Origin of the sequence: Wolbachia endosymbiont (group A) of Andrena fulva (assembly GCF_964026815.1) — a bacterium.
Taxonomy (GTDB): Bacteria; Pseudomonadota; Alphaproteobacteria; order Rickettsiales; family Anaplasmataceae; genus Wolbachia; species Wolbachia pipientis.
In genome coordinates, this window is sequence record NZ_OZ034701.1 from 1,380,814 (window position 1) to 1,438,011 (window position 57,198).

A 57,198-nucleotide genomic window follows, 5' to 3' on the forward strand; every position below is an offset into this window, starting at 1 on the left:
AAATAAGAATCATAGTATAACTTAATTTTGTACATTAAAGTGGTAGATGCATCAGGAGAAATGTTATTCTCATATTGTACAAGAGAAGATAATAAATTCTCATAATCTACTTTGCTTAAACATGGTTGTAGAGTCGATTTAATTTTTTCACTAAAGGTTAGATAACTAGAAGAAATGCCATGACTATATTCACTAAAGAATTCAGGAAATATATCTGCTTGTTCTAGTTTAAGAGGTAGATCTTTTCTAATTTCTCTTGGTAAATTATGTATTGAAAACTGATAAATAACCCATACAAAATTCTCATCAAACTCATCTGAGTAATCAGCCTTATTATCAGGAAAAATTACATTACCTTTCTTATCATTCCAAGGTTCTATCTTATAGAAAAATCTGTTCAGCCTTTGTTTTAATTTCAAAATACCTTCATTTCTATCACCTGCTTTATACAATGTTTTGCCCATTTTGTGTTTAGCATCTTTAGGGTTTATTCTGTCACTTATGTGCAATCCAATTTCATTTTTCTCTAATAACTCCCAATCAAACAATTTGTGTGGATCTGGTTTACGCATTGTATAGCCAAGCTCTGGATCATACACTATAGTTCCTATTTCAGAATGACTAAATATCATATCCCTTTTAATTTTAAAACGCTCCATAAGGTATAAAATCAGCTCTTTAACGGACCTCATTTGCTCTTCCGGAAAAGGCTCAAGTCCTGTGTTTACAATTTCAATACCTACAGAATAGTTGTTAAGCTTCCGTAACTCTTCAAGCTTACTATCTACCTTAACTCTTGCATAACTAATACCAGCATGCCATGCTTCTTTCTCTAATGGAACCATTAAGGTGATGCTGCCATCCCTATCGACAATAAAATGAACTGACAATCCTCTAGCATTCAGCGTATCTTTTGTACCTTTTAGTGTTGATGTTTCAGTATGGTGAACTATAACCATCAACACTTTTTTACCTGCCCTATCACCATAATTTAAAGCTGAAGCTGGATCTAAAAATAACAAATCCTGATCTTTCAATAATGGTAATTTTTCTTGTAAATCTTGAAAATCATTCTCGATATTGCTTGAACTGGATACTTGCCCAGATATGAGAAATGCTGAGACAGTAATCAGTAAAACTAATAAATATTTGTTGACTTTAGATAGTTGGATTTTCATACCATCTTCATAAACACTTTGTAGATAATTTTTCATTATATAGTTAGAATAGGGTTGTTGAATAAATTTACAAGACAAAATCATACTAGTCTGGTAGTAGTAACATGTTCAGAGATGGAGCATTTAAAGTGCTAGGAATAGATTCTGGAGCGAACCAAAATGAAATCAATAAAGCATATCAAAATTTAATGAAATTAGTTCACCCAGATAAAGGAGGCTCGGAATATTTTGCACAAAAATTAAACGCAGCACGTGACAGGTTGCTGAAGAGGTAATTAATATTGCTTTAAAGTTTTTATTTGTGCGTAAAGGATAAGTTGCTACAATAAAAAAATAAGATAAAAGTAGCAATGGACATCTGTTCAGAAAGGTTTAAGTTATGCAGGAAGATAACAAAAAAGAAACAATAAAAGAAGAAAAAGGCATATTAGGATGGATAGAATATAGATTGCCTATATTTTCTTTTCTAAGACACACTGCTTCTTACCAAGTGCCAAAAAACTTAAATTATGCTTGGAACTTTGGCTCTTTGGCTGGTATAGCGCTGATTTTACAAATAATAACAGGTATATTTCTTGCTATGCACTACACTCCGCATGTTGATTATGCGTTTAATAGTGTAGAGCGCATAATGCGAGATGTGAATTACGGGTGGTTAATACGCTACACTCACGCTGTTGGAGCATCGCTCTTCTTTATGGTAGTCTATGTTCATATAATGCGTGGATTATATTACGGATCTTATAAAAGACCGAGAGAGATGGTGTGGTTTATTGGAATATTTATATTTTTTGCAATGATGGCAACTGCCTTTATGGGATATGTATTGCCTTGGGGACAAATGAGTTTCTGGGGTGCAACAGTTATAACCAACTTATTTTCTGCTATACCTTTAATTGGCAATAAAATAGTTATATGGTTATGGGGTGGTTTTTCAGTGGATAACCCAACACTTAACCGTTTTTTCGCTCTGCATTATCTTCTGCCTTTTGTTATTATTGCTTTAGCTATGCTTCATGTGATAGCTCTGCATAGGTTTGGCTCTGGTAACCCAAGTGGAGTGGAGGTAAAATCAGATAAGGATACCATCCCTCTCTATCCTTATTATATAGTCAAGGATTGCATAACTTTTGGTCTGTTTTTTGTAGTTTTGTTCGCATTTGTTTTCTATGCTCCCAATTATCTTGGGCATCCAGACAATTATATAGAAGCTGATTCTATGGTCACTCCGGTACATATAGTGCCAGAGTGGTATTTTTTACCTTTTTATGCAATGCTACGTTCAATTCCAGATAAACTTACTGGTGTGCTTACCATGTTTGCGTCTATTTTAGTGTGGTTTTTGTTACCTTGGCTTGATAAATCAAAAGTTAAAAGTGGTGCTTATCGCCCGGTGTTTAAGAAATTTTTTTGGGTTTTTGCAATAAATTTTGTACTTCTTGCCTGGCTTGGAGGACAAGAGGTAAAAGAGCCTTACATCACTATGAGTAGGCTATCTACTCTTTATTACTTTGCATACTTTGTGATAGTTTTACCACTGCTTAGTAAGTATGAAAAGCCAAAAGAACCACCAAAAACCTTAAGTGATTCTGTGCCGGAGATGAGGTGATGTCAATTCAAAGCAGATCTCTTACAAAATTCTCTGTCATCCCAGAGCTCTCTTTTGTCATCCCAGTACTTGACACTGGGATCCAGAAAAAAAATAAATGGATTCCAGCATCATGTACACAATTGTATGAACGTTGTATACAACACACAGTGTCATTCCACTATCTTCCGTTGTCATCCCAGTGCTTGACACTGGGATCCAGGTATAAAAATACTTACAAATCATGCAATGGACAACAGATTCTAGGAGTGCATGATAACCATAATGTCAGTGATGAAATAAGCTGGATTCCAGTGTCAGCTACTTGCATGACATCAATTCGAAATTTACTAAAACAGTGGTTATGCATGGGATCTAATGTATTTGCAATCTTCTGCATGTTATTTCTATCTAGTCTTATATCTGCAGAAGAATTTAAATCATCACCAAATAAGAAAATAGACTGGAAATTTGATGGAATTGTCGGATCTTTCGATAGAGAGTCAATTCAGCGTGGCTATAAAGTGTATAAAGAAGTCTGTGCTGCTTGTCATTCAATGAATAGGGTAGCATTTCGTAATTTGCAAGATGTCGGTTTTTCTGAAGAAGATGTAAAACAAATAGCAGCTTCTTATCAAGTTAAAGATGGTCCGAATGATTTGGGTGAAATGTTTGACAGACCTGGAGTACCTTCGGATTATTTTATTGCGCCTTTTGATACAAAAGAAGCAGCTGCAGCAAGCAACAATGGTGCAGTCCCACCAGACTTATCATTAATTATTAAAGCAAGGCATGATGGTGCAAATTATGTCTATTCATTGTTAACAGGCTATCAAAACGGCGAACACGATGAAAATGATTTATATTTTAATTCGTATTTTCCAACAGGCAGATTAGCTATGGCGCCACCACTTTCTGAAGGAATGGTGGAATATGATGGTGCAAGGCAAGCCACAGTTGAAAATATGGCGTATGATGTGATAAATTTTTTACAATGGGCAGCAGAGCCAGAATTAGAGCGCCGGCATAAACTTGGATTAAAAGTAGTGGCGTATTTTATAATTTTAACAGTGTTTTTTGTATTAACTAACAACAAAGTTTGGAGCAAGCTCTATAAAAAGAAGTGATAGTCAATTTTGCCTCAAGCACAATGGTTGTCATCCAAGTAGCTAACACTGGTTCCTTTATGACGGTGTCATCCGAGTAGCTGACACTGGGATGGCTTTGTCGCATCGTACCTTATACGGTAATAATTTACGATAAATTCATGTAGCCATTTCGAATTTAGCCATACCAATGTCAGTAAATTTATTAAGCAAATAGCACTTAATGAGCAGTTCTTTTTCACGATTTATAGCTCTTTTCATAGAAGTCCGGATGTGATAAGGATAGATAATGATAAGGAGGTTGAATGCCAGCAGCATATAGTTATGATTTAAGAAAAAAAGCAATGGAGGCGCTAGACGAAGGAGAAAGCAGAGAAGCAGTGGCAGCAAGATTTAAGATTGGACGAACTACTTTATGGGAGTGGCAGCACTGTAGGCTTGACCATAAATTATGTTAAGATAGAAAATGACTATTTTAGATAGAGCTTGATGTAATGCAGTGCGATACAAAATAACGGTAGAATATAATGGTAGTAATTTCTCTGGTTGGCAAAAACAGCAACACTCTGCTAACTCAATCCAGGAGAAGATAGAAAATGCTATATTTAATTTTAGTGGTGAGAAAATTGCCTTGTACTGTGGTGGCAGGACTGATGCAGGGGTTCATGCTTTAGGACAAGTTGCTCATTTTGATATGGAAAAGGAATTTGAGCTTTATAGAATAAGAAATGCAATAAATTATCATTTAAAATCAATTCCTATAGTCGTGCTCAATGTAGAAGTTGTAGATGATGCGTTTCACGCACGGTTTTCAGCAAAAAAAAGATATTACGAATACAGAATAGTTAATCGCTATGCTCCTGCCGCTCTGGAGACAGGTTATGTATGGCAAGTGTTTAGTCCACTTGATGTAAATATTATGCGTGAAGCTGCTAAACATCTACTTGGAAAACATGACCTTTCAAGTTTCCGTTCAAAAGATTGTCACGCCGCAAATCCGATAAGAACAATTGATGATATCGATATAGTACAAAACGGGAATCATATACACATCAAAATATCTGCTATTTCCTTTTTACATAACCAAGTGAGGATTATTGCGGGTACTTTAGTTGAATTTGGAAAAAATAGAACCAATCCGCAAGAAATGCTACATATATTAAGCCAATGCAAAAGAAGTGCTGCTGGGGTTACCGCGCCGCCTTTTGGCTTGTATTTGGTAAAGATAGATTACTAATTTAATAAAAAGTAACGTTCTTAGTGAAATAAGTTCCATACCGCCGCAGTATCTCCAGATCTCGCTAACAAGCAGCGAGATGACGAGTTTAAGTTCTCATTGGCATCACTACATATAATACACTTGAATCATCTTCATCAGTGATAATTGTAGCACTATTACCATCGGCTAAGCTAAACTTACATTTATTTTTTATGCAAGATAGAACATCAAGCAAATAACGCGAGTTGAACCCTATTTCTATAGGGGCTTCATTGTAGTCCACTTCTATGGATTCAGTTGCATCACTGCACTCTTGGGAGTTTGAATGCAGAGTTAGCAGCTTTTCTTGTAGTGAGAATTTAATAGATTTTACTTTATCAGATACAACAACGGAAACTCGATCTATAACATCTGAAAGTTTTTTACTTTCAATAATCATATGCTTATCTTGAGATGCTGGAATAACTGCTTTATAATTTGGAAAAGTTCCATCTATTAATTTTGATATTAGAATATATTCACCGCATGTAAACTTGATTTTTCTGTCTGAGAGTTTTACATTAATTTCATTACAATCGTCCAATATTTTTAACAGCTCCATAACAGTTTTACGTGGAATGATCACACCAAATTCGCCATTGATGTTCCCAGGCTTTGGCCTCTTTATACATGATAAACGATGGCCATCAGTTGCAACGCAGTACAGAAACTGCTCATCTGTATGTAGATATATTCCATTTAAATTATACCTTGTATCATCTAGTGATACAGCAAATTTTGTTTTAGTTAATAAGTCTATCAGGTCCGTATTTAGTAGAATAAAATCATGTTTATAATTGTCTTCTTCAAGAGCAGGAAAGCTGCTTGAAACTACATTCGGTAAAGAAAAGTTTGCATTTCCGCAAGACATCAATAATTTTCCTTGGTTGTTTACTTCAAAATTGACATCCAAATCAGCGGGTAACTTCTTCACTATGTCATGTAAAGTATGCGCTGAAATTTTTACTTCTCCTTCTGTTAATACGGTTGCAGCAAGTGAGGCAAACATTGAAATGTCAAGATCAGTTGCCATTAATTTTATGCTGCCGTGTTGTGCTTTGATATTTATACACGCCAAAACATCTATTGCATTACGCCTTTCAACCACTCCACTTACTCTGGATAATGTATTTAAAAGACTTGTGCGGCTCACGCTAAAACGCATCTGCTCGCACACAGAATTTTGCTTTTTGATTTCTGTATCTACACCTGCAACCTCTGACATTGCTAACTCTCAAAAATATATTTTAAATGATATCCACATCCCATATAAAGTAAAGTGCTATTTATATTTCCATTGAAAGAGTAGTCTAGTTTATACTATAGCTGGGTATTCTGTTACAATAATTTACTTTGTATGGCATAAATCATGCATTTTTTGATACGCTTTTTGAAAACCAAGTAGGGAATAAGTATCATCAATGGTCACTGTTTTTGTTTTTCCATTAACTACCATTGATAATCCCTGCTTCATTTTTAGAATGAGATCTTGATCTATTTTTGTATGCTCTGCCCACGCAAAACTTCCCTGTATTATGGGCAGTGTATATTTAATTTTTTTGTCGATATTGAGAGCTACAGGCTCCTTATCATACTGAAAACCAGAGGTAACGCTTACCTCATCTGCTTTTTTATCAACATAACTAACCATTACATACGGCTTGCGATTGGTTGTATAATATTCGCTTTTTTTTTTAGGATAGGATACAATATAACATACTTTCTCTCCATCTTCCAATGCAGTATACACGAGCCAATCTTTATATTTTTCCTTCAATTGTACATCACTAACCGATGCAAAAGCGCCTATCGAAAAAAATATTAGAAATATAAAAAAACTACGCATGCAAACAAAATTTCAAACTTTCAGATTGTATATATTGTTTTACCTTAGCCATCGCCTGCTCAGCCAACTGCCTTATTCTTTCTCTTGAAACACAATATTTTTTACTAAGTTCATCCAGAGTTTGAATGTTTTCAGACAAATATCTACTGATAAAAATGTCTCTTGCCCTTTCGTTGAGGCTCGCTAGTGCATTGTTTAAAATTGCTTCTTTTAATTCTTTTTCTTCATGATTCTGATAGGTTACTTCTTGACTAACCAAGTTACATGGGATCATATCTTGTAGCTCCCTTTTAGAGCCATCACCTATTTTTATGCAATCGTTTAGCGACTGATCCTTACAAGCCATACGGTAATTCATCTGCAGAACGTCTCCTTCGGATACAGAAAGCTCATTAGATATTGCTTTTATTTCTTCATTATTTAAGGTTTCCCTGTTTGTATACTGTAAAATTCTTTTTTTTATTTTACGTAAACTAAAAAACAATCTTCTTTGTGCTTGCGTTGTGCCTATTTTCACAAACGACCAAGATTTCAATATAAAGTCTTTTATTGAAGCTTCAATCCACCACACCGCATAAGTTGAAAAACGAAACCCTAAATCAGGATTAAACTTTTTCACTGCATGCATTAAACCCATATTTCCTTCCATGACCAGGTCCATCAACAATAGTCCATAATTTTTGAATTTCATTGCAATTTTCACTACCAAATTCAAATGGCTGGTAATCAATTTATGAGCAGAAGAAACATCCTTATATTGGTTCCAATTTTTTGCTAATCGTACCTCTTCCTCTTGAGACAGCATAGGAAATTTTTGCACCCTAGCAATATATTGCATGAGATTGGTTCTGCTATCGACACATAAGTTTGCCATTGAGGTCAACATAACAACTTAAATTAAAACTTCATGCATATAATATATTGATTTTCCAGCAAAAATTCAAGCTTTGATTTGAAAAAAGTACAAATTTTCCATCTAATTTCTTGGAGACAGTAGGCCGCAGTGTTAGCTAATTGGATAACATTATGTAACTTTAGATGATATTCTACCAGTACAATGGTAAACGTTATAGCTTAAACACATAGCAAATAGTGTTATTCCAGTGCCTTGACACTGGAATCCACATTTCTTTTTTCTAGATCCCAGTGTCATGCTACTTGAATGACAAGAAAAAACCCACTGGGATAACAAGACTGAGATAGACTAAAAATTAAACGCTACTCCAGCTTCTGCACCAACAGTGCTGTAAAGGACTGTATGTCCTCCTTTGTCTTTCTCACCACCGCTTTTATCGAAATTAGCACCATAAGAACCGAAATAACGAGCTCCAGCATAAAGTTTGACTTCCGGAGTTACATCATAACTAACACCAGCTTTTACTTGACCAGCAAAACCAAATTTACTTTTTTGATCATTCACAGCGTCTTTCAAAGGAGTGCTAATATACGCTGCACCAACACCAACACCAACATATGGAGTGATAGGCATATCTTCAATTGCTATATCGTAATAAACGTTAACTAGCCCTGAAATTGCTGTTAAGCTGCCCGCAACAGTATCTGGAGTAAGCACTTCATCATTGTTCACATTCTTGTTTAGCTGTGAATATAGCCCTTCAATATCAACTCTAATGTCGTCCATTTTATAACCAAATGCGGCACCACCTCCTATAAAAGAAGCTTTAAAAGGATCAACATCATCAGTCCCCTTTTTAATTTTCATGTTATCAACTTTTGTGAAAAGAGGTAAAACTTCACCGTTGTATTGCAAACGAACGTAGTAGCTAGTTTCTTCATCACTTATTGGACCAACAGGATCTGAAAAAGCATAGTTTGATAAACTTAGCAACGTTGCTAAAGCGGCTGCTGAAAAAAACTTTTTATAATGCATAATTGTCCTCGTAAAAAAAATTAAAATTCCACTTTAGCAGTCTAAGTAACAACTAAAGTTAAGTCAAGTGCTAACTTAATAACACAAAATATTCTACATTTTAACTAATTTTTAGGAGAAGACAAAGATTTTATTAATGAATAAATACGACTTTTGATTTTTTGGTATAGCTAACACAGGTAAGATTTACTATCGAAAGACCTCGTCATCTCGCTGCTTGTTAGCGGATGAGAAATCCACAACTGTACGAACATTGCAATTTGGGCCTACCAGGAGGGCAATGCCTCTTATCCAAGTACCATCTTCTTGTCATCCCAGTCTGGGATGGCTTTGTTGCATCGCTCAAGTGAAAAGAACTGGCAGTTACTGACAAAATTCATTATAAATAGCCATTTAACTGTTGAAGAAAAAATATGCCACAAAAAATGAGAGTCAGTAACTGCCATGAATATAACAAATTTCTCCAAGAAAGAGGAAGCATTTTTTGTTATATCAATGACGCCATAGAAAATTGGTACGAGAATTGTCCAAAAATGCAGGGCGGCAACTATATTTATAGTGATAAAGTTGTGATTTTGGTGCATATAATCGTCAGTTTCTTTAGAATTGGTTTAAGACAAACAGTCGGGTTTATAAAAGGGTATTTGCAACAAATAGGAAGAGATTTGGCAGTTATCAGCTATTCACAAGCATCAAGAAGGTTTAAGAAACTTAATATTAAGATAAATGATTGCAGAATTGATAAAAATAATATGGAAGATATCGAAATTGCTATAGACAGTACAGGAATTAGTATATACAACAACACTCCTGGTCACAGCAAGGAAAATAGCACTGACAGAAAATATCGTGGCTATGAGCAAACGAGAAAATTGCACGTAATGTTGAATATAAACAACAAAAAAGCCATAGCTGTAAAATACAGTAACGGTGTCTACTCTGATCACTATGGAGCTTGTGATTTGCTAAAAGAAGTTGATTTTCAGCATGCCATAAAAGCACTATATGCAGATAGAGCATGTGATAGGCACAAGTTTTATAAGTTGTGTAACGAATATGATATAAAGACAAAAATTCCACCAATAAACAATGCGGCAGAACATCCAGAAATAGATTATATGTCTGACAGGAATGCTGCTATTAGGTTAATAAAATTATACTGTGAAGATGGCATGAAAGAATGGAAAAAAGAAGTAAATTATGGGAAAAGATCTTATATTGAAGGGTTTTTCTCAAGATTAAAGCAAATATTCGGATTTAGTTTTAGGAATAAATCTGAGATAAATCGAGAAAAAGAACTGCTAATCAAATGCTATTTGCTTAATAAATTCACTGATATTGGTATGGCTAAATTTGAGATAGTTACATGAATTTACCATAAATCACCATCTCATAAAGTGTGATGCAACAAAGCCGTCTGGGATCCAGGAATTTTATTAAGTTGGTAAGCATAAAAGTAGCCGTTTTATGTTAAAACACAATGTTCTTGATGAGATTACGGCAAGGCTGGATTCCAGACTGGAATGACATCGTTTACTATGTGCCATATTGCAATGTTTGTACAGTTGTGGAATGAATCACGGTATGACGTAGGGCTATGCTAGTATAGGTACATTATATGAAGAAGTACTAGCGTTGGGAATATTAGAAAAAAAATACTTACACTAAAAGAAACTTCAGTAGTAAATTCAAAAAGGAAGTTTAAACCCAGATGGTAAACCCATCATACCTGCAAGATCAGAAGTTGCATTCGCCATATCTTCTTCTGCTTTTTTAACGGCATCATTAAACGCTGCTGTTACTAAATCCTCTACTATATCTTTTTCCTCATTTCTCATAAGTTCTAAGTCTATGTTCACCTTTTTAGCTTTATAGCTACCTATTTTTATGACTTCCACTAATACAGAAACTTTGCCACCACCAGAAATACCTTGAAACTCTTTTCCAACATATTTTTCTTGAGCTTCTGCAAGCTTTTTTTGCATCTCTTGCGCTTGTTTCATTATTTGACTAAAATCCACAACTTACTCCTTATTTTCTATATTAACTACTTTTGCACCTTTAAACGTGTCAAGGATATCCTTAACTGCAGGTGCATAATTTAAATTACTCACTTCCCTGTTTATATAACCTGTATCAACTGCAATAACCCACTCTTGCTGAGTCACCTGGTTTAAGTAATTTTTTAAATCATTGCAAAAATTACTATCCAACTTAGATACAGCTTTTAATTTTAAATATCCAGGTTTACAATCTATTAATTGTAGATTATTACACAGTTGTTTGTAAAGATAAATTTGGTTACTTCGCCTTAATAGTTGCAAAATCTTATCAAAATCGTAATTTTGTTGTTTATTTTCCACATGGATCCCAGTGTCACGCACTGGGATGACAGAGTGGGGTTGTTGTTTACTTTCCACATATTTTTTTGGATCCGAGTAGTCAGCTACTTGGATGACAGAGGGGGAAGGTGCAACAGGTCTGCCCTGTCTATTTCCTTGCTCTACATTCTGCGAAAGAACTTTTTTGATCACCTGTTCCGGAGAAGGCAGATCAGAAAGATAACAGAGGCTAATTAACATCATTTCAGCAGCAACATCGTTGCATGTTGAAGTTTTTATATCTTGAATACCTTTAAGCAACATCTTCCACAATCTCGAAAAAAATATTAAAGATCTCTTTATACTTAAATCTTTTATCCTATTCTTTTCATGCTCTGTAACTGCATTATCAATCTCTTTTGTAATCAAAAAACGGCATACTAACTGAATTGTTTGCAATAGACCTTCAAAAATACTAAGTGGGTTTGCTGTTTTTACCGCCTTGTCAAACACTGATAGAGCTTTCTGTAAATCACCTTCTAATATTGCCCCTAATAGATCGAATATAATATCTTTATCCACTAGGCCAAGTATGTCTGTCACATTTTTAGTGGATATTGCACCATCTTTGCTATATAGCACTGCTTGATTCATCAAAAACAAGGCGTTACGCATTGAATTTCCAGAGTGTCGTGCAATTAATTCTAATGCTCCCTTTTCAATGGAATAACTCTCTTTTTGTGCAACATCATTTAAACGTTCCACTATTTTAGCTACAGGAATGTTGTGTAAATCAAATCTTTGACAACGTGCAATAATAGTTATTGGTATCTTTTTTATTTCCGTAGTTGCTAAAATGAACTTTACACTAGATGGTGGCTCTTCTAGGGTTTTAAGTAATGCGTTAAATGCACTGCTAGATAGCATGTGTACTTCATCTATAATGTAGACTTTGAATTTAGAGCTTATAGGTGAATAGCAAATATCTCCCAGGATTACTTTAATATCGTCAATGCTAGTGTGACTTGCTGCATCGATTTCAATTACATCTGGATGGCTTGAATTTTTTATTGCTAGACAATTTTCACATGATCCGCAAGGTTCAAAAATTGGCCCCAGGGAACAATTCAAACATAAAGCTATTATCCTTGCAGTGGTGGTTTTACCAACTCCACTACTACCAGAGAGCAGTATAGATTGTGGGATTTTGTTTAAAATAAAAGCATTTTCTAATACACGCACTAATATATCTTGACCTACTAGATCTTTGAAGCTACTAGGACGATGTTTTAATGCTATATTCATAGCCTCGGATAAAACAAATAATGAAATAGGTATGCAACCCAAAAAGGTTCTGATATGGCTGCTTCATTTCTGATCTGACCAAATTACAGAGTTTTTGCCTGCATACCTTATAAAATATTATACTTTTTTTTTTATTTAGCAAGGTATATCCTATATTAGCTCTATAATTTGATATGTTAAATTTTTTACAGTGCTATTTTGAAGTAAACAAAAAGTTAGTTGTCATGCAAGTCACTACAAGATTGTCACTCCAATGTTTATTTATGTCATTTCAGCGCTTATTTATGTCATCCCAGTGCCTAGGCATACAGCTGTATGAATGTTGTGATATAAGAGCAATTTTTACCGAAAAGGATGTCATCCCAGTGCTTGACTACTTGGATCCAGAAAACTTAACTGTAAATGAGCGCACTAGGCAATTGTATAACAAGAACTGGATTCCAGTGTCAGCTACTTGCATGACACTACCTGCTACGCAAACTTCTGTGGACTACAAAGAAAGTTCGTACAGTTGTAGGTCAAGCCATAGAGTAACAAAAAAAGGATATTGGTATAACAAAAGAGGAACATTATGATTTTATATCATTTTCCTCTTTGTCCATTTTCACGAAAAGTTAGAGCTTTTCTAAAAGAAAAAAAATTAGGCTGTGATCTAGTGTATGAAAATCCGTGGGAAAAGCGGAATGAATTTATGGAGATCAATCCAACTGGGCAAGTACCAGTGTTAATAGATAATAACTTTGTAATAGCGGATAGTAATGCCATTTGTGAATATATAGAAGAGACTTACAATAGCGACGTCAAATTACTTGGTTCATCCACTATTATTAAGTCTAAAATACGCGCTCTAATCAATTGGTTCGATAACAAATTTTACAATGAAGTTACTAAGTATATTATGAATGAAAAAGTAATTACTAACCGCAGCCCTGACTCTAGATTTCTTCATGCAGCTCAGCATAACCTACCTTGCCATATGGAATACATCGAACACTTAATTAACAAGAACGTTTGGCTTGCAACTGATAAGTTCACTTTAGCTGATATTACTTTAGCATCGCATATTTCCGTAATGGATTATGTAAGTAGTTTTCCATGGGAAAAAAGTAAAATTTTAAAAGAATGGTACTCCATTGTTAAATCAAAGCCTTGTTTTCGTGAGATATTATTAGAGAGGATTTCTGGTTTAATCCCTCCTAAACATTATGCTGACCTTGATTTTTAACTTATGTTAGCTTTAAAGCTACAGTCATTCCTTCATCAGTTGGAATCAATATAGAGAAATATTTTTTTTCATCTGATAATCTATTATTAAACTCCCTCATGGCATGCCATGATTTTTCTGATACTTCTTTTGGAGGCGATTCTAAAAATACTGTGTTAAACAATAGAGTGTTATCTGCAACGATTAGCCCATCTTGTTTAATGTATGACTCTGCCCAATCTAAATACTTAGGATAACTACTTTTGTCAGCATCAATAAATATCATGTCAAATGGTGCTTTTGCTGATAATTCATTAATTTTTTCCAGTGCATCGCCTTCTATTAGAGTAATTTTATCACTTAGATTAAAAGCACTAAAATTTTTTTTTGCTATTCTTGAGTGTTGAGGATTATTTTCTATTGTATATATATGACCGTCTTTTAGTAGAGCTTTTGCCATGCAAATCGACGAGTAACCGTATAACGTGCCAATCTCAACAATACTTTTGATTTTTTGGATTTTTATAAATAAACTTAATAGCTTTCCTTCTTCAGGGCCAATTTGAATATGTTGCTTTTTTTCAAGAATACAATATTCTTCTATTTTTTTATATTCTTTTGCAAATAGATTTCTTATGTATGACAATTTTATACTAAAATTATTACGCATATATTATAAATTAGGGAGACTTAATTCATACACAATTTATAAATATAATAATATAGTTTAAAATAATAAAAACATTTATTTTAAGTTATTATTTCATAGTATAAAATTTTAAGTGACAAAAATTATTATATATCGTACTATAGTTAACTAGTATAATAAACAGTCGATTATTATGCTAGAATTAAAGGGATTGTTTATGCGCATTTCTCTTTTTAAAATATAATTTTTATAATCAATTAGAGGGGGTTATATGTCTTATACTATTGCTGGTGAAGTTGAAACGTTAAACAAAAAATCTAACAAGAATGAAGGGGTTATGTTACTACATAATCCAGCTTATCGTGAAAAGTATAAAGAACGTTTTGATGAAGCTCAGAGAAAAGTTATGGATATGGTTCAGTTTTATGATGGGACAATAGTATTAATAGAGAATAAAATCGCTATGTATTACTACACTTGGCACAGTAAAAAAAGAGAGTTTGAGCGTAAAAAACAACAAACAGTAGTGAAAAACAATGACTCAGCATAGAGTCTTTTATATGGTAAGCTACAGTGGTATTACTTCACTATAGCTTTTCCATATAATTTATCTATCACATTAGTGAAATATTTCAGCTCTTTATACCCTCCATGTTTAACTTTATTATGCTCTATATATGATTTATCATCGTTAAGCTTGATGAAAAATATTGGAGTGGCTGTGATACCAAGTTTATTAATTGCCAGTGATTTATCATTTACGATTTTATCCATTATTTTCTTATCATTAATGCATTGGTTAAATGCATCTTGCTTTAAGTTGCTTAGTGCAGCAATTCTTTGTAGTAAAGTCAAATCACTTAAATTGTAGTAATTCCACGAATCTATTGAGTTAAAAACAGCTTTGTTAAAATTAAAGTAGTCTTCTTGTTTTTCGTAGCAATGACTTAGCATTGCAGCCTTTAGCCCTCTGTAATCCAAAGGAAAATGACGAAATATATATAACATCTTACCTGTGTCTATATATTTCTCTTTAATTTTAGGAAAAACATTCCTATGAAAAAGAGAGCAGTGATAACAAGTTAATGAAGCATATTCTATCATTAGAATTGGTGCTTTTGGATCTCCTAATAATTTATCATTAGGTAATGGCGATAATAGCTCATTTGATGTTATTTCATTGGGTTTTTTTTGAATGTATTGGTTATCGGATAAATCTTGCTTAACAACTGCATAAGAATTAACACTTATGAAAATTAATAAAAACAATAGTCTAAAAATCATTACAATATAAACACTTAACTTACTAAAAAAAATTATACATTTATATTAATAATGTCAAGATAACTTTTGTTTAGCAAGGCTTTCAGCCCTATCTTTAAATGCAGCAATTATTTTACTTTGTGTATACTTATATACTGAGTTTAATAAAGTGGAAAATGAGTTGGACTTAAACTTAAACTCTATATAAAACTTTACCATAGTTTTATTTTCATCTATGGGAATGAATTGCCATTCATTGTATAGATGTTTAAATATTCCATTTGATGATACAGCTTTTATCCAACCTTCATTTGTTCCACTTGGAGAAAGAGAAGTAACTTCTGATGTATATCTACCTTTAATTCCATGAAAAGCTGCGAGGAGATCCACAACCATTTGGTTGTTAATTTTTTCTTTTATATAAACGGCTTTGCACCAAGGAACAAAATCAGGATACCTTTCAACATCAATTACAATTTGGAATACTTCATTAGGCAAACATAGGAAAACACCCTGTTCTTTGTATTGATGAAGCATAAATGTTAAACCAATCAAAATAGGATCCGTATCTACCGTCAGCCTTAGTAGATTCCTGAGACTAAAGTTAAGGTGGGCATCGCGTATCAATTTCAACGAAATTAACAGAGGCAATTCCCTTGACTAGAAATTATCGCTCGGGAAATTTAACTTAACTCATAACGCATAGAACAGACCCTTAATTAATTGTAGATGATTTATACAAGGTGTGTCTATAGATATATTAAAGCTAGCGATTATTATTTAATCTTTATTAAACTTTGCATTCTAAGTATCATAGCTAATAAATATATCTTATGAACATTACTAAAGTTTTAACTATCATTGTTTTTATTGTAATTTCTTCAAGTGCTTACACTAATTGTACAGATCACAAAATTTTTGTGCATACTATGAAGCAACAAGTGGATGGTATATCTACAAAGGAGAATAAAAAAAACCGGGAATGTGTGCAAAAAAAGCTTCAGGAGGTCATTCAAAACAATGTTAACCTCAAAGGAATATCGCAATTCGTCATAGGAAAACATTGGGCTTTAGTTAAACAAAAAGAAAAAGAAGATTTTTTAAGAGAGTATGAAGTGTATCTTACGCGTTTGTGCGTTAAAATTTTATATAAATACATGCATGATAGTGAAATGATCATAATGAGTACAAAAGCAGTTGACGATGAAACTTGCTTAATTGGTACAAGATTTTCTTACGGTGATGAAGAATTTACAAATATTGATTTTAAAGTTACTAAAAATAACAGTTCTTTCTTGATAAGTGATGTTGTAATGAGTGGAATAAGTATTGCTATTAATCAACGTTATCAATTTAGTGAAAAAATCGACACGCATGGCATAGCAAGCGTTATAGCTGAATTAAAATGCAATAACAATCCATGATATATATGCCTCATTGGCCTAAGCCACTTGGTAGCAGGCCGAATGATTTTTCTCTTGATCGCATAAAAGGCTTTCTTAGCAAACTAGATAACCCCGAGAAAAAAGTGCCTCCCGTAATTCATATAGCTGGAACTAATGGGAAAGGCTCAACACTAGCATTTATAAGATATATAATGCAAGCAGCAGGGTATAAGGTACACGCATACACTTCTCCACATTTAGTGAGTTTTAATGAGAGGATAGTGATAGCCGGCAGCTATATCGACGATAATGAATTATATAGCTTATTAGAAGAATGTCGTGCAGTAATTGCAGAACAACCTATCACTCTGTTTGAAGCTGCAACTATTGCAGCTTTTTTAGCTTTTTCTCGTCATAAAGCCGATATAACTTTAGTTGAAGTGGGTATGGGTGGAAGGCTTGATGCAACAAATGTTATAGATAATCCGATTTTAACAATAATTACTTCCATTGCACTTGATCATACGGAATATCTTGGCCCTACTGTAGAAATTATAGCAGGTGAAAAGGCTGGAATAATGAAACCTAATGTTCCTTGCGTAATAGCACCGCAAGAAAAATCTATAGTGAACACGCTAGAACACCACGCAATAAATAAGAAATCTCCCTTGTATAGAGGAGGTCTTGAATGGAATTGCAAAAAAAAGAACAACAAAATGGTTTTTCAATCAGCTATTCAATCAATAGAATTTCCTTTGCCATCTTTAAAGGGTGATCATCAGGTGATTAATGCAGGCAATGCTATTGCAGCATGTAGTATTTTAAGTGGAAAGTATGAATTTGATATTGGAGAAGAGGATATCACTTCAGGTTTACAGTGCACTTATTGGCCTGCACGGCTAGAGTCTATAAAAGAAGGTAATTTAATTTTCCTACTACCGAAAGATTGGCAATTATTTTTAGATGGTGCACACAATAATGATGGTGCTAGAGTACTATCTCAGTGGGTAAAAGATAATTTTGCTGAAGGTATTTATATGGTTTTTGGTGTTACTAGTAACAGAAATGTGGAAGAGTTCTTAGAGCACTTAAAGCCATATATCAAGCTACTATGTGCGGTTTGTGTTAAGTATGAACCTAAAGCAACAAATACAAATTTGATTAGGGAAAAAGCCAATAACATAGGAATAAAAGCAGTTGAATGTGAATCAATTGGCGATGCAATATCAAATCACATATTAAAAGCCTCTACCCAAAACGTCAAAACCATACTAATCTGTGGCTCATTGTTCCTAGCTAGAGACTTCGCTATGGAGAATAGCTAACTTTGATGATATTAACTGACCGATGGGGAAATAACTTTGATTGCTCATAGTACTGCTTGGCTTTTCGTTATCGACTTCTATAAACTGATCATCACCTTTAAATTGCTCCTCAATTGAATTTATAGCTGTCTTTTTGAGAATATAATTACTTGCAGCATTTAAAATAGGTGAAGTAACAATTAAAAGCGTGAATGGTAATGAAAGTAATAAGCCGGATAACATCATAGAGTTAGTTATACCAAAGCCGTTGGCAACTAAATCTAATCCCACACCGAAAAACATTAAAGATGTACAGATTGTGTTGCTCAAAATAACTGAATTTTTTAGCCACTTTAATTTAGTCCTATCACTCTTTGAAAAATTTTCGCATTCTTGGTCAAAGTTAAACAATAATAAAATATTAGTCTGATGATTAAACTCTTTCCCATTTCTAGTATAAATGCTCTTAACAGCTAGACTCAAAATAGATCCTGCTAACAAGGGAGCAAGAAAACCTACTGCTATTGGTACATTAGAAGAAATTGTAAGTTAAAAACGTGATATAAAAGAGATAAGAGAGAAAGATAACCCTGCTCACTAGGAATAGCGGGCGTGCGCGACCGAAAGGAAATTGGTATTACAACCGTTGGTATCAAGGTACGCTAGCCCTATCTCTCGATACGTTTGAATAGTTGCTTGGGACATATATATGCACCCGTTTACAATCTTAAATTAACTAAAACTATCGAGGTTTATTATGGTTACATCTTATCAAAATTTTATTGGCATTGACATCGGAAAATTTAAAAATGTCGTTGCAATTCACAAACAGAAGAATGCTGTCGAATTTGATAATAATGCTTCTGGTTGGCAACAATTATTTCAAGAGTTTTCAGATATTCTACCTAATGCTTTAGTGACTTTAGAAAATACAGGGAAATATGAGCTTGGCTTATCACATTTTCTTACCGACAAAAATATTGCCGTGCATCGAGCTAATACTCGTAAAGTAAAAAGCTTTATTTTATCTCACGGAACTTTAGCAAAGTCTGATAGATCAGATGCAAGAGCTCTTGCTCAATATGGATTTGAACGCCATAGAACTATCTCTCTATTTGTACCTACCTCTACAGAACAATCAACTTTGGCTGCACTTTGTCAACGTCGTGATGATATTACGCAAATGAGAACTCAAGAAAAATGCAGACTTGAAGCACCGGAAAATGATCATATAAAAGAAAGCTGTCAAAAGACCATTGAGTTTTTCGATAGTCAAATAAACGAACTCAATGATACTATACAAAAGATTATTGATGAAAGCCGCGAATTACAACAACGCCAAAAAATTCTTAAAACAGTTCCTGGAATAGGTAAAAAGTTATCACAAGATTTTTTGTGTTTAATGCCAGAGCTTGGTTACTTAAATAGAAAAGAAGTAGCAAGTCTTGCCGGAGTTGCACCGCATCCAAAAGAAAGTGGTAAAGCTGTTGGTTACCGAAGGATTACAGGTGGTAGAAGTAACGTTCGTTCAAAGCTCTTTACAGCCGCTATGGCTGCTACAAGGTCAAAATCTATACTTGGCGCCTTTTATTCTAAGCTTGTTGAAAGTGGTAAGAAGAAGATGGTGGCTATAACAGCCCTAATGCGTAAAATTATAGTAATTGCTAATACAAGACTTAAAGAAGCAATTAATTTGCATACTTAAAAATCTTCACAACGGTAACTGAAATTGGCTAATGAATATGTGCGTCCACACAGACTTAAAGCACATATTCATTAGCTTAAGCAGAAATTGCTGTGGTAGCTGTTTGATATAAAATTCTATTTCTATGACAAACGGGTTTTTATTGCCCATATAATTTGCAAAATTACACAAATAAAAAAATTTTTAAAAAACATAGTTGATACCAACTAATTTTTTCAACAGCTTCATCGAAAGTATTAACTGAAAGATTCGTTAATAGCATCCATTCTAGCGGTTTTTTTAAGGGAAGGGAAGTTTTCTCAACAACATAAACTGCATAAAGTGGTAATTTAGGTAGTTCTTCCGTCTTATGCCTAATATTATTCTTAGATGGATTCATCATAAACTTTCCAAATCTAACTTCCAAACGTGCTGTTCTTTTTGGCTTATTATCTTTACAGGAACTTCAACTTCTACCGTACCTGCACAATGAGAGGATTTAATAAATGCCCATAACTTCTGCTCACCTTTTTCAGGATATCGAGATTTTCTATTTACTGCTCTATCTCTGCATGCTCTAACTAGCACTGCCGAATTAAGATTATGTGTAAGCTCAAAAAAGTCATATATATCTGCTTCTCTATCGCATACAGTTATAGTCTCAGTTTGAGTTGGATCAATAATATTATTTGTTTTTCTTAAAGTTTCCAACCACTTTACGCTTTCTTTATCTTCAATGCGATCGCTCTTTTTTTTAAGGTTCTCAGTTTCTTCAGGTCTTGAATAAACTTTTTGATCTAGTATCCCTAGTACCAAACCTTCTATACTAACGGCAAGAGCTGTATGCATTATAATACCTTTTGCAGTATCATAACTGGACAAATTTGCTAATCCGCTTGTTTTTTTATGGTTATTATATACAATGTAACTGGTATCTTGAATGACAAGAACCCTCTTGTGAGCTTTTGTTCTCTCAACCGTCTTATTAATATGTGTAGCTAAAATATCACTTTCTTTTACATTCTCATTTTGAAAAAAACGGTATGCTGCTTTTGCTTCTGACCAACTTCCGCATGCCTCATTAATTGAGCTTTCAGGTAAACTTATCAAACTATCAGCAATCTTTACTAATCGGTCAGTTAATCTTTTATCTCCAAGTACAGCATCTCCAAATTCATTTTTAGCCCATTCATTACTCTCGTTTGCCATTTTTATACCCTCAATATTTGCAAACTTTAATATTGTAATACTTTATTTATAAGTACATTTATATTTGTGGGTAATAGTAAGGAATGACACCGTCTTGGATGGAAACCAGTGTCAGCTACTTTCATGACACCATCATAAGGTGAAACTGGATCCCAGTGTTTGGGCACTGGGATGACAAGAAGAGAGCACTGGAATGACAGGAGAAGGGGGGCTACTACCGTCATAAAGGAACCAGTGTCAGCTACTCGGATGATACCTCTTTCTACTTAATTTGGGTTATGCAAGAAGTCTATTCGCGGTATCTCAGCATAGATTCCGCTAACGAGTAGCGAAATGATGGTTTTTCAAATCGTCGGTAAGCCTAAGTCAGTTTAGCTATATGCTTTTAATTCCCCCAAAAGGAGAATTAAATATGTGAAATTCTAGTTGATATAATTTAATGAATGGTTAATTTTAACTATTAATTTATTTGAGAGATTTTAATAATATTTAACCCACTCGTTTTTCTATTTTCCATATCGTGATGGGCTTGAATTATTTCATCAAGTTTATATTTTTTATTGATCCGTACAGTTAAAAGTTTTTTTCTTATCATCTCGAAGATTTCCATTGTGGTAAGCACTAATGTGAATCTATCATGCTTATAATGGTATATTGAGGTTCCAGTTGCAAATAACGAACGTGAACTAAGTAAAGAAAAACTAATAGGAGCGTTACCTGATATCTGCCCATAGGAAACGTATATGCCGAACCTGCCTAAAGATTCAAAAGAGAGCTTACTTGTAGCGTAACCTATGGGGTCATACACTGCACCTACTCCTCTGTTTTGCGTAATCTCCATAATTTTAGAAATGAAGTCTTTATCATTGTAGTTTATTGCGTATGTGCAGCCACTTTGTAAAGCTATCTTCATTTTTTCATCAGAGCTTACAGAACCTATCACTACACCTTTTTTATCCTTTGCCCATTGACATATTATTTGCCCTAAGCCACCATTAGCTCCATGAACTAGCACGAAAGCACCAGGCCTGATTTTATAAGATTGATTAACTAAATAGTGAGCTGTCATACCTTTAAACAGCACTGCAGCAGCAACTTCATCAGATATGTCATCTGGAATTTTTATCAGATATTTCTGGTGTATAATGCGCTTTTCACAATATGCCCCTGGAGGAGCTGTGCAATATCCAACTCTGTCTCCAACTTTGAATCCATCACTGATTTTTTTACCAAGTTTTTCAATAACCCCAACTGCTTCCACTCCAAGCACTGATGGTAAATTTTTAATTTTGCGTGTACCTTTTCTGTGCTCTAAATCATAACGATTTAAGCCGATAGTTGTGTGACGCACTAAGACTTCCTCGCCTTTTGGCTCACCTATGCTCTTATCTACAAATTCTAATACTTCTGGTCCCCCAGTTTTTTTAATTTGTATAGCTCTAACCATGATGAATATTAAGACAAAAACTTTGATTATGTTATCTAACAATTAATATTTTGCAAAGTTATTGTTTTCACAATCAATAGACTTCTTGCGTTACCTCCTGTCATTCCAGTGTCAGCTACTCGGATGACACCCTATTGATTACTGAAATGACACGGTTTGCAAACATTCTGTTACTTAAGCTTAAAAAACGTGTATGATAGCGTTATTTCACTTAAATCTTTTGTATTACTATCAAGCATTATCTCAGGATCTATATAAAAAGATACGGGCATAGCTGCTTTTTGTTTTGGTAGCAACATTTGTTCTTCAAAACAAAAGCATGCAATTTTATTGAAATACTTACCTGCTTTGAAAGGCGTAACGTTATACACCGCCATTCCAAATGAAGGCTGATCAGATAGATTTTTTGCGTAATAAAACGCTAAACTTTGTTCTCCTATGTTTACATCAACGTAGTTAGTTTCTGATTTAAATTCCCAAGGTAGATCGGACATTATATCAGCATTGAAGTGGACCCTGATTTTTTGGTCAATTGCACTTATTGTTGCATTAGTTACTTTTCTTGTTGTGCCACCATATCCAGTAGCTTTACAAAAAATGCTATATAACGGTACCGATGCATATGCAAGACATAACATCAACACAACTAAAGATACTAAAAAGAAAACTATAGAATTCTTACTGCCTTTCCTTAAAAAGGAAAACATCTAATCCCTATTGTTGAACAAGTTAAGTAACCTGAGTAGATTGAGAAATATATTAATAAAGTCAAAATAAAGATTAGTTGCACCGAGTATTGCCAATTTAGTAGTAGCAACTTCTGATCCGTCATTATGTTTATAATAAACGTCTTTGATTCTTTGAGCATCATACGCAGTCATTAAGGTAAAGACTATTACTGATATGAACGATATTGCAAAGTGGAGAGGACTACTTCCAAGAAATAAATTTACTATAGACGCAATGATTAACCCCCAAACTCCCATAATCAAGAAAGAGCCCATACTTGTAAGATCTCTTTTTGTAGTATTGCCATATAAAGCCATAGAGCCAAACATGATTGATGTAATGAAAAACGCCCTTGCTATATTTTCTGCAGTATAAACTATAAAAACATAAGATAAGGAAAGCCCCATTAACACTGAGAACGAGAAAAATATAGTAACGGCAGACTGAGCACTTAGGTGTTGAATTCTATAAGACATGTAGAACACCAATGCAACCGGAGATAACATTACCACAAGCGATAGAACGGGATTAGAATAAATTACTTGAAAAAGACCAGAAAATACTGTTAAAAATGCAACAAGCCCTGTGACGCCCAAAGCTAAAGCCATGTAATTGTATACTTTAGTTAGGTAACTTCTAAGCCCAGCGCTATAGTAAACGCCTTGAGAGCGAATATCCTGTTCATTTCTCATATAAGACATAATATAACTCCTTTTGTCCATTATTTAACACATTATAATATAAAACCACATTTTTATCAAGTGTTTTTATTATAAACAGCTATGCGCTGGCATTTGTTTTAATATAAATAGAATATAGGCCTATTGCTGCTGCATTTGAAACATTTAAGCTGTCAATTACGTTTGATATTGGGATCTTTAAAAGATAATCACAATTTTCTTTAACTAACCTCCGCATTCCTTTCTCTTCAGAACCAAAAATAATTACTCTTTTTTTCTCAAAACTCTTTATTTCATCTATATTTTCTTTAGTATTGCAATCAAACCCATAACACCAGTAACCGACCTTTTTTAAATACTGCATAGTTTTTACTATATTTGTAACGTATATTAGTGGGACAATATCCAATGCTCCACTTGCTGCTTTTGCAATAGATGCATTTTCACTTGGTGAATGGTTATGTGGTAAAACCAATGCGTCGACATTAAAACAAGCTGAAGTTCTTAAAATCGACCCAATATTGTGCGTGTCAGTGACTTGATCTAAAATGACTATAGTAGAGCTATCGTTCGAGCTTTCAGCTATTTCTTCAATGCTTAAGTTATAAAGAATAGGGGCAACATTTAAAGCAATTCCCTGATGGTTAGCACCTTTGGGTAAAACGTCATTAAGTATTTTGCTTTCTACTAATCGAACTTTAATGCCCTTACTGTCTACACATTGCCTAATTTCTTTTTTGTGCTCTCTATAGAAATTTTCTGTTGCTAACAGTTCTATACACCGCCTATTTTTATTCTTCAGTGCTGACATGCAGGTGTGCTTTCCATACAGCCAAAAATTCTCATTAGTTTTTGACGATTTCATCGTATTATTGAAAATCGGGTTTTTATAGAATAAGCAACATTTTACTATGTTTGGATATTGTTGTAAAATTATACAATTCGATTAATGCGTTTATGTCGGACGATGAGTTGGATTGGCAAAAAAATGTTAAGCCAATAGAATGTGGAAAAGTTACTTTGAAAGTTGATCATAAAGTAAATATAAAGTCTATGGTTGATAAAGGTACCTCCGACTTACAAGGGAATTTTCTTAATACCAATAATAGTAACTCATCATTTTGTCTTGACCAAAACACAAAATCAAAAGTTGATAGGGGTAAATATTTTATAAGCGATAAGCTCGATTTGCATGGCTATAATATAGAGGATGCTTACTGTAAATTGATAGATTTTATTATCAAAAATTATCGAGCAGGAAATAGATGTTTATTGGTAATTACGGGATACGGCAGTGCAACAAACAAAACAGAAACTATAAAGAGTAACTTAAATAAATGGTTAAATGACACTAAAATCCAGCATATGGTTCTATACTACCAACAAGCTAAGAAAAAACATGGTGGTAAAGGGGCTTTTTATGTTTTATTAAGAAGGAATAAAAACCTTGAGTCCTGATACTTAAAATTCCTTTTAAGCCTTAATTTTTCTTGTATAACCATACAGTGTTCGGCAGCGCGTGACGCACAACTGTGCGAACATTGTGATTTGGGTCTACCAGGAAGGATGTCTCCCAGTACCTCTTTTCCCGTCATCCCGCTACGTGTTAGCGGGATCTCATTTCACTTTATGAGGGTGTCATCCGAATAGCTTGACTACTTGGATCCAGATTGGATACTGAGTTGGTGAGTATAAAAGTATAGCTTCTACGTCATACCGCCGCGGTATCTCAGCCGCTAACAAGTAGCGGGGTGACGAGTTACTATACCGCTGCGAACCGTCATACCGCGATTTATTCCATAGCTGTACGAACATTCATTTTTGAAGGTAAACTGCACAGCAAATGGTGTCATTCCAGTGCTTGACACTGGAATCCAGCCGGCTTTGTTGCATCGCTAGCTATGATGGATTAAAGATAAAAAAGGTGGAGAATATCAGTAGCTTATTATTCTGGTATTTATAACAAGAACGGTCAGTGAATACCTAAATTTGAGTAAAAGAAATTTCACTACCACTCACTAATCCGGCTAAAATTCAAGAATTTCAATGCTTTAGCTATTTTCAATAGAATTAAATTTATTAATATAAATAACAAGTTATAGCTCTTTCCATAAAAGTCTGGATGTGATAGGATAAGGGTAGATGATGATAAGGAGGTTGAATGCCAGCAGCATATAGTTATGATTTAAGAAAAAAAGCAATGGAAGCGCTAGACGAAGGAGAAAGCAGAGAAACAGTGGCAGCAAGATTTAAGATTGGACGAACTACTTTATGGGAGTGGCAGCAAAGAAGAAAAGAAACAGGAGACTTTCAATCAAAAAAACTTGGAAATGGGGGTTACAATCACAAAATTACCGACTGGGATACCTTTGCCAAATTTGCCAGAGAACACGGAGGAAAGACTCTATCGGAAATGGCTAAACTTTGGAACAACATTAGTATCCAAACGATCTATCGAGCCCTTAAAAAAATTGGATTTACGCGCAAAAAAAGACATATGGATACAAGGAAAGAAACGAAGAAAAACGTGCTGAATTTTTGAAAATTATAGCGACAAAAGAACCTAAAAACTTAGTGTATATAGATGAGTCTGGCATTGATAACACCGAAGACTACCCCTACGGATATTGCCAGAAAGGACAGCGGTTTTATGCCTTAAAATCTGGAAAGAAAACTCAACGAATCAGTATGGTTGCAGCCTTAAGTGGAAGAAAGATAGTTGTTCCGTTAACCTTTGAAGGCCACTGTAATATGGATGTTTTTAATGGATGGTTTGAGCAATTTTTGACACCGATCTTGGAACCTGGACAGACTGTCATTCTTGACAATGCTACTTTTCATAAGTCTGATAAGATTATCGAGCTTGCTAAAGGGGTTGGTGCAGAAATTTTGTATCTGCCGCCTTATTCTCCAGATTTCAACAAAATTGAGCATCATTGGTTTGCTATAAAAAACAGAGCCAGGAAAAACATTCCTCTATTCGAATCCTTTCGTCGTGCTGTTGATTCTGCCTTCCTATGACCTGTTCGGACTATTATGAGAAATGCTATACTATTCTTAAATTTGATCAGATTGATTGCAAAAAAAACAAGATTTTCAATAAGTTGCTTATAATCCTAATTATAGTTAGCCTTTCATAAGTAGCGATGCAACAAAGCCATTCCAGCGTCACGCGCTGCCATGTGATATACAATTTCCTTCGAATTACAACGTACGTGCGCTCTATATGCACTTGATTGACAAATGCTCTCTTATCAAAATCTCAAGAATCTGCACTATATTTAATGCTGCGCCTTTGCGCAGGTTGTCAGCCACTATCCACATATTTAATCCGTGCTCAACAGTATTGTCTCTTCTAATACGCGATACATATACAGCATTCTCCTGTACAACATCAATTTGAGTTATGTATTCACTATCTTCACGCCTGTTGTACACTAAAACTCCACTATCTTCGGCTTCACTTAGCACTTCACGAGCTTGTTCTTCAGTGATATGTTGATCAAATTCCACATTTACTGCCATAGCGTGACCGATAAAGACGGGTACCCTTACACAAGTTGCAGTAACTTTTATATCTTCCTCTAAAATTTTTTTTGTCTCCTCTTGCATTTTCCATTCCTCTTCTGTAGAGCCATTTTCCATGAATTCTCCTACATGGGGAATGCAATTGAATGCTATTTGCTTAGAGAATATCTTGGGTTTTTTAGCTTCGTTCATAAAGATTTTTTTTGTCTGGTCATAGAGCTCATCCATTGCTGCTTTGCCTGCACCAGAAGTTGATTGATAAGTTGAAGCAACGATTCTCTTTATTTTTGCTTTTTGGTGTAATAGATGTAGTACTAGCAGCATCTGTATTGTAGTACAGTTTGGATTGGATATTATGTTGTGGTTTTTATATTCCATAATTTTTTCTTTATTAATCTCTGGAATAATGAGTGGCACACCCTCTTTCATTCTAAAATGGGAACTGTTATCTATCACGATGCATCCAGCCTGTGTTGCAATTGGTACATACTCTTCAGAAACATGAGATCCAGCACAGAAAATGGCTACATTAGTTCCAACGAAGTCATAATCCTCAAGGCATAAAACTGTTAACTCTTTGTCACCAAAGCTCACCTTCTTCCCTTCTGATTTTTTCGATGCAAGTGCAATAACGCAATCTATCGCCTCATCTTGAAATTCAGCAAGCGTGCTTAATACCTCACGCCCTACTCTTCCGGTTGCTCCAATAACAGCAATTTTGTATCTCATATAGATGAACCTCTAATTTTAAAGTTCTATTATATTTTTACTGACAAAATTTACAATTGTTTTAATATTTTTACCTTGCAATTAATTGTAATTTAGCTATTATTATGCAATATTAGTAATATTACATAATGAAATGAAAGATGAGTAAGGAATACGATGAAACTAAGGTTAAACCTGCAATGTCTACACCTCAAGGGCCTGAAGGAACCAATGGATCAAAGGCCCAAAGTGTTCTTTCGAATAAAAGAAAGCCTACAATAAATTTTGATGATAAAAAGTATGGTGTAAAAACCTCTAAAATAGACCAACAGTCTCTAAACAAAAGACAAGAATCTTCAAAGCTAAGAGATCTCTTAAGGTCAATACCAATAATAAGGAGATTTTTAGCAAGGATTTTCACACCTGAAAAAATAGAAATCATCAGTAACCCTATATATGACAACATGGAAGCATATAAAAAATCGCAGGAAGATTACCCTAGTAAGATAAAAGATGAAACTAGTATAGATGATGAACACACAAAAGAAGTAGATAGTAAACTTGAGAAGGGTAATGTTGAACAAGTGGACAACAAGAAAAGTCGTAGTTCATAAATATCAATCATTTAAAAATTATCTCTAGTTATAACATTGTATCTGTTCAGATGCATGGCTCATGTACAAATATTGAAACAAAAATTCCAGTGCTCCTTTCTCGTCATCCCAGTGCGTGACACTTGTATCTTTATGATGTGAGGCATTAGAGCTAAAATACCTCACAGGGAGGGTGAAGCTGATGCGACACTAATGCCATTAAGCCAGATTTTGCTTCCCTCCCATAGAGTTAAAGACTGAACAGTATCTTTTGGAATTATATCCCGTATTACAAGGTTAGTCTAAACTCTCAGTTTATTTATAGTCTTGGAGGCAATTTTATGCAAGTAAATGCTATTTTGGGTGTGGATATTTCAAAAAAGAAATTTGATGTTTGTTAGTGGACAGTAAAAAACGACACAAAGTCTTTCAAAATAATCAAGATGGTTTTGCAAAACTTGTAGTTTGGTGCAATGGCCATGGAGCAAATCTTACTCATTTATGTCTTGAAGCAACTAGTTGGTATGGAGAAGATTTGGCTACTTTTATGCACGATTTAGGACATAATGTCAGTATAGTAAACCCAGAAAGCTTTTGGCAAAAGTGAGCTGCTCAGAAATAAGACAGATAAATCAGATGCAGCTATGATAGCTAGATTTTGTATCGCCAACAAATCTGCTCTTTGGAAGCCCATTGCACCTGAAATGAGGCATTTGAGGGAGCTTTACCGTTGCATGCAATCGCTAAAAGATGATAAGGTGCAACAGACAAATCGCTTGGAAAACAAAAATATGCATTCCAGTTGCAAAGAAGCTATATCTAAAGTAATTTTGGCAATAGAGGAGCAAATTATTGTTCTCGAAAAAGAAATTAATGAGCATATAAATAACTATCCACATCTAAAAAATATGGTGGAAAACCTTAAGACTATAAAAGGTATAGGATATCTTACTGCTGTTGCTGTTGTCGCAGAAATGCCATCAGTTGATAACTTTGACAATGCTAAACAATTTACAGCTTTTGCTGGTCTAAATCCAGGACATTATCAATCGGGATCGTCAGTAAGTAAGAGAAGTTGCATATGCAAAATAGGATCTGAGCGTATTCGAAAAGCTCTTTATATGCCAGCTATAGTAGTCAAAAACCATAATAATCATTTTCAAAAGTTTTGTCAGCGTCTAGCAAGTAAAGGCAAATGTCCAAAAGTCATAGTTCTTGCGTTAATGCGAAAATTAATGCATGTCTTTTTTGGTATTCTTAAAAATAATCAACCATTTATAGCTCTTTCCATAAAAGTCTGGATGTGATAGGATAAGGGTAGATGATGATAAGGAGGTTGAATGCCAGCAGCATATAGTTATGATTTAAGAAAAAAAGCAATGGAAGCGCTAGACGAAGGAGAAAGCAGAGAAACAGTGGCAGCAAGATTTAAGATTGGACGAACTACTTTATGGGAGTGGCAGCAAAGAAGAAAAGAAACAGGAGACTTTCAATCAAAAAAACTTGGAAATGGGGGTTACAATCACAAAATTACCGACTGGGATACCTTTGCCAAATTTGCCAGAGAACACGGAGGAAAGACTCTATCGGAAATGGCTAAACTTTGGAACAACATTAGTATCCAAACGATCTATCGAGCCCTTAAAAAAATTGGATTTACGCGCAAAAAAAGACATATGGATACAAGGAAAGAAACGAAGAAAAACGTGCTGAATTTTTGAAAATTATAGCGACAAAAGAACCTAAAAACTTAGTGTATATAGATGAGTCTGGCATTGATAACACCGAAGACTACCCCTACGGATATTGCCAGAAAGGACAGCGGTTTTATGCCTTAAAATCTGGAAAGAAAACTCAACGAATCAGTATGGTTGCAGCCTTAAGTGGAAGAAAGATAGTTGTTCCGTTAACCTTTGAAGGCCACTGTAATATGGATGTTTTTAATGGATGGTTTGAGCAATTTTTGACACCGATCTTGGAACCTGGACAGACTGTCATTCTTGACAATGCTACTTTTCATAAGTCTGATAAGATTATCGAGCTTGCTAAAGGGGTTGGTGCAGAAATTTTGTATCTGCCGCCTTATTCTCCAGATTTCAACAAAATTGAGCATCATTGGTTTGCTATAAAAAACAGAGCCAGGAAAAACATTCCTCTATTCGAATCCTTTCGTCGTGCTGTTGATTCTGCCTTCCTATGACCTGTTCGGACTATTATGAGAAATGCTATAATTGTAATTTTGTTGGATAATTTGTTTGACAGCAGAGACAGTATCTGGGATCCAGATTGGGCACTAAGTTGGTAAACACGAAAGCGATTAATCCTTTACAACGTTTTTGATGGAACTGCGCGAAAGAACTGGATGCCAGTGTCACGCACTGGCATGACACCCATTTCTTCCTATAGTTGTCTTTTCTCGTCTACCTTATTTTGCCACTCTGCTGAACAGATACATAACATTTGCTATACAGAAACTCTGCGATACCAAAATAAATAAAGAGGTACGCCACTTGCAGTGAATAAGCTTGCGATCAGAAAGGTATTCACAGAAGTTTCAAATATTACCCAGCAGCAAAAGGTTGTTGCTATACTGCCAATTAAAAATTTGTAACAACTCTTTTCTTGCACAATAACTTTGAGAAAAGCAAGACTGCATGCAAGGTAAACAAATAAAAATGAAACTACAGAAAAGTCGATAATTGATGTGATCTGCTTAGCAAAATTGTTGCTTGAAGTGAGGATTAGTAAAGTTGCAGTTCCAACTGAGCTAGTTGTTATGCCCCAGAAAGGAGAACCGTGCTTGTTTCTTTGAGCAAAAAACTGTGGCATCAGTTTATCTTTTGCAAGGCCAAGGGCCACTTGTCCACTAGCTAGTACCCAAGCGTTTAAAGTACCAACACAAAAAATGAACGCAGTTATAGAAATAATCAAGTGCCAATTGCCAGAGGCCATAATTTTTATTGCGTCAACATATGGTGCTCTTGAACTTGCTAAATCATTGCCATTTATTAATCCCATAATTGCAAGATTGTTGATAAAATACACAACAGCAACAGAGATTGTTCCAAGTACCACAGCTCTTGGTATTGTTCTAGCTGGATTATCAACTGACCCTGCAGGTGCTGTTGCCAATTCAACTCCAATAAAACCCCATAGAGTAATAAGTGTAGAACGGGCAAGAATCTGCGATGTTGTAAGATTTGATATTTCTTCACTTATGATGAAGTTATTTCTATCAAAAAAAAACAATGCTGCTATAGGTATTACAAGCAATACAGAAATTTTTATCACCGTCAATAAAAACTCAACACGTCCAGCAGTAGCTACTCCTCTAAAATTTATTAGTGTAATAATTGTAAGTAATAACATCTCTAAAAACAGATGTACGTTTTGAATATCTTCATGGAAAAATGGTGTAAGATAACCAACACCCACAACTATTACGGCTGTTGTGCTAACCCATGAGATCACCCAATACGTCCAACCAACAAAAAAAGCTGCAGCAGGGCCAAAAGCATGCTTTACATAGACGTGAGGGCCACCCGTTTCCGGAAATTTTGCGCAGAGTGAGGCAAAAACTAAAGCAAGAGATATAGCACCAAGCCCTGATATTATCCAGCTTATAAGGCTATACATGCCATATGGAGCAAGGCTAATTGGAAGCATAAAAATTCCAGAGCCAATTTGGCTGCTAATCACTAAGGCAAAAATAGCCCAAAAACCTATTTTATTTGACACAATAATTCTTATCTAAATAGATTAACAATATACCCTAAACTCAGAAATTTCAATTGATCTTTTAACATAAAAACTTGCATTTTTTTCAATTTATTCCTAAAATAGATTATATTAACAGATTATTAAGAGGGGGTTATGAATCCGAGATTAAAAGCATTTTTGGTTGTTTGTAGTATTATTGCATTTTTGATTGCACTTTTGTTTCTCGTGTATTATTTAAATCTTCTTGTTAACTATATCCTTGACCCGATTCTAGTTCGTCCCTTTGAAAGATTATACAAAAACTTAATTGTTGATGGTCTTTATGCCTATTTATCTACAAGCACTTCTAGCCCTGCACTAGCATTTTTGGCTACAGGTTTTATTGTTATTGCTGCGTTTATTTGCCTGAATAAAATGCTTCTTCCCTTGCAAGAGAAGATCATAAACAACTATACCTCCTTTAAAAACAACAATATTGATAGCAATAGCATGTTGTTTGAGGTTTATAAAGATCCAACAATAAAATTAAAGGACAAAATCTTATTCTTCAGTATACACTTGATATATTACCTACAGCTTCCATTTTTGTATATTGCATCAAAGGTATCAGCTCTACGTGGGTTTCTTATATTTAATTTTGGTTTATTATTGTTAAATTATGCACTGCTAATTCCAGTAGCACTTCTTGAGTTAATAAAATATCCATCAGTAAAACTCTTTTCACCTTTGGGTTTGAATGTAAAGCAGCTAAGCTTTTTGTTTAATGTAAGTGATGTGGGCACTGGTAGTCAAAGTGTTCATACTAGAAGTTTTGAGGAAAGTGTCATAAACTGCGCTGAAGAACTAAAACAGAAATTTGGAACTCAACCAAATGTACTCAATAAAGAGTTTGAAGACTACATAAATAATTCAGATGAGCTTACAACTGAGCAAAAAGAGCAATTAAAACTTTATCTTAACTTTAATGGTTCCAATGAAGCAGCTTGGCAAGAATCAAAAACTGGACTAACTCTCACACAAGCTGCAAACTTAGTTTCAACTGCTGCTAAGAATCAAAAATCAGATGTGAATTCACTATTACTAATGAATTTAAAGGATGGACTTGGTTTATGTACTCTGGGAATGTTCGATCGTATTATTTATTCGCTTAGTTGTCTTGAAGCGAAAAATAATTTCTTGGTTCAAATAAATGGAGCAGTGAACGTATTAACACCTAAATTTACTGAAAGATTTTTAAAAGAATATTGCAATTATAAAAAATTAAAAATTTTGGTAGACAAGTTTGAAGATTTTTACTCCGAAGATTATGCGGATAAAAATAATATAAGCGATGAGGTGAAGAGCAACATTAACCAATCAATAATAGAAATAAGAGAATTTGTCTTTAAAGAGCTTTACATAAAATTTTACGAAGAGTATGGAAAAAGTATTCAAAGAGGTGCCATAAAGCAAAAATTAAGGGAATTAGTTACAGATGATAGTATAAAGGAAGCAGTGTATTATTCAATGTATAATATAGAAATCCCTGCAGAACCACCTACTTATCTTGAAAGAGTAAAAGCATTTTTTGGAGGTCATGCAAGGTCTCCTGCTGCTTAGTGGTGGGCTCATGTCATGGTAGAAAATTTTGACTTTAGCTAAAAAAATTACTTCCGCATACTTGAAACCTCATTATAATGACAATTAGAGATGTTTCTCGAGCTCAAAATTTGTCTCCGTCTGCAGACTTTTCATTTAAATTTCAGTTAAAAATGTGGCGTATCTTCTTCAGTGTATGTGGGTGCACACGCATACTTAATCTCTGCCCAATGTGCGTTGCATTTTTTCTGAATCTTGTTCATATGGGGGATTCTATGCCTAAAATTCCAGACACTTGACTTTAGCTAAAAACCAACTGGCGCCTATGGTTTTTTATAGTTTTATCTTCCCTTTTCTGAATGGCTTGCAAGCTGCTATCTCTACAAAAACTATGTTTTTCTTCAGAAGAGAGTTATATTGTAACTATGGACAAAATAATCATAAAAAAATTTGGTGGGACTTCGCTAACTGATTTAAACCGAGTTGCAAATTTGATAAAAAACGATATTGAGAAAGGTTGTAATGTAATCGTTGTTGTATCTGCTGTTGCAGGATTTACTGACCAAATGGCTTTTCAGGCTAGGCAAATCTCAAATTTAAGTTGCAGACAAGAGTTATCAGAGTATGACGTTATGCTTTCAGCAGGAGAACAAATCTCTTGCGGTCTATTAGCTATCACTCTCCAATCGATCGGAGTTAATGCTAAATCGTGGCTTGCCTGGCAGTTACCAATTGTAACTGATGATTTTTATTCTGAGTCTAAAATAAAAACAATAAAGATTGACCGTGTGAAAAGATCTTTTGCTGAGGGTTATACTGCTGCGATCATTGCTGGTTTTCAGGGTATAAATGATGATAGAATCACTACTTTTGGAAGAGGAGGCTCTGATATATCAGCAGTTGCCTTCGCGGTAGCCTTTGGTGTTAGAATTTGCGAAATTTTTACTGATATTGATGGAATATATACAGCAGACCCGAGAATTGTTCCAAAGGCACGCAAGCTCAAATTTATCTCTTACGATGAAATGTTGGAAATGTCGTCATCTGGTGCTAAAATACTGCATAATCGTTCAGTACAACTTGCAATGAAACATAACATTAAAGTGCAAGTGCTATCCACTTTTAAGGAAGTAGAAGGCACCACAGTGCTACACAAAAGGGATGTACTAGAGAGATACTTAATTACTGGAATAACTTATAGCACTAATGAAGCTCTTGTAACTTTCACTAACCTTGCAAATAACTTGCATACTTTAAGAGATATAGCAGGAGCAAACGTTAAAATTGATATGATACATGGGTCAAGTTTTGTTATCTCCAAATTTGATATTGATTTAATGGAAAAGTTACTGAATAAGAATGAAAATTATGCTATAAACGATAATGTAGCTAAAATTTCAATAATTGGTATTGGTGTTATGTCTAACACTGAAGTGATGCACCGCACACTCAAGGTTTTAAGCGAAAAAAAGATAGAAATACTTGCTATCACAACATCTGAAATCAAAATCAGTATAATTGTTCAAAAAGAATGCGCTGTAGCTTTAGTCAAAGATTTACATACTGAGTATGAGCTTGATATGCAGCACTAGGATAGGCTTGACGTCCAGTTGTCTAAGAGTATGTCTTGAAAAGGAATGAGGAAAAAAATATGATAGTGTAAGTAAAAAATAGGAGGGAAAATTGTATCCAAGTGATATAAGTGATAAGGAATGGGAAATTTTGGAGCCACATGTTGCACAAGGAAAGATAGGGAGGCCAAGAAAGCACAATATCAGAACAATTATTAATGCAATAAGGTATATAATGAGAGGTGGTTGTCAATGGAGAATGCTGCCGAAAGATTTTCCTCCATGGAAGACGGTGTATGACTATTTTCTCAGGTGACGTAGTAATGGCAAATTGGAAAAAATACATAATATGCTAGTAAAAGAGGTAAGAAAAATGTTTGGTAAAAATGAAACACCTTCAGTAGGAATAATTGACAGTCAATCAGTAAAAACCACTCAAAAAGGGGATCCAGAGGATATGATGCTGAAAAAAAATAAAGGGTAGAAAACGTCATATTGTTGTAGATACAGTGGGCTTAATTATTGCGGCTGATGTTCATAGTGCAAGTGTTCAAGATCGTGATGGTGCTCTAAATCTTTTCACTCAAGCTAAATACAAGGCTCCAACTTTACGTAAGTTTTTTGCTGGTCAAGGATACATAGCAAAACCGCTGTTTATTGGAGACAGGATACGATTACCAAGAAAGCTGTTGATGTTACAGGATTTTTCGACAATCTGGACCACAATTTAGCACTGCAGGCTATCAAGAAGCACACAGACTGCAAATGGGTCATACTGTATGTTGAAAGGTGGATGAAATTCCCTATTCAGCAAGCAGATGGCAGTAAGGTAGTTAGGGAAAAAAGGAGTTCCGCAAGGAGGTTCAATAAGCCCAATCATTTCAAACATATTTATGCACCATGCATTTGATATATGGATGAAACAAAATCACCCAACAGTACCATTTGAAAGATATGTGGATGATGCGATAGTGCACTGCAGAACTAAAAGACAGGCAGAATTTATGCGAGCAGCAATCGAAGAAAGATTGGCACAATGTAAGCTAAAATTGCAACCTGATACCAATGCCATTCCAAAACTCCATCATTATACTGCCTTAGTATAACCTTCCCACTTCTATTGTCTATTTGTTTGTTATGTAATAGAAATTGGTATGAGATTGAAGAATTAAGTGTGAACGGTTACAGAATTTTTGCCAGGAGAAACATATAGTTGAAGTAATTCAGATTTGTAAGATATGTTTATCTGCAATTATAGCTTCAACAGTAGGCAATGTTGCTTTTAATTACCTCAACATTTTCTCTTGGCAATTCTTTAATGAACCGAGAAGTGCGCATCGGTTGCCACTGGTTGTTAATTTCCCTCCTATCTGCACATGAAATGATTAACCTTTCTTTGGCTCTGGTTATGCCAACATATGCGAGTCTCCTTTCTTCTTCTAAAGCTTTACCACTTTTGTCATCAAAAGATCTTTGATGAGGAAATAATCCCTCTTCCCAACCAGGTAGAAACACGCACGGGAATTCAAGTCCTTTGGCTGCATGAAGAGTCATAACATATACGGTGTCATCGTTATTCATATTATCCACTTCCATCACCAGACTTATATGCTCCAAGAAAGTTGTGGCATTATCGAAATTTTTTAAAGATGAGATGAGCTCTTTAACATTTTCTATTCGTGCTAAGCCTGTTACCTCCTCATTTTCAAGCATTTCAATATATCCTGATTGGTTTGCTACGATTTTAACGAATTCATGCAGTGGTTTTACGCTTACTATTTCTTCCCAAGCTTTAATTTTATTTAAAAAATCGTTGAGTGAGAGTTTAATTCTTTCGGTTACCTGATTACTATTAACTAATATTTTTGCTGCCTCAAAAAAAGAAATTTTGTTATCCTGAGCAGTCGTGTATATTTTCTTTAGAGTTGTAGCTCCTATGCTTCTTTTTGGCCGATTTACTATCCTTTCGAAAGCTAAGTCATCGTTATTGTTTGTAACAAGTCTTAAATATGCAATTATATCCCTGACTTCCTGACGTTCGTAGAATTTTACGCCACTTATAATCTTGTAGGGAATTGAATATTTTATAAAATACTCTTCCAGAACTCTAGTTTGAAAAGTGGCCCTTACCAGCACTGCAATGTCACTAAATCTGTATTTATTGAGCTTTAATATCTGTTCGCTTATGAACCTTGCTTCAGCTTTCCCATCCCATAATTTTATTAGATTTACCTTTTCCCCTTCAATGTTTGTTGTCCACAATTTTTTTTCTAAGCGAGTCTTATTGTGATTGATAACATATGACGCAGTTGCAAGTATGTGGGATGTTGACCTGTAGTTACACTCTAGTTTAACGGTTTTTGCATTTTTAAAATCATCAGAAAACTTCAAAATATTTTCAACTTCTGCACCACGCCAACTATATATCGACTGGTCATCATCTCCTACACAGCAAATATTTGAGTGCTCTTTTGCAAGGTATTTTAGCCAAAGATATTGTATCGCATTTGTATCTTGATATTCATCTACCATAACATATTTAAACTTGTTTTGGTAGTAGGACAGAACTTCGGTCTTTTGATTAAAGAGCTGTATGTTATATAGCAATAAGTCACCAAAATCGACAGAATTAAGGAATTTCAACCTTTCCTGATACTGGTGATAGACTTTGAGTGCAGTTACATATACTGGCCTAAATGATTGAATATCTTCCACTTCAGATGGCAATAAGCACTTCTCTTTCCATTGCTGAATAATATTCATAATGGTCTTACATTTTTCTGATAGGTAATCAGGATTTATTTCATTGATAATATTTTTTATTACCTGTAATTGGTCATCCACACCAATGATTGTAAAATTGGGGTTTAAGCCCACAATTTCTGCGTGCAGGCGCAAGATTTTTGCTGCAATTGCATGGAAAGTGCCAAGCCATGGTATGTTTGTGCCCGTTAGCTCAAGTACCCTTGATACCATCTCATTTGCTGCTTTATTTGTAAATGTAACTGCTAATATCTCATCAGAATAAGCGTGACCGTTTCTAATTATGTGTGCTATTCTTGAAGTAATCGTTCTTGTTTTTCCCGTCCCGGCTCCTGCCAGTATCAAAACTGGTCCATCTATGTTAGTTACAGCTGATTGTTGTTCTGGATTTAGCAGTGAGAGATAATAGTTCATCGTAGCCCTATAGATTATAACTTCGTAAAGTTAAACCTATGATTGAAATATTGTAAAGGTTTTATTGAATAGAACAGTTAAAGAATGCTTCACTCAAGTACTATATATTTAAACGTAGGTTTTACATCTATTTTGTTTTAGTAGTTTCAGGTGTATGTCGAGTAACAACAACTTGATTTGAGGTATTGGCACCAGTTGTTGGGTGGATAAGTGGAGTTTGGAATGGCTTATATGTACGGTTTAGTTCCTTCATTTCTATTTCTTCAACTTCAACAAGGGGTTTTTCTTTTGGGGTATAGCGATTATGCGTTGCAGGTCGTTCAGTGAGATTTTCATATGTTTCTTTCAACCAAGTTCCGATATCATACATAAATCCATACGCTTTTTCTTTAAATTCTCTCAATGATCTACTGAAACTTGCTAGTGTGTTATTAAAGTAAATTGTCATATAGTCTCTTGTGGTGTATTGATAACTTTCTCCATCTAGTCTGCTACTTTGTGCGTTAGAACTATTGTTGCTTTTAAAATAACCAAATATGTTGTACATTTTGAGCCGCCATTAATTACTAACATACACATATTATATATTGATAAATTAAGGATTTAGTGTATTGATTAAGCACTTAGAAAGCGCTCTGTATAATAATTTAAAATGGAGCTGGAGCTTTGTAGTACAATGTTTTCAAACGTTTAATATAATATTGACTTTACAACGATAGTCACTTTAAATTAGTAACTATTGTTGCAGTTAAAGTATCAATGCCTTTTTTCTTTTATTTTTTTGCAATTCTTAGCATTTTATCTGCTGTATGCGTAATTAGTGTAAGAAATCCTGTGCATGCAGTATTATTTTTAATTTTCACCTTCGTTAACTCTGCAGTGCTTTTCATTCTCCTTGGAGCTGAATTCATCGCTATGATGGTACTGATAGTATACATCGGTGCAGTTGCAGTGTTGTTCCTCTTTGTAGTTATGATGCTCGATATTGACTACATAAGATTGCGCCATGGTTTTGCGAAGCATTTCACTCTTGGTGCTATATTGTGTGGTGTGTTTTTTTTGATTATCAGTTTTGTAATCCGCAGCTCAACGCTGAATATAAGTAATGTTATAAACTATAATGCCAATAACGTGAAAGCTATCGGTAATTTGCTCTACACTGACTACATGTACGCTTTTCATCTTTCTGGAATTTTGCTACTTGTTGCAATTGTCGGTGCAATTGCTCTTACTTTGCAGGACAAGAAAAAAGGAGTTAAAAAACAGAATGTATTAAAGCAATTGACGCAATCTTCATCTGTAAAATTGGTTAAGGCTAAATTTGGAAAAGGAGTGGAATGGAAATAGGATTAAATCATTTTTTGATAGTTGCTGCTATTTTGTTCACTGTTGGGGTGTGCGGTATTTTCATCAACCGTAAGAGCATAATCAATATATTGTTATCAATAGAAATATTATTGTTGGCGATTAACATCAATCTAGTTGCTTTTTCTGCCTTTATGAATGATATAGTTGGGCAAATTTTTGTGATGTTTGTGTTGACTGTTGCGGCAGCAGAGTCAGGAGTTGGGCTTGCAATATTGGTTGTATATTATAGAAGCCGTGGCAATATAGATGTTGAACAAGCAAATTTAATGAAAGAATGAAAGTATGATGGATATACTGAAATTAATAGTATTTTTGCCACTTTTTGGTTCGCTATTTGCAGCACTTTTTAGAAAAAGTCAGTTAGTTACAACGGCAGGGATTGGAATATCTGCAGTTTTATCTTGGTATGTTTTTCTCACCTTCTCTGAAAATTATCACTTGAGTTTATTTCCTTTGTTTTCATTGAGCATCTTAAAAGTAAATTGGGCAATTAGTGTGGATGCTCTCTCATCCTTAATGCTTATTGTTATTACCACCGTTTCACTGGTAGTACATCTCTACTCTATCGGTTATATGGAGCATGATAAGGGGAAGTCGAGGTTTTTTTCTTACCTATCGCTATTTACGTTTTGCATGATTGTGCTGGTTGTAAGCGATAATTTCGTGCAGCTTTTTTTTGGCTGGGAAGGGGTTGGCCTATGTTCTTATTTACTCATAGGATTTTGGTTCCAAAAATATTCTGCAAATAATGCAGCAATTAAAGCATTTGTTGTGAATAGGGTAGGAGACTTTGCACTATTAATTGGAATTTTTCTTATTTATTACACATTTAATTCTCTAGAATTTGCATATATATTTGATACACCTGATTTTCTTGGCACTCAAAACATTCGTGTGTGCTGCTGTGAATTTAAAATAATTCATATAATATGCATATTACTTTTTATTGGCTGTATGGGTAAATCTGCACAGCTTGGTTTACATGTTTGGTTGCCAGATGCAATGGAAGGGCCAACTCCTGTTTCTGCACTTATTCACGCAGCAACGATGGTAACAGCAGGTATATTTTTAGTAGCAAAGTGTTCTCCATTGTTTGAGTTATCAAATGTGGCACGAGAATTAATAGTTATCGTTGGAGCACTCACTGCTTTTTTTGCAGCCACCGTTGCGATTACTCAGAATGATATAAAAAAAATAATTGCTTATTCAACCTGCAGTCAACTTGGTTATATGTTCATGGCATGTGGGCTTTCTGCTTACAATGTTGCTATTTTTCATTTAATGACACACGCTTCTTTTAAAGCTCTACTATTTCTTGGTGCTGGCAATGTGATTCATGCAATGCATCATGAGCAAAACATTCAGAAAATGGGAAATTGCTGGAAGAAAATCCCTTGCACTTACGCTCTCATGTGGATTGGATCTCTTGCGCTTTCTGGGATATTCCCATTTGCAGGTTTTTATTCAAAGGATTTGATAATTGAACATGCTTATAGCACGGATAGCTTTGCTTTTGTAATAAGCTTAGTTGTTGCATTCTTCACAGCGTTTTACTCTTGGAGGTTATTGCTTCTTGTGTTCCACAGCCAAAAACAAAGTAAAATTAATATACATGAGGCACCAAAGATTATGCTTATACCATTACTGATACTCGCTTTTGGATCAGTATTTTCTGGAATATGGGGAGCAAATATTTTGAACATAACTAGTAATGCGTTTTGGAAATCAAGTTTAGTGATGATTGATGAGCATGGAGTTCATAATTTCTTTATAAAACTACTGCCAACCTTAGCAAGCCTAAGTGGAATAGCACTTGCGTACCTAATTTACCAATATCAAGTAATTAGGCAAATTAAGAGTAAATTTTTACTTAAGTTTTTGCAGAATAAATGGTACTTTGATGAGGTGTATGAGTTTGTTATAATTGCACCGATAAGGTTTATATCTAGGCTTCTATGGAAGTTTGATGTTAAGGCTATTGATTCATTTGGACCAAATGGTGTTGTAAGGTTGGTTAATGAATGTTCAAAAAGTTCTATAAAGTTACAAACTGGTTATATATTTGATTATGCATTTATTATGTTTGTTACTCTAATAATCGGTGCTTTATATATTATTGGAATTAAATAGAAGGTGTTGTTACTTAGTATATTCTTGCTTCCACTGATAGGAGCGTTGATTTTATCCTTAATCAGGATTAATCATCAATCTATACACTTAAGATTCCTTGCTCTATTTTTTGCTGTACTTCCATTTTTGCTTAGCATTGTAGCTTGTATAGAATTTGATTATAACAATGCGGACTTTCAGTTTGTCAGCTACCCAATTAGAAATGTTGGAATAGGGATAGATGGTATATCGTTGCTTTTCCTTCTGCTTACAACTTTCTTGTTTGTAATTTGTATACTCTACAACTGCAAAATGAGTTATACGACCCTAAAAGCCTATATGGCATTGTTTCTACTGCTTGAGAGTTTTGTAGTCGGTTTTTTCGTTTCACTGAATGCTATAACCTTTTATGTGTTTTTTGAAGCTGTTTTAATACCAATGTTCTTTATTATTGGCATCTGGGGAGGAAAACACAGGGTATATGCAACGTTTAAGTTGTTTCTTTATACATTAACTGGCTCATTATTATTTCTACTTGGATTGGTTTACATCTATAACATTTTTGGAACGTTTAATATACAAAAATTAGCTACATTAGTGCCAAGCCTTGATCTTGAAGTGCAGTCATTGCTGTGGATTGCATTTTTTATTTCTTTTGCAATAAAAGTACCGATGTTTCCATTTCACACTTGGCTTCCTGATGCGCATGTACAATCACCAACTTCTGGATCTGTGATTTTAGCTGGCTTGCTTATTAAAATGGGAGGATATGGATTTTTAAGGTTTTCTATTCCAATGCTTCCTCAGGCAAGTTTATATTTTTCAAATTTCGTTGTTGTGCTGAGCATTATTGCGGTGATATATGCTTCGCTAGTTGCGTTTGCTCAAGATGATATAAAGAAGTTAATAGCTTATTCTTCAATAGCACATATGGGGATCGTTACTGCTGGCCTCTTTTCATTTTGTGAGGAAGGAGTACTGGGTAGCATATTTCAAATGATTAGTCATGGCCTTATTTCTGCTGCTTTATTTTTGTGTGTTGGAATGCTATATACTCGAACTGGAACTTTGGAGATTGCAAAATATTTTGGCATAGTAAACACAATGCCAAAATTTGGTTTTATGTTCATTTTATTTTCAATGGCTTCAATAGGGCTACCTGGAACATCTGGATTCATAGGTGAGTTTTTGGCTATGGTTGGAATGTTTAAGAGCATAGGGTTTTTTACAGGATTTATCGCACTTGGCACTATTTTAAGCGCAGTTTATATGCTGAATTTATGTAAGCAAATAATATGGGGGGTTAGCTATTCTAAATTATTAAATAACCGCTTGGATAGCATAGAATTTTCTGTCTTAATTCTGCTTGCAGTGTTTGTTATTTTGCTTGGATTCTACCCAACCCTTGCACTGAATTATTTGAAGCCATGTATGGCAAATTTGTTAGTCAAATATAATGCGCTATGAATTATATACAGATATTGCCGGAAACGTTCTCTATTATCTCCTCGTTAGTGTTGCTACTGCTTGGAATTATATTTAACCGCCGAACTATCAACTTATTAGCACTTGGCTGCACAGTGGTAACTTTGATTATTTTAATTATTTCGGCAGAAAACAATGAAATTTTTCTCTTTAATTCGTTGTTAAAACTCAATTTATACATCAGGTCAGCCCAAGGGTTAATTCTCAGCACAGGAATTTTAATACTTTTGATGCTGAATTTATCAAAATATGACTATAAATATGAATTTTCAATACTGATTCTTTTTGCGCTATTTGGCATGATAACTTTGGTTTCAGCAAATAGTCTGATTTCTTTTTATTTAGCTTTTGAGTTGATGAGTATATCTTTGTATGTTCTTGCGAGCTTTAATAAAGATTCAGCTTATTCATGTGAAGCAGGAGTGAAATATTTTACACTTAGTGCACTATCTTCCTGCATTATGCTATATGGAATGTCGCTGCTTTATGGATATACAGGACAAGTCAATTTCTCTGAGCTCGGTTCATTCTTGCAAAGCCATCAGATAACTTATGGAATAGTTTTTGGATTAGTCTTTATCCTAATTGGTTTGTGTTTCAAGCTTGCTATTGCTCCTTTTCATATGTGGGCTCCAGATGTCTATCAAGGTGCACCTACCATAGTAACTGCGTTTTTTTCTACGGCCCCAAAAGCTGCACTTGTAACATTTTTAATTCGATTGATGAATGAAGAGTTAGTAAATGTAAAAAGTTATGTTCAGCCTATTTTCTTATACGTTTCAGCATTGTCTGTGCTTATCTCAGCTTTTGGGGCCTTGCGTCAGCAAAACTTAAAAAGGCTGCTTGCTTACAGTTCAATTGGTCACATTGGTTTTATATTTGCTTCACTTTCTATTTTTACACAAGCAGGAACAGATAGTGCCTTAATGTATTTGGTGATATATATCATCACAAGCATAGGACTATTCTCATATTTCATACAAATGAACGATGATGATTGCAATATCGCAAACTTGTCTGGTATAGGGAAGAAACACCCAATTGTAGCATTTCATCTTTCTGTACTGTTACTCTCGATGTCGGGAATACCTCCACTTGCAGGTTTTATCGCTAAATTTTTTATATTCAAAAGTTTAATAAATTCTGGCTTTATCAGCCTGTCTTTGACCCTTGTGGTGGCGAGTGTTGTATCGTGTTACTATTATCTAAATATTATAAAAGCTATGTATTTCGATAAAGCTAGTGGTAATAAGGTTGCTTATTCTAAGGGCCTATTCATTATCACTTCGGTGGCTTCGCTGATCAACCTCGTTCTTTTCTTGTACGTTTTACTCACTCATTGAACTAAAGGGCTGACAAGGTGACCCCTGAGGGTTTTCATATTCATCATTACAAAAAAGTTTCAAGCACTAATAAAGAAGCGTTGGATTTAATTGATAAAGGAATATCAAATGAAACCATTATTATTGCCGACAAACAAACAGAGGGTAGAGGGCGCATTGGAAAAAACTGGATTTCTCCCGAGGGTAATTTTTATGCGAGTTTGGTGATAAACCTCTTTAACGATTATCTAAGTGAAAGCCAGCTTTCGGTGTCATTCCAGCGCGTGACGCTGGAATCTAGAAAAAAAGAAGAATGGTCAAGCACACAACTGTACAAACGTTGTGGTATTCCCACCAAGGATGATGTCATCCCAGTGCTCAGACACTGGGATCCAGAAAACTTAATTACAAATGGGCACATCAGGCAACTGTGTAATAAGAACTGGATTCCAGTGTCACGCACTGGAATGACACCACATACCACCTGCAAATTGCAATGTTCGCATAGTTATGTGTCAAGCACTGGGGAAAATACTGGGATGATAGAAAGAGGTTCAATGAATCAAGTTAGCAAATTAACAGAATTGACTTTTGTTACTGCTCTTGCTGTTGGAAATACTATACTGTCATTTATAAATGGTCTAAATCTCCAGTATAAGTGGCCAAATGATGTCCTTATTGATGGCAAGAAAATAAGTGGAATATTGCTTGAAAAAAAATCAAATTTAAGTTGGCTGGTTATAGGAATTGGAATTAATGTCAATCATGCACCACTTCCAGGAACAACGTGCATTAGCAATTACGGTGAGTCTGTGTCTAACATAGATCTACTAAAAAAATTAATAATAAATTTTAATAAGCTAAGAAAGCAATGGCTATTTGATGGGTTTTATGCTATAAGAGAAATGTGGTTAAAAAAAGCATTCAAAATGAATGAGCAAATCAGTGTAAAGTTAGCTGACAAATTGTATGAAGGAATTTTTGCTGATATAGATAAAAGTGGTAAATTGGTGTTGCAGCAAAAGGATGGAAGCTTAATTTATTTTGATGCAGGTGAGTTATTTATTGGCAGTGCATTATGAATACGTATGTAATTTTTGCTTACCTTATTAGTTTTACGTTGATTACCGGAGAACTGATTTTTACCATTTCTTGCTATATTAAAAGTAAAAAAATTCTAGAAAGCCTGAAAGATAATAATGAAGAAGAAACATAAGCGATTACTTATAACTTCAGGAATTTTCTGCTTTTTAAGCTGCATAGTCTTTTTTATTTTAACGACGCTCAAAGAAAATATCTCATTTTTCTATACAGTAAGTGAAGCCATAGTCTTGCCAAATAATCAAAAGCCAATCCGTGTTGGTGGAATGGTTGTTGAAAATAGCGTGATACGGAGCGAAAGTGAAGTAGTTTTTCAAATGACAGATTTTAACAAAAGCGTTGTGGTAAAATACCAGGGAATACTTCCACCGATGTTTTCAGAAAAAAGTGGTGTTGTTGTGCAAGGTAAAATGTCTGATAATAATACCTTTCTTGCAGATACGGTGTTTGCAAAACATGATGAGAACTATATGCCGAAAGTCTTAAAATAGATTCCTTAACCTGGCTGTATTGAAACGGTATGTAGAGAGAGTCACAGCCTGCTAGCAAGCTGTGACTTTCCTAACTACTACAATATATCAGAGTGAGTTGGTGCTTCCCATTCATCTATGTTGTCATCACTAACCGTTCCTGTTTTTAATTTTTCAACTTCTTCTCTTAGATTATTAAAGTTTTTTTCCAAAATTTCATAATTCTGATTAGTACCCATAACTACCTTGTCCAAATCATATAAATCCTTACTCAATTTATTCTGAACATAGTTTGCATTAAGCCTCAATTGGTAATCCAAGTCAGAAACAAATGTGTCGTTTAATTCTGTGATTAGTTTGTCTAGAACTTTGTGAACATAACCAACTGACGCATTCTTTTCTTTATTGCTCTCAAAAGATTTAGGCTTAATTTTGACTTCTATGTCATCTATTATTCTATATTCGTCTTCGACTATTCTGCTTACTGGTTCAAAGTCTTCTCCGCTTTCTTTTACACTGTAATTACTCATATTAACTCCTATAAAAAATTATACTTTTAAAATCAACTCAGCTACATTGAAGTGGTATGTGGAAAGAGTAACAGCTAGCAAGCTATTACCTTTTTTATTAAAGCAACCCGTTCTCTTCGCCAGTAGCATGAGGGAATATGGAAGCTTCTGCAATGCCTGGCTGATCATCACGAAATTCCTGAAGCTCATCTCGAAGAGTTTGAAGTTGACTTTTTATTTCAGTTGTATTGTTCCCTATATTTGATATAGTTGTTGACAGTGGCTCCACTATGCCAGTTGTAATGTTACTGCTTAAACTTGTGTTATACTCATTAATACTGTCTATCAAGCCATCATAAACCTTTTTAAGGTATGTTATACCTACGTTTGTTGGCTTCATTTGCTCTACAGGTATTTTGTCCAGTGGCTGATTTATATCAAAATCTAACTTCTTAATATCAGCATTTTTGTCTTTATTATCAATTTTTATTGAATCTATATTTGGTTTTACAAAATCTGGTTTTGTAAAACTCGGGTCCTTAAGTTCTATTAATTTCTCTTGGTCTGAAATCTTTTCATTAAAATATAATTCTACATTGTTTTTACTCATAATAAGTTACCTCCTATAAAAAAATTGATTTTCATAAATTGCTACCATACAAGTAGCATTGAATCGTTATTGTTTTCTACTATTGTAAAATCTGGAGCTTCTGCAATGCCTGGCATATCGTCCTTGATTTGCTTGAGCATCTCAATCATTTCCTTGTTCTGTTTACTCTGCTCTTCAAGTTCCCCTTTTAACGCATTAATAATAGCTTTAGACTGATCTTGATTGCTGAGATCACCAATCACAGCTGTCACTTTCTCATAAGGCAGTTTGTGAATGATGTCTTTAAGCTCTTCTGCGCCTACGTTATCCAAAAGTTCTTTAAACTGCTCATTAGACATATTGCGAGCAAAAGCTTGAAGTTTTTCTGGATTATTAACTAAAGACTTGATGATAACCTGAATCCTATTAGAATCAGTTAAATCTTGAGCAATTAATTCGAGTTTCTCATGATCAAGCTTATTAACTAAGTCTTTCAGTTGGTCTTCTTGCAGACTATTTACTAAAGCTTTCAACTGATCACCTTCTAATTCTTTGGAGAGTATTGTCAAGTGGTGCTCAGCCAAGTCTTTTGCAAGCACTGTAAATTGCTCGTCATTTAAAGTTTTAATAAGTGCTTTGAACTGATCCACTTTTAAGTGAGGTAAAATTTCTTTTACTTGCTCTGAATTTAATTTTCTCACTAGAGCTTCAAGCTGAGTATCATTTAAAATAGGAACAATTATTTGTAACTTTTCTGGATTTAGTTCCTGAGCGAGGGTTTTTAGCTGGTGATTGGTTAGATGATCCACTAAAGCTTGGAGTTGTTCATCTGTTAAGTTCTCTGCTAAGGCCTGCAACTGGCTTGAGCTCAGTTCAGGAATTATTTTTTGCAGTTGCTCGTTACTAAGAGTATTGGCAAGAGTTTTTAGTTGGTCGTCTGTTAGGCCCTGAATAAAAACTTTGGTAAACGTGCTTGATAGCAACAGTAGCACATCTCTTATATGTCTCTCACCGTAGTATAACATAATGTCTTGTAATACCTTATTGTCAGGTGAATCGATTATATTTCCTGCCTCGTCTGAAAAATAATATTTATTGTTGCCAGTATCTGAATCTTCCCATGTTACATATTTGTATTCCAATTTTTTTGATTTAATAGAACTGCTACACATAGTTTTGAAAGGCTGCACAAGCTCTCTTGTATATGATAACTTAGCCAACTCATTACCGTAATATACAAATGTATGGTTACTTTTTACATAATCTAAGTTAGAATCACTTTTATAATCTTTGGCTACCAGATTTCCTTCATTTTCTTCCTCCAGACATATGTAACTGTCTAGGCAAGAACTGCTGCAAAGTTTTATAGGCAATAAGCCTAGTACTACATCGTTTTTATCATCCAGCGATACAAGCTCAACTTTTTTAATAGGCATTGTAGGATCATTACCTTCAGGCCACTTTATCCTTGTAGTCGGGGTTTTTCTAAACACCTCTTTTCCAGGTATCATCTTAAAAACATGCTTTTTTCCACTCATAGGCGTTACCAATAAATTAATTGTTAGTATTCTAACATTTATTGATTAATTTATTGTTAAATTGGTATATATTACAATTGTAATAACCAACATTACTTGTGTAGAGAAAAGTTACGAAAAGAAATAGAGATTTTCAGGGAAGTAGTATAAAATCCTCATAGATTAAAATAAGCTGCTTTGACAGGTTTTGTGGCGGCTAGAGCTGTATAGACTGGTGGAGGCAAGCGGGATCGAACCGCTGACCTTCTGCGTGCAAAACAGATGCTCTACCAGCTGAGCTATACCCCCAGGTAATTCTTGCTTAAAGCATAAATCACTCAGGCTGAAATGCAAGAAATATTTATCTACTAGGCTATTGCTAAATAGTGTACAAATTCTGCAGGGTGTACACACTTCTCTATTTTTTTGTCTCCTTAGCGTTATACGTCACACCATCCAAATAAATCTGTGAACTGAAAATTAACAAGAAGTTTTCCTTTAAAAATTTTTTAACTAAATTATCACTAACGCAGTATATTATATAATTTATTTAACCACACATGAAAATTTTAGTTTGATTAAAACGGATAAAAACTGTATTGATGTTTAGTATAGCTGAAAAATGAAATGATCCCGTAGCTCAGCCGGTAGAGCAACTGACTTTTAATCAGTGGGTCACGCGTTCGAATCGCGTCGGGATCACTCACAAATTTTGAAAAACATGCTAAAAGAACAAGACAAAATATTCACCAACCTAAATGGTAAAGGAACTCCACTACTTGAGGGTGCAAAAAAACGTGGTAGCTGGCAAAAAACAAAGGAATTACTGGATTTAGGATCAGAAAAGATCATTGATGAAGTAAAGAAATCTGGTTTGAAAGGTCGAGGGGGTGCAGGATTTTCCACCGGCCTTAAGTGGAGCTTTATGCCCAAAAATCTCCCAAAAGCATATTTAGTAGTCAATGCAGATGAGTCAGAACCTGGTACATGTAAAGATAGAGATATATTGCGATATGAGCCACATAAGTTACTTGAGGGAATTCTCCTGGCCAGCAGAGCGATCAGCGCATCAGTTGCATATATTTATATCAGGGGTGAATTTTATAATGAATATTTAGTTCTAAAAAAGGCACTTGAGGAAGCCTATAAAGAAAACTTAATTGGAAAAAATGCCTGCAAATCAGGTTATAATCTTGATGTGTTTATCCATAGGGGTGCAGGAGCTTACATATGTGGAGAAGAAACAGCTCAACTTGAATCAATTGAAGGAAAAAAGGGCTTTCCTCGCATGAAACCTCCATTTCCTGCAGGTGTTGGACTTTTTGGCTGCCCAACTACAATAAACAACGTTGAAACTATAGCCATGGTTCCAGATATTCTGAATCGCGGAGGAGAATGGTTTGCATCTCTTGGTAAACCAAATAATACTGGTACCAAGGTCTTTTGTATTTCAGGGCACGTAAACAACCCGTGTAATGTTGAAGAAGAGCTCGGAATTCCATTACGTGAATTGATTGAAAAATACGCAGGTGGAGTGCGAGGGGGTTGGGATAATTTACTTGCTGTAATACCTGGTGGGTCTTCAGTGCCATTAATTCCAAAATCTATATGTGATACTATTGAAATGGATTTTGATTCATTAAGAACTGCACAATCAGGGCTTGGTACTGCTGCTGTAATAGTGATGAATAAATCAACTGATATAATAGCTGCAATAGAGAGGTTATCACACTTTTATATGCATGAGTCCTGTGGACAATGCACACCATGCCGTGAAGGTACTGGATGGATGTGGAGGATTATGAAGAGGATGGTGGCAGGAGATATTAAGCCTGATGAAATAGATAAGCTGCTTGACCTTACAACTCAAATAGAAGGACATACAATTTGCGCACTTGGCGATGCTGCAGCTTGGCCGATTCAAGGATTAATAAGACATTTTCGCCATGTTATCAAAGAGAGAGCGATAATTTAACTTTACTTATACTTCTTAAGCCGTTTTGCTACTTAGCAACCAGAGCTAAAAAATATTGATTCCCTTCTCTTTTAGGTGCCAATTCTACCTTTGCGATATCTTCAGTGTCTCGAATTAGCCGTTCTAATTTTTCCAGTCCAACTTCAGTGTTTATAAGCTCTCTCCCTCTAAATCTCATTGTGACTTTAATTTTATGTCCGTGGGCAAGTAAGTCTCTTGCTTGACGCAATTTTGTTCCGTAATCGTGATCACCAATATTGGGACCCAGTTTAATTTCTTTTATAGTTAATGTTTTTTGTTTCTTTTTTGCTTCACTTGCTTTCTTTTTTATATCATACTTTTGCTTGCTATAATCCAGAATTTTACATACTGGAGGGGTTGAATCAGGTGCAATTTCCACCAAGTCTAAACCAACACCCTGTGCAAATTCCAAAGCTCGTTCTATTGGCACGATTCCGACCATTTCACCACTATGATCAACTAAGCGTACCTCCTTAGCTGTGATAAATCCATTAATTCTGTTTTTATTGTTCTTTTTAACTTGCAAACTTTAACTCCCTTAATTCAAATTAATACTTTTTAACAGCGATTCATTAGCCTTTTCCAAAGAAAAAGACTCCTGTCTTTCCGATCCTAAATTTCTTACTGACACAGTTTTACTTGTAACTTCATTTTTGCCTACAATCCACAATATAGGAACCTTGTTTGAACTATGCAAACGTATCTTATAACTAATTTTTTCATTGGTCAAATCAGTCTTGACTCTCACACCTTGTTCTTTTAAAATATTGCTAATTTCTGTGGCGTAACCGTCAGCTTCATTTGTAATGGTCAGAATAGCAAGTTGCGTTGGAGCAAGCCAAACTGGAAGTTTTCCTGCATAATTTTCTATTAAAATTCCAATAAAACGCTCAAAAGTTCCAAGAATTGCCCTATGTAACATGACAGGGTGATGCTTGTGTCCATCTGCCCCTATATAAAAAGCTCCCAGACGTTCTGGTAAAATGAAATCAACTTGCAATGTTCCACATTGCCAGCTTCTGCCTATTGCATCTTTCAAAACAAACTCTAGCTTTGGACCATAAAATGCACCTTCACCAGGGCTCAGTTCATAACTCAAGCCCGCTTCTTTAACGGCTTCAAGCAGCGCTTTTTCAGCTCTATCCCACACTTCATCATTACCTGCTCTAATATCTGGACGGTCTGAAAATTTCACAGAAATTTCATTAAATCCAAGCTCTGAATATACTTCTTTTAAAAGGTCACAAAACTTTATAGTTTCAGAATTCACTTGTTCTTCCATACAAAAAATGTGTGCATCGTCTTGCGTAAAACCACGCACTCGCATCAGTCCGTGCAATGAGCCTGAGCTTTCATTTCTATGGCATGTGCCAAACTCTGCCATACGTATTGGTAAATCACGGTAGCTCCTGGTGTGAGAATTAAAAATCTGCACATGACAAGGACAATTCATGGGTTTTATTGCTAACTTTTTATTCTCAGATTCGTCAACAATAAACATATTTTCACGAAACTTATCCCAATGTCCAGATCTTTCCCACAGCTCTTTACTTACTAAAATAGGAGTTTTTACCTCAAAATAGCCATTATTTATTAGCTTCTTTCTGATGTAAGACTCAAGAACATTATATAGAATATATCCTTGTTCATGCCAAAAAACCTGCCCAACAGCTTCCTCTTGGATGTGAAATAAATCCATATCCTTGGCAATTTTGCGGTGATCACGTTTTTCTGCTTCTTTGAGGCACTCAAGATAAGCGTTTAATTCATCCTTATTTCTCCATGCTGTGCCATATATTCGCTGCAACATTGGGCCCTTTGCATCACCTCGCCAGTATGCACCCGCTACTTTCATAAGTTTAAACGCTTTAACTCTACCGGTTGATGGTGAGTGCGGACCACGGCATAGGTCAACAAAATCACCTTGCCTATAAACAGTTAGGTTTTCACCCTCTGGTATGGATGAGATAATATCAACCTTATATTTTTCGCCTATATCACTAAAGAAATCAATTGCCTGCTTGCGAGTCCAAACTTCTCGAACAAATCTGTGGTTACTTTTTACAATCTCTTTCATTTTCTTTTCTATTGCGGTAAGATCGTCCGTAGTGAAGGTACGACCTGTAGCAAAATCATAGTAAAAACCGTCCTGAATTGTTGGGCCGATAGTAATCTGAGTATTAGGAAATAGCTCTTTCACTGCCTGTGCCATTATGTGAGCAGCATCATGCCTTATTATATCTAAACCCGCTTCGTCACTCAGTTGTATCACCTCTATCTCTGCATCAGCTTCAATTTCACGTGAGAGATCATGCAACTCACCATTTACCTTAAAGGCAATTGCTTCTTTCAAAACATCCGGTTGTAATATATCAAAGCCAGTAACTTTACCACTGTATTCTTTTACTTTTTGTTCGGCTGAAAAAGTAATCCTAATCATTTATCGACCCTTTTGTCTAACCCTCTCTTTGTCATCCCAGTGCGTGACACTGGGATCCATCTTATTTTTATAATGGAAATTAGTTTAACGTATGCTCCTAAAATCTGTTGTCCATTGCACAATTTGCAAATATTTTTATACCTGGATCCCAGTGTCAAGCACTGGGATGACACCTTTGTGTTTGAGGCAAAACAGGCTATAACATTTAACATACTGCCCTCGCAAACAAATGTTCGTACAGTTGTGTATCAGCTACTTGGATGACACCACCCCTAGTGGGCACTGCCCTTAAATCATAATGGATAACAGGGTTATAAGCTCTGAACATTAATAATAAGGTCTATTCTTTTTTAACCTGAGTGCAATTGCGTCTTCCCAAATTTCACCATTACGCAATAACTTTTCTTTATTGTACATTAGCTCCTCTCTCGTTTCAGTAGCAAATTCAAAGTTAGGACCCTCCACAATTGCATCAACTGGACATGCCTCTTGGCAAAGCCCGCAGTATATGCATTTTGTCATGTCAATATCATAGCGTGTGGTGCGACGACTACCGTCTTCTCTTTCCTCTGCTTCAATAACTATTGCTTGAGCAGGGCAGATAACTTCGCATAATTTACAAGCTATGCACCGTTCTTCACCGTTTGGATACCTACGCAACGCATGCTCACCACGAAACCTTGGACTTAAAGGGCCCTTCTCCATAGGATATCTTAACGTAACCTTTGGTTTGAACATATATTTCAATGTAATAGCAAACCCTTTGATTAACTCTGCAAAAGACCAATACCAAGCTAATTTCTTGAGCATAAAATATTTAAAACTTGTGTCAGTCATTATAAATCATATTATCAGTTTTCAAAATAAATATTTTCACCTGGGTGACTTTTACAGCTTTTCTATATAATACATTCACTAGTATGATAGTACTGCATTAATATAAACTAGCAAGATAGATAAAAATTTTGAATATTTTCAAATTAGGTATTTTGGTTTCTTAAGTGTAATATTGCTAAGTAGTTTATATAAATAATGACAAACACAAATGAAACTATTTTCGCTTTATCGACCGTATTTGGTAAGTCAGGAGTTGCAGTAATTAGAATTTCAGGCAACTATGCGCTTAAAGCTTTAAATCATTTTCATATTAAGAAAGAAATTAAACCAAGATTTGCTACTTTAGTTGATCTATATGATGATTCCAGTCAATTGATAGATAATGGAATAATCATCTATTTCCCTGCTCCAAACAGTTTCACTGGCGAGGACGTTATAGAGTTACAAGTGCATGGAAGCAAGGCAGTTATAAAAATCATCTTGGAGGAATTATCAAAAGTTTTCGTTATGGCCAAGCCTGGAGAATTCTCACTTAGGGCTTTTCTAAATGGTAAATTTGACTTAACGCAAATAGAAGGGATTGCAGACTTAATTGATGCTGAGACGAAAATGCAAGCTAAACAAGCGATTAAGCAGATATCAGGAGAATTGGAGAGACTATACAGCAATTGGAGGCAAAGATTGATAACGATACAATCCAAAATCGAAGCATATATAGACTTTCCAGAGGACATTTGGGCAGAAAAAAGTGAGTTGGAAAAAATTAATAATGAAGTGCAATCTCTCGTGCGATTGATACAAGAGCATTTAAATGATAATAGACGGGGCGAAAGGTTGCGTGAGGGTTTACATATTGTAATAACTGGTGAACCAAATGTCGGTAAATCAACTCTGTTTAATTTCTTAGCCAAGCGTGATATTGCTATTGTTTCTGAATATGCAGGCACAACAAGAGATATACTTGAAGCTCATATTGACATTGGCGGATACCCAATCATTCTCTCTGATACTGCTGGAATTCGTGAGAGTTCAGATCCAATAGAATCAGAAGGTATAAGTCGAGCGAAAAAGAGGTCTTTTGAAGCTGATTTAAGAATAGAACTATTTCCTTTTGAACAGCGTCATAATATCAATTGCAACGTTGTAAATAGCGATACTATTTATGTATTGAGCAAAGCTGACGATGTTATCAATAATCACAATATAAAAATTAATGGCATAGATTTTCTACCTATTTCTATTTTAAAGGGAATAGGTACAAACAAATTGATCTCTCTCATAAAAGAGAAGGCAGAGGAAAAATTTGGGCATGATAGAGACACTCCTGTAATCACTCGGCAAAGACATAGGAATCACATGCAGAAAGCACTGGAACATTTACAACGTTTTAATATCGATAATCCAATTGAGTTGATATCTGAAGATTTGAGGCTTGCTGCATTTGAACTTGGTGCAGTGATTGGGATTATTAATGTTGAGGAAATATTGGATAGTATATTTAGCAACTTTTGCGTGGGCAAGTAAAGCTTTTATAGATTGCTTAAAATCAAATGTTGTGATAGAAAAGAAATGGACGGATGGCCGAGCGGTTTAAGGCACCAGTCTTGAAAACTGACGTACGTGATGAGCGTACCATGGGTTCGAATCCCATTCCGTCCGCACAGCATCTCGCTATGCTAGCTGATTTTTAGAGCTTATTTGGACTATGTGGTTCATAACGCTGGAAATCTTGTCTAATCTAGCCACATCTTTTAAAAATACATCCCTTTGTAAATTGACCTTGTTAGCAAAGAAAGCTAATATCTATAAATAGATCACCATCTGAATATGAAAACCGATATAGTAATAATAGGTGCAGGACCTGTTGGAATATTCACTGCTTTTCAAGCGGGAATGCTTGATATGAAATGTCATATAATAGATGTTTTGGATCAAGCAGGAGGACAATGCACAGCTCTTTACCCAGAAAAGCCAATATATGATATACCTGGTTATCCTGTAATTACTGCCCAAAAATTAATTGAGCAGCTAATGGAGCAAGCTTCGCCATTTAAGCCTATTTACCATTTAAGTCAAAAAGTAGAAAAGATTTCAAATAACGAAGGTGAAAGCTTTACTGTCATAACGAACATAGGTACAGAGGTAAAATGCAAAGCCGTTATTGTTGCTGCAGGTAACGGAATGTTTGAACCTAACCGCCCACCCTTGAATGGTATATTAGAATATGAAAATAAATCTGTATTTTACAGTGTAAATAAAATTTCTGATTTTCAGGATAAAACTATAGTCATTGCAGGGGGGGGTGATTCTGCGGCTGATTGGACTGTAGAACTTTCTAAAGTTGCAAAGAAAATTTATGTGATACATAGAAGAAAGGAATTTCGCTGCACTCCTGAAACTAGAAATAAATTAGAATCACTTGAAATTGATGGAAAAATAGAACTGGTAGTGCCATATCAATTACACGAACTAGCAGGAAGTAATGGGCAGTTGAGCGCAGTGATAGTAAAAAACATTGCCTCTAAGGAAGAAA

At 34.9% G+C, this 57,198-nt stretch carries 58 protein-coding genes, 3 tRNA genes, 2 other RNA genes and 3 pseudogenes (2 of these 66 cut by a window edge); 36 read left to right on the top strand and 30 right to left on the bottom strand.

The features are described from left to right. On the bottom strand, positions 1-1,214 hold the 5' portion of the coding sequence (locus AAGD84_RS06975) for an N-acetylmuramoyl-L-alanine amidase (RefSeq protein ID WP_341817991.1). It extends 316 nt beyond the left edge of the window; 1,214 of the gene's 1,530 nt are visible here — the first part of the coding sequence; the start codon lies at positions 1,212-1,214; the stop codon falls past the left edge of the window. A gap of 68 nt (positions 1,215-1,282) precedes the next feature. Between AAGD84_RS06975 and AAGD84_RS06980 the strand changes: the two genes are divergently transcribed. The 5 genes and pseudogenes from AAGD84_RS06980 (at position 1,283) to truA (ending at position 5,109) form a co-directional block, all read left to right on the top strand. Next, positions 1,283-1,453, top strand: coding sequence for a J domain-containing protein (locus AAGD84_RS06980; RefSeq protein WP_010082675.1), 171 nt, complete (start codon positions 1,283-1,285; stop codon positions 1,451-1,453). Positions 1,454-1,557: 104 nt separating this feature from the next. Next, positions 1,558-2,787 carry a cytochrome b gene (locus tag AAGD84_RS06985; RefSeq protein WP_006280242.1) on the top strand — a complete coding sequence of 410 codons (1,230 nt, stop codon included), beginning with the start codon at positions 1,558-1,560 and terminating at the stop codon, positions 2,785-2,787. 347 nt (positions 2,788-3,134) lie between these two features. Continuing rightward, positions 3,135-3,893: a cytochrome c1 gene (locus tag AAGD84_RS06990; protein ID WP_010963022.1), complete on the top strand. Its 759-nt coding sequence runs from the start codon at positions 3,135-3,137 to the stop codon at positions 3,891-3,893. A gap of 284 nt (positions 3,894-4,177) precedes the next feature. Then, positions 4,178-4,300 (top strand): annotated as a pseudogene (locus tag AAGD84_RS06995) (IS630 transposase-related protein); the annotation flags it as partial. A 71-nt stretch (positions 4,301-4,371) separates the two neighbouring features. Continuing rightward, positions 4,372-5,109, top strand: coding sequence for a tRNA pseudouridine(38-40) synthase TruA (truA, locus tag AAGD84_RS07000; protein WP_264719016.1), 738 nt, complete (start codon positions 4,372-4,374; stop codon positions 5,107-5,109). A gap of 88 nt (positions 5,110-5,197) precedes the next feature. Here the strand turns inward: truA and dnaN are convergent, their stop codons facing one another. The 4 genes from dnaN to AAGD84_RS07020 form a co-directional block, all read right to left on the bottom strand. Then, positions 5,198-6,355, bottom strand: coding sequence for a DNA polymerase III subunit beta (gene dnaN / locus AAGD84_RS07005; RefSeq protein WP_264719014.1), 1,158 nt, complete (start codon positions 6,353-6,355; stop codon positions 5,198-5,200). Between the two features lie 123 nt (positions 6,356-6,478). Continuing rightward, on the bottom strand, positions 6,479-6,976 hold the full coding sequence (locus tag AAGD84_RS07010; protein WP_006279310.1) for an invasion associated locus B family protein: 498 nt from the start codon (positions 6,974-6,976) through the stop codon (positions 6,479-6,481). Then, positions 6,969-7,862 carry an RNA polymerase factor sigma-32 gene (locus tag AAGD84_RS07015; RefSeq protein ID WP_341817992.1) on the bottom strand — a complete coding sequence of 298 codons (894 nt, stop codon included), beginning with the start codon at positions 7,860-7,862 and terminating at the stop codon, positions 6,969-6,971. The genes AAGD84_RS07010 and AAGD84_RS07015 overlap by 8 nt, the downstream gene beginning before the upstream one ends. A 318-nt stretch (positions 7,863-8,180) precedes the next feature. Next, positions 8,181-8,867 carry an acyloxyacyl hydrolase gene (locus tag AAGD84_RS07020; protein WP_341817993.1) on the bottom strand — a complete coding sequence of 229 codons (687 nt, stop codon included), beginning with the start codon at positions 8,865-8,867 and terminating at the stop codon, positions 8,181-8,183. A 413-nt stretch (positions 8,868-9,280) separates the two neighbouring features. On the opposite strand from AAGD84_RS07020, the gene AAGD84_RS07025 reads away from it, so the two are divergent. Next, complete coding sequence (locus tag AAGD84_RS07025) at positions 9,281-10,237, top strand: IS5 family transposase (RefSeq protein ID WP_341817994.1); 957 nt, start codon at positions 9,281-9,283, stop codon at positions 10,235-10,237. A gap of 318 nt (positions 10,238-10,555) precedes the next feature. On the opposite strand, the gene AAGD84_RS07030 is transcribed toward AAGD84_RS07025, so the two are convergent. The 3 genes from AAGD84_RS07030 to ffs form a co-directional block, all read right to left on the bottom strand. Next, positions 10,556-10,888, bottom strand: a complete 333-nt coding sequence (locus AAGD84_RS07030) for a YbaB/EbfC family nucleoid-associated protein (protein WP_010963017.1) — start codon at positions 10,886-10,888, stop codon at positions 10,556-10,558. Positions 10,889-10,891: 3 nt separating this feature from the next. After that, positions 10,892-12,493: a DNA polymerase III subunit gamma/tau gene (dnaX, locus tag AAGD84_RS07035; RefSeq protein WP_012673353.1), complete on the bottom strand. Its 1,602-nt coding sequence runs from the start codon at positions 12,491-12,493 to the stop codon at positions 10,892-10,894. 21 nt (positions 12,494-12,514) lie between these two features. Next, positions 12,515-12,604: signal recognition particle sRNA small type (ffs, locus tag AAGD84_RS07040), an RNA gene on the bottom strand. Positions 12,605-12,840: 236 nt separating this feature from the next. Between ffs and AAGD84_RS07045 the strand changes: the two are divergent. Further along, a pseudogene (locus tag AAGD84_RS07045) lies at positions 12,841-12,957 on the top strand (WPE palindromic element domain-containing protein); the annotation flags it as partial. A gap of 107 nt (positions 12,958-13,064) precedes the next feature. Then, positions 13,065-13,718: a glutathione S-transferase family protein gene (locus AAGD84_RS07050; RefSeq protein WP_065094500.1), complete on the top strand. Its 654-nt coding sequence runs from the start codon at positions 13,065-13,067 to the stop codon at positions 13,716-13,718. A 1-nt stretch (position 13,719) separates the two neighbouring features. Here the strand turns inward: AAGD84_RS07050 and AAGD84_RS07055 are convergent, their stop codons facing one another. Beyond that, positions 13,720-14,367, bottom strand: coding sequence for an O-methyltransferase (locus AAGD84_RS07055; RefSeq protein WP_010081993.1), 648 nt, complete (start codon positions 14,365-14,367; stop codon positions 13,720-13,722). 250 nt (positions 14,368-14,617) lie between these two features. Here AAGD84_RS07055 and AAGD84_RS07060 point away from each other — a divergent pair, with 250 nt between their 5' ends. After that, positions 14,618-14,896 (top strand): DUF2671 domain-containing protein, encoded by a 279-nt coding sequence (locus tag AAGD84_RS07060; protein WP_006279425.1) that lies wholly within the window; start codon positions 14,618-14,620, stop codon positions 14,894-14,896. 29 nt (positions 14,897-14,925) lie between these two features. Here the strand turns inward: AAGD84_RS07060 and AAGD84_RS07065 are convergent, their stop codons facing one another. The 3 genes from AAGD84_RS07065 to ssrS all read right to left on the bottom strand — a co-directional run bounded on the left by AAGD84_RS07065 (position 14,926) and on the right by ssrS (position 16,326). Then, entirely contained in the window at positions 14,926-15,630 is a 705-nt protein-coding gene (locus AAGD84_RS07065; protein WP_038199341.1) for a DsbA family protein, read from the bottom strand. Between the two features lie 54 nt (positions 15,631-15,684). Then, positions 15,685-16,146, bottom strand: coding sequence for a type II toxin-antitoxin system RatA family toxin (locus AAGD84_RS07070; protein WP_010963012.1), 462 nt, complete (start codon positions 16,144-16,146; stop codon positions 15,685-15,687). 19 nt (positions 16,147-16,165) lie between these two features. After that, positions 16,166-16,326, bottom strand: a non-coding RNA gene (gene ssrS, locus AAGD84_RS07075) — 6S RNA. A gap of 116 nt (positions 16,327-16,442) precedes the next feature. On the opposite strand from ssrS, the gene AAGD84_RS07080 reads away from it, so the two are divergent. Next, a complete protein-coding gene (locus AAGD84_RS07080; RefSeq protein ID WP_010963011.1) occupies positions 16,443-17,033 on the top strand; it encodes a phospholipid-binding protein MlaC in 591 nt (196 codons plus the stop codon). Beyond that, positions 17,030-18,319, top strand: coding sequence for a folylpolyglutamate synthase/dihydrofolate synthase family protein (locus AAGD84_RS07085; protein WP_341817995.1), 1,290 nt, complete (start codon positions 17,030-17,032; stop codon positions 18,317-18,319). The genes AAGD84_RS07080 and AAGD84_RS07085 overlap by 4 nt, the downstream gene beginning before the upstream one ends. On the opposite strand, the gene AAGD84_RS07090 is transcribed toward AAGD84_RS07085, so the two are convergent. Further along, positions 18,287-18,799 (bottom strand): hypothetical protein, encoded by a 513-nt coding sequence (locus tag AAGD84_RS07090; RefSeq protein ID WP_246484378.1) that lies wholly within the window; start codon positions 18,797-18,799, stop codon positions 18,287-18,289. The genes AAGD84_RS07085 and AAGD84_RS07090 overlap by 33 nt on opposite strands. A gap of 256 nt (positions 18,800-19,055) precedes the next feature. Here AAGD84_RS07090 and AAGD84_RS07095 point away from each other — a divergent pair, with 256 nt between their 5' ends. Then, entirely contained in the window at positions 19,056-20,003 is a 948-nt protein-coding gene (locus AAGD84_RS07095) for an IS110 family transposase (RefSeq protein ID WP_209472550.1), read from the top strand. A 193-nt stretch (positions 20,004-20,196) separates the two neighbouring features. Here AAGD84_RS07095 and AAGD84_RS07100 read toward each other — a convergent pair. From AAGD84_RS07100 to rlmB, 5 genes and pseudogenes are all read right to left on the bottom strand, one after another. Continuing rightward, positions 20,197-21,191, bottom strand: a pseudogene (locus AAGD84_RS07100) (IS4 family transposase); the annotation flags it as partial. A 460-nt stretch (positions 21,192-21,651) separates the two neighbouring features. After that, the gene (locus AAGD84_RS07105) at positions 21,652-22,638 is read right to left on the bottom strand and encodes a quinone oxidoreductase family protein (RefSeq protein WP_264723166.1); all 987 of its coding nucleotides are present in this window, start codon (positions 22,636-22,638) and stop codon (positions 21,652-21,654) included. Positions 22,639-22,808: 170 nt separating this feature from the next. Next, a complete protein-coding gene (locus AAGD84_RS07110) occupies positions 22,809-23,345 on the bottom strand; it encodes a cytochrome c oxidase assembly protein (protein ID WP_264723167.1) in 537 nt (178 codons plus the stop codon). Continuing rightward, entirely contained in the window at positions 23,346-24,068 is a 723-nt protein-coding gene (locus AAGD84_RS07115; protein ID WP_010962942.1) for a Bax inhibitor-1/YccA family protein, read from the bottom strand. 79 nt (positions 24,069-24,147) lie between these two features. After that, complete coding sequence (rlmB, locus tag AAGD84_RS07120; RefSeq protein ID WP_264723168.1) at positions 24,148-24,912, bottom strand: 23S rRNA (guanosine(2251)-2'-O)-methyltransferase RlmB; 765 nt, start codon at positions 24,910-24,912, stop codon at positions 24,148-24,150. A 92-nt stretch (positions 24,913-25,004) separates the two neighbouring features. Here rlmB and AAGD84_RS07125 point away from each other — a divergent pair, with 92 nt between their 5' ends. Together AAGD84_RS07125 and AAGD84_RS07130 are read left to right on the top strand one after the other, a co-directional pair. Then, complete coding sequence (locus AAGD84_RS07125) at positions 25,005-25,505, top strand: Smr/MutS family protein (RefSeq protein ID WP_341817996.1); 501 nt, start codon at positions 25,005-25,007, stop codon at positions 25,503-25,505. Positions 25,506-26,208: 703 nt separating this feature from the next. Next, positions 26,209-27,068, top strand: a protein-coding gene (locus AAGD84_RS07130; protein ID WP_341817957.1) for an IS630 family transposase whose coding sequence is annotated in 2 segments (ribosomal slippage) — positions 26,209-26,533 and positions 26,533-27,068 — 861 coding nt in all. Because the reading frame shifts where the segments join, the coding sequence is not laid out codon by codon here. 201 nt (positions 27,069-27,269) lie between these two features. On the opposite strand, the gene AAGD84_RS07135 is transcribed toward AAGD84_RS07130, so the two are convergent. Then, a complete protein-coding gene (locus AAGD84_RS07135; protein ID WP_010962945.1) occupies positions 27,270-28,304 on the bottom strand; it encodes an aspartate-semialdehyde dehydrogenase in 1,035 nt (344 codons plus the stop codon). A 140-nt stretch (positions 28,305-28,444) separates the two neighbouring features. Between AAGD84_RS07135 and AAGD84_RS07140 the strand changes: the two genes are divergently transcribed. The 4 genes from AAGD84_RS07140 to AAGD84_RS07155 all read left to right on the top strand — a co-directional run bounded on the left by AAGD84_RS07140 (position 28,445) and on the right by AAGD84_RS07155 (position 31,076). Beyond that, on the top strand, positions 28,445-28,897 hold the full coding sequence (locus tag AAGD84_RS07140; RefSeq protein ID WP_015589289.1) for a hypothetical protein: 453 nt from the start codon (positions 28,445-28,447) through the stop codon (positions 28,895-28,897). Between the two features lie 379 nt (positions 28,898-29,276). Further along, on the top strand, positions 29,277-29,483 hold the full coding sequence (locus AAGD84_RS07145; protein WP_182309225.1) for a hypothetical protein: 207 nt from the start codon (positions 29,277-29,279) through the stop codon (positions 29,481-29,483). A gap of 37 nt (positions 29,484-29,520) precedes the next feature. Continuing rightward, complete coding sequence (locus AAGD84_RS07150) at positions 29,521-30,183, top strand: transposase (protein ID WP_341817997.1); 663 nt, start codon at positions 29,521-29,523, stop codon at positions 30,181-30,183. 33 nt (positions 30,184-30,216) lie between these two features. Then, positions 30,217-31,076, top strand: a protein-coding gene (locus AAGD84_RS07155; protein WP_341817957.1) for an IS630 family transposase whose coding sequence is annotated in 2 segments (ribosomal slippage) — positions 30,217-30,541 and positions 30,541-31,076 — 861 coding nt in all. Because the reading frame shifts where the segments join, the coding sequence is not laid out codon by codon here. Positions 31,077-31,339: 263 nt separating this feature from the next. On the opposite strand, the gene AAGD84_RS07160 is transcribed toward AAGD84_RS07155, so the two are convergent. Then, complete coding sequence (locus AAGD84_RS07160; RefSeq protein WP_341817998.1) at positions 31,340-32,614, bottom strand: APC family permease; 1,275 nt, start codon at positions 32,612-32,614, stop codon at positions 31,340-31,342. A gap of 135 nt (positions 32,615-32,749) precedes the next feature. On the opposite strand from AAGD84_RS07160, the gene AAGD84_RS07165 reads away from it, so the two are divergent. The 6 genes from AAGD84_RS07165 to AAGD84_RS07190 all read left to right on the top strand — a co-directional run bounded on the left by AAGD84_RS07165 (position 32,750) and on the right by AAGD84_RS07190 (position 36,851). Then, complete coding sequence (locus tag AAGD84_RS07165; RefSeq protein WP_155969030.1) at positions 32,750-34,195, top strand: hypothetical protein; 1,446 nt, start codon at positions 32,750-32,752, stop codon at positions 34,193-34,195. A gap of 404 nt (positions 34,196-34,599) precedes the next feature. Next, positions 34,600-35,766, top strand: a complete 1,167-nt coding sequence (locus AAGD84_RS07170; RefSeq protein ID WP_341817999.1) for an aspartate kinase — start codon at positions 34,600-34,602, stop codon at positions 35,764-35,766. Positions 35,767-35,857: 91 nt separating this feature from the next. Continuing rightward, positions 35,858-36,061, top strand: a complete 204-nt coding sequence (locus AAGD84_RS07175) for an IS5 family transposase (protein WP_007549940.1) — start codon at positions 35,858-35,860, stop codon at positions 36,059-36,061. 15 nt (positions 36,062-36,076) lie between these two features. Beyond that, the gene (locus AAGD84_RS07180; RefSeq protein WP_167482793.1) at positions 36,077-36,229 is read left to right on the top strand and encodes a hypothetical protein; all 153 of its coding nucleotides are present in this window, start codon (positions 36,077-36,079) and stop codon (positions 36,227-36,229) included. Between the two features lie 25 nt (positions 36,230-36,254). Beyond that, positions 36,255-36,476, top strand: a complete 222-nt coding sequence (locus AAGD84_RS07185) for a hypothetical protein (protein ID WP_341818000.1) — start codon at positions 36,255-36,257, stop codon at positions 36,474-36,476. A 162-nt stretch (positions 36,477-36,638) separates the two neighbouring features. Further along, positions 36,639-36,851, top strand: a complete 213-nt coding sequence (locus AAGD84_RS07190; protein WP_065094389.1) for a hypothetical protein — start codon at positions 36,639-36,641, stop codon at positions 36,849-36,851. Positions 36,852-37,005: 154 nt separating this feature from the next. Here AAGD84_RS07190 and AAGD84_RS07195 read toward each other — a convergent pair whose 3' ends face one another. Continuing rightward, positions 37,006-38,922, bottom strand: coding sequence for an ATP-dependent helicase (locus AAGD84_RS07195; RefSeq protein WP_341818001.1), 1,917 nt, complete (start codon positions 38,920-38,922; stop codon positions 37,006-37,008). Between the two features lie 127 nt (positions 38,923-39,049). Beyond that, on the bottom strand, positions 39,050-39,469 hold the full coding sequence (locus tag AAGD84_RS07200; RefSeq protein WP_319803688.1) for a hypothetical protein: 420 nt from the start codon (positions 39,467-39,469) through the stop codon (positions 39,050-39,052). 212 nt (positions 39,470-39,681) lie between these two features. Here AAGD84_RS07200 and AAGD84_RS07205 point away from each other — a divergent pair, with 212 nt between their 5' ends. From AAGD84_RS07205 to ccmE, 7 genes are all read left to right on the top strand, one after another. Beyond that, positions 39,682-40,269, top strand: a complete 588-nt coding sequence (locus tag AAGD84_RS07205; RefSeq protein WP_341818002.1) for an NADH-quinone oxidoreductase subunit J — start codon at positions 39,682-39,684, stop codon at positions 40,267-40,269. Further along, a complete protein-coding gene (nuoK, locus tag AAGD84_RS07210; protein WP_010962953.1) occupies positions 40,260-40,568 on the top strand; it encodes an NADH-quinone oxidoreductase subunit NuoK in 309 nt (102 codons plus the stop codon). The genes AAGD84_RS07205 and nuoK overlap by 10 nt, the downstream gene beginning before the upstream one ends. Positions 40,569-40,572: 4 nt before the next feature. After that, on the top strand, positions 40,573-42,420 hold the full coding sequence (nuoL, locus tag AAGD84_RS07215; protein ID WP_341818003.1) for an NADH-quinone oxidoreductase subunit L: 1,848 nt from the start codon (positions 40,573-40,575) through the stop codon (positions 42,418-42,420). A 3-nt stretch (positions 42,421-42,423) separates the two neighbouring features. Beyond that, on the top strand, positions 42,424-43,866 hold the full coding sequence (locus AAGD84_RS07220; protein WP_341818004.1) for an NADH-quinone oxidoreductase subunit M: 1,443 nt from the start codon (positions 42,424-42,426) through the stop codon (positions 43,864-43,866). Then, positions 43,863-45,227, top strand: a complete 1,365-nt coding sequence (locus tag AAGD84_RS07225) for an NADH-quinone oxidoreductase subunit N (RefSeq protein ID WP_174515683.1) — start codon at positions 43,863-43,865, stop codon at positions 45,225-45,227. Before AAGD84_RS07220 ends, AAGD84_RS07225 begins: the two co-directional genes overlap by 4 nt. 17 nt (positions 45,228-45,244) lie before the next feature. After that, a complete protein-coding gene (locus AAGD84_RS07230) occupies positions 45,245-46,288 on the top strand; it encodes a biotin--[acetyl-CoA-carboxylase] ligase (RefSeq protein WP_264723156.1) in 1,044 nt (347 codons plus the stop codon). A gap of 117 nt (positions 46,289-46,405) precedes the next feature. After that, the gene (gene ccmE, locus AAGD84_RS07235; protein WP_265038275.1) at positions 46,406-46,798 is read left to right on the top strand and encodes a cytochrome c maturation protein CcmE; all 393 of its coding nucleotides are present in this window, start codon (positions 46,406-46,408) and stop codon (positions 46,796-46,798) included. A 77-nt stretch (positions 46,799-46,875) separates the two neighbouring features. Here ccmE and AAGD84_RS07240 read toward each other — a convergent pair whose 3' ends face one another. From AAGD84_RS07240 to AAGD84_RS07255, 4 genes are all read right to left on the bottom strand, one after another. Continuing rightward, positions 46,876-47,307, bottom strand: a complete 432-nt coding sequence (locus AAGD84_RS07240) for a hypothetical protein (protein ID WP_264723158.1) — start codon at positions 47,305-47,307, stop codon at positions 46,876-46,878. Between the two features lie 97 nt (positions 47,308-47,404). Further along, positions 47,405-47,896: a hypothetical protein gene (locus tag AAGD84_RS07245; protein WP_265038276.1), complete on the bottom strand. Its 492-nt coding sequence runs from the start codon at positions 47,894-47,896 to the stop codon at positions 47,405-47,407. Positions 47,897-47,937: 41 nt separating this feature from the next. Next, a complete protein-coding gene (locus AAGD84_RS07250) occupies positions 47,938-49,413 on the bottom strand; it encodes a magnesium transporter MgtE N-terminal domain-containing protein (RefSeq protein WP_341818005.1) in 1,476 nt (491 codons plus the stop codon). Positions 49,414-49,625: 212 nt separating this feature from the next. Then, positions 49,626-49,701 (bottom strand) — tRNA-Ala (locus AAGD84_RS07255). A gap of 320 nt (positions 49,702-50,021) precedes the next feature. Between AAGD84_RS07255 and AAGD84_RS07260 the strand changes: the two genes are divergently transcribed. Continuing rightward, positions 50,022-50,094 (top strand) — tRNA-Lys (locus AAGD84_RS07260). 19 nt (positions 50,095-50,113) lie between these two features. Further along, a complete protein-coding gene (nuoF, locus tag AAGD84_RS07265) occupies positions 50,114-51,367 on the top strand; it encodes an NADH-quinone oxidoreductase subunit NuoF (RefSeq protein WP_341818006.1) in 1,254 nt (417 codons plus the stop codon). A gap of 28 nt (positions 51,368-51,395) precedes the next feature. Here nuoF and infC read toward each other — a convergent pair whose 3' ends face one another. The 4 genes from infC to nuoI form a co-directional block, all read right to left on the bottom strand. Continuing rightward, positions 51,396-51,914 (bottom strand): translation initiation factor IF-3, encoded by a 519-nt coding sequence (gene infC, locus AAGD84_RS07270; RefSeq protein ID WP_006279610.1) that lies wholly within the window; start codon positions 51,912-51,914, stop codon positions 51,396-51,398. A 12-nt stretch (positions 51,915-51,926) separates the two neighbouring features. Further along, on the bottom strand, positions 51,927-53,828 hold the full coding sequence (thrS, locus tag AAGD84_RS07275; RefSeq protein ID WP_265038279.1) for a threonine--tRNA ligase: 1,902 nt from the start codon (positions 53,826-53,828) through the stop codon (positions 51,927-51,929). Further along, positions 53,825-54,040: a hypothetical protein gene (locus AAGD84_RS07280; protein ID WP_155969049.1), complete on the bottom strand. Its 216-nt coding sequence runs from the start codon at positions 54,038-54,040 to the stop codon at positions 53,825-53,827. Before AAGD84_RS07280 ends, thrS begins: the two co-directional genes overlap by 4 nt. Before the next feature lie 115 nt (positions 54,041-54,155). Then, a complete protein-coding gene (nuoI, locus tag AAGD84_RS07285) occupies positions 54,156-54,638 on the bottom strand; it encodes an NADH-quinone oxidoreductase subunit NuoI (RefSeq protein ID WP_041573606.1) in 483 nt (160 codons plus the stop codon). Between the two features lie 222 nt (positions 54,639-54,860). Here nuoI and mnmE point away from each other — a divergent pair, with 222 nt between their 5' ends. The 3 genes from mnmE to AAGD84_RS07300 all read left to right on the top strand — a co-directional run. After that, entirely contained in the window at positions 54,861-56,189 is a 1,329-nt protein-coding gene (mnmE, locus tag AAGD84_RS07290) for a tRNA uridine-5-carboxymethylaminomethyl(34) synthesis GTPase MnmE (RefSeq protein WP_264723162.1), read from the top strand. 47 nt (positions 56,190-56,236) lie between these two features. Then, positions 56,237-56,324, top strand: a tRNA-Ser gene (locus AAGD84_RS07295). 168 nt (positions 56,325-56,492) lie between these two features. Further along, on the top strand, positions 56,493-57,198 hold the 5' portion of the coding sequence (locus tag AAGD84_RS07300; RefSeq protein ID WP_264723163.1) for an NAD(P)/FAD-dependent oxidoreductase. 314 nt of this gene lie beyond the right edge of the window; 706 of the gene's 1,020 nt are visible here — the first part of the coding sequence; its start codon is at positions 56,493-56,495; the stop codon falls past the right edge of the window.

Coding starts and splice junctions, on each gene's coding strand:
- AAGD84_RS06980 (WP_010082675.1), top strand. CDS start 1,283: ATGTTCAGAGATGGAGCATTTAAAGTGCTAGGAATAGATTCTGGAGCG.
- AAGD84_RS06985 (WP_006280242.1), top strand. CDS start 1,558: ATGCAGGAAGATAACAAAAAAGAAACAATAAAAGAAGAAAAAGGCATA.
- AAGD84_RS06990 (WP_010963022.1), top strand. CDS start 3,135: ATGGGATCTAATGTATTTGCAATCTTCTGCATGTTATTTCTATCTAGT.
- dnaN (WP_264719014.1), bottom strand. CDS start 6,355: ATGTCAGAGGTTGCAGGTGTAGATACAGAAATCAAAAAGCAAAATTCT.
- AAGD84_RS07010 (WP_006279310.1), bottom strand. CDS start 6,976: ATGCGTAGTTTTTTTATATTTCTAATATTTTTTTCGATAGGCGCTTTT.
- AAGD84_RS07015 (WP_341817992.1), bottom strand. CDS start 7,862: ATGTTGACCTCAATGGCAAACTTATGTGTCGATAGCAGAACCAATCTC.
- AAGD84_RS07020 (WP_341817993.1), bottom strand. CDS start 8,867: ATGCATTATAAAAAGTTTTTTTCAGCAGCCGCTTTAGCAACGTTGCTA.
- AAGD84_RS07025 (WP_341817994.1), top strand. CDS start 9,281: ATGCCACAAAAAATGAGAGTCAGTAACTGCCATGAATATAACAAATTT.
- dnaX (WP_012673353.1), bottom strand. CDS start 12,493: ATGAATATAGCATTAAAACATCGTCCTAGTAGCTTCAAAGATCTAGTA.
- AAGD84_RS07050 (WP_065094500.1), top strand. CDS start 13,065: ATGATTTTATATCATTTTCCTCTTTGTCCATTTTCACGAAAAGTTAGA.
- AAGD84_RS07055 (WP_010081993.1), bottom strand. CDS start 14,367: ATGCGTAATAATTTTAGTATAAAATTGTCATACATAAGAAATCTATTT.
- AAGD84_RS07060 (WP_006279425.1), top strand. CDS start 14,618: ATGTCTTATACTATTGCTGGTGAAGTTGAAACGTTAAACAAAAAATCT.
- AAGD84_RS07065 (WP_038199341.1), bottom strand. CDS start 15,630: ATGATTTTTAGACTATTGTTTTTATTAATTTTCATAAGTGTTAATTCT.
- AAGD84_RS07070 (WP_010963012.1), bottom strand. CDS start 16,146: ATGCTTCATCAATACAAAGAACAGGGTGTTTTCCTATGTTTGCCTAAT.
- AAGD84_RS07080 (WP_010963011.1), top strand. CDS start 16,443: ATGAACATTACTAAAGTTTTAACTATCATTGTTTTTATTGTAATTTCT.
- AAGD84_RS07085 (WP_341817995.1), top strand. CDS start 17,030: ATGATATATATGCCTCATTGGCCTAAGCCACTTGGTAGCAGGCCGAAT.
- AAGD84_RS07095 (WP_209472550.1), top strand. CDS start 19,056: ATGGTTACATCTTATCAAAATTTTATTGGCATTGACATCGGAAAATTT.
- AAGD84_RS07105 (WP_264723166.1), bottom strand. CDS start 22,638: ATGGTTAGAGCTATACAAATTAAAAAAACTGGGGGACCAGAAGTATTA.
- AAGD84_RS07110 (WP_264723167.1), bottom strand. CDS start 23,345: ATGTTTTCCTTTTTAAGGAAAGGCAGTAAGAATTCTATAGTTTTCTTT.
- AAGD84_RS07115 (WP_010962942.1), bottom strand. CDS start 24,068: ATGTCTTATATGAGAAATGAACAGGATATTCGCTCTCAAGGCGTTTAC.
- rlmB (WP_264723168.1), bottom strand. CDS start 24,912: ATGAAATCGTCAAAAACTAATGAGAATTTTTGGCTGTATGGAAAGCAC.
- AAGD84_RS07125 (WP_341817996.1), top strand. CDS start 25,005: ATGTCGGACGATGAGTTGGATTGGCAAAAAAATGTTAAGCCAATAGAA.
- AAGD84_RS07135 (WP_010962945.1), bottom strand. CDS start 28,304: ATGAGATACAAAATTGCTGTTATTGGAGCAACCGGAAGAGTAGGGCGT.
- AAGD84_RS07140 (WP_015589289.1), top strand. CDS start 28,445: ATGAGTAAGGAATACGATGAAACTAAGGTTAAACCTGCAATGTCTACA.
- AAGD84_RS07150 (WP_341817997.1), top strand. CDS start 29,521: ATGATAGCTAGATTTTGTATCGCCAACAAATCTGCTCTTTGGAAGCCC.
- AAGD84_RS07165 (WP_155969030.1), top strand. CDS start 32,750: ATGAATCCGAGATTAAAAGCATTTTTGGTTGTTTGTAGTATTATTGCA.
- AAGD84_RS07170 (WP_341817999.1), top strand. CDS start 34,600: ATGGACAAAATAATCATAAAAAAATTTGGTGGGACTTCGCTAACTGAT.
- AAGD84_RS07190 (WP_065094389.1), top strand. CDS start 36,639: ATGCACCATGCATTTGATATATGGATGAAACAAAATCACCCAACAGTA.
- AAGD84_RS07195 (WP_341818001.1), bottom strand. CDS start 38,922: ATGAACTATTATCTCTCACTGCTAAATCCAGAACAACAATCAGCTGTA.
- AAGD84_RS07200 (WP_319803688.1), bottom strand. CDS start 39,469: ATGTACAACATATTTGGTTATTTTAAAAGCAACAATAGTTCTAACGCA.
- AAGD84_RS07205 (WP_341818002.1), top strand. CDS start 39,682: ATGCCTTTTTTCTTTTATTTTTTTGCAATTCTTAGCATTTTATCTGCT.
- nuoK (WP_010962953.1), top strand. CDS start 40,260: ATGGAAATAGGATTAAATCATTTTTTGATAGTTGCTGCTATTTTGTTC.
- nuoL (WP_341818003.1), top strand. CDS start 40,573: ATGATGGATATACTGAAATTAATAGTATTTTTGCCACTTTTTGGTTCG.
- AAGD84_RS07225 (WP_174515683.1), top strand. CDS start 43,863: ATGAATTATATACAGATATTGCCGGAAACGTTCTCTATTATCTCCTCG.
- ccmE (WP_265038275.1), top strand. CDS start 46,406: ATGAAGAAGAAACATAAGCGATTACTTATAACTTCAGGAATTTTCTGC.
- AAGD84_RS07240 (WP_264723158.1), bottom strand. CDS start 47,307: ATGAGTAATTACAGTGTAAAAGAAAGCGGAGAAGACTTTGAACCAGTA.
- AAGD84_RS07245 (WP_265038276.1), bottom strand. CDS start 47,896: ATGAGTAAAAACAATGTAGAATTATATTTTAATGAAAAGATTTCAGAC.
- AAGD84_RS07250 (WP_341818005.1), bottom strand. CDS start 49,413: ATGAGTGGAAAAAAGCATGTTTTTAAGATGATACCTGGAAAAGAGGTG.
- nuoF (WP_341818006.1), top strand. CDS start 50,114: ATGCTAAAAGAACAAGACAAAATATTCACCAACCTAAATGGTAAAGGA.
- thrS (WP_265038279.1), bottom strand. CDS start 53,828: ATGATTAGGATTACTTTTTCAGCCGAACAAAAAGTAAAAGAATACAGT.
- AAGD84_RS07280 (WP_155969049.1), bottom strand. CDS start 54,040: ATGTTAAATGTTATAGCCTGTTTTGCCTCAAACACAAAGGTGTCATCC.
- nuoI (WP_041573606.1), bottom strand. CDS start 54,638: ATGCTCAAGAAATTAGCTTGGTATTGGTCTTTTGCAGAGTTAATCAAA.
- mnmE (WP_264723162.1), top strand. CDS start 54,861: ATGACAAACACAAATGAAACTATTTTCGCTTTATCGACCGTATTTGGT.